A 57,671-nucleotide genomic window follows, 5' to 3' on the forward strand; every position below is an offset into this window, starting at 1 on the left:
GGGCAGAGCTTGGGCTGCTTGCTTGACCCAGTTGATTACCGTGTTGTGACACACGCCTGTGACTCGTTCAATCGCACGAAAGCCCATGCCATTGAGATAGAGGTTCAAGCAGTGTGCCTTGACTTCCAAGGAATAACCCTGAGGGGTGTGAGTTTCACGAAATTGACGATTGCAACTGCGGCACAGATAGTTCTGGATACCCTTGCGTCGTCCGTTCTTGACGGTTTGGTTGGATTGACAGTGTGAACATTGCATCATACTTCTATTGTGCAACGCCTAGAGAGGGAGCGATCTCCGCCGCGAATTCACTTTATTCCAATAACCATTTATCTGGCTAATAAAAATAAAGGGTGCAGGAAACTGCACCCCATAAGTGAGTGAGATAGGGAGAATAGGCGATCGCCCTTAACCGACTGCTGCCATTGGTTTTGCTACGCCAAAGTAGGCGTTTTGCTCAGCCCGCAGTTTGTCACAGAGCCGACCTTCCGGTAACTCCACATCATCGTAAGTGAGTACCCGGTCTTTAGGCACATCTCGCTTGAGGCGGCAGCCTTCAGCCAAGCCCATCGGCAACAGGTTTTGTGCCTGAGTCACATCAGCATTTTCACACTGCCCGTAAGTCATGTAAAAACCAATGCCGTCCAGGGTTTCCCCTGCTTTTAAGTCAATCTTGGCAGTGGTGACTACTTCAACTTGGGGCGCACCCAACGGAGCCATCACTGCATCCCCAAAGAGAACCACACGAGCGACCGACAGGGGTACCTCAAAGTGACAGAGGTGATAGGGGGTATAGAAGCTATAGAGCGGACCTTCGCCCAGTTTATAGAGGTTGAGGTAGTGCTGTTGTTTGGGGTCATCGTGAGTACCGAAGACGAAGACACCCGGTCCAGGTTTGGCACCCACCACATAATCCACAATACCACCAAGCTCTTTAAGCTGGTCTACGTCATACATTCCGGTCATTTCATCCACATGACCTTGGAAGTCGTAGCCCAACATGCCACGCTGAGCAACCTTCATGCCTGTGGCGTTAGCAACGATCGCCTGTTCAAATGAGATCTTAGAGCCATCGGCAAAGCTAGTCACCATGTGCGCTTTTTGTCCCCACTTCTTGGCGAACCCCTCTTGAGTAGTAGGGTTACGGTAAGGATCTTGCAAGCCTTTGATGTTGCCGCAGAGCAACGGAGTTACGCCAATGCTCTTGACAAAGCGGTACAGGTTCATCTGCACACCGGGCTGATCACCATCGCAGGCAGACAGAATTACACCAGCGCGATCGGCGTAGACTTTGAGAATAGCTCCAATGGTGCCATCGAGTTCGGCGTTCATCAGGATGACGTGCTTGTGGTGGGCGATTGCCTCCAGCACCACTTCTGCGCCAAACTCGATTGTGCCTGTTACTTCAACGATCGCGTCAATGCCCTCAGCCTGACAGAGCAGTTTGGCATCGTCGGTGATGGAGTACTTGTTTTGGGCGATCGCTTCCTCTAGCTCGGCGACCGTCTTGATGACTCGAACATCCTCAATACCTGCCTCGGTGTAAGCCCGCTTTGCGCCATCAATACTGCGGTTAAAGATGGCAACCAGTTCCATTCCGGGGACCGAGTTAGCAATCTGGTTAGCGATACCGCGACCCATAAAGCCTGCCCCGATCATCCCGACTCTGATTGGATTCCCTGCTTCTGCACGAGCTTTCAGAGCATTATCAACAATAATCATGGCTAAACTCCTACGGAAACAGCTTCATCAAATAGTGCCCAAGCAGCATCTTTGTCTGAAATAACGCTCACGGGCATCGGCCACTCAATCCCAAAAGCAGGGTCATTGTAGCGCAAACCACGCTCATAGCCTGGCGTGTAAAACTCACCAACTTGATATACGACTTCTGCACTATCCGTGAGTGCTTGATAGCCGTGAGCGAACATATCGGGGACATAGAGCGCCCGTCGGTTATCTTCACTTAGCTCCACACCAATATGCTGTTTGTATGTGGGTGACTCAGGACGCATATCAATGATCACATCGTAAATTGCGCCACGAGTACAGCGGATCAGCTTGGTTTCAGTCGCAGGAGCAACTTGATAGTGCATTCCTCGCAACGTGCCTGCCTTATGGTTGTAAGACAGATTGCACTGCGCCACTGTCGGCTTTAAGCCATGCGCTTCAAACTCTTTCATGCAGAAGGTCCGAGCAAAGAAACCGCGAGGGTCTTCGCGCAGCTCCAAATCTAGAATAAAAGCGCCTTTGAGCTTCGTTTCGGTAAATAACATTACTTGCTCCAGAAGAAATCTTTGTCAATTTGCTGAGTGCGAATTAGGTATTCCAGTTGCTTCAGACGAGTAAACCCTCTCGATTGAAACACGTCTTTGTCCATGTCAATCTGACTAAACAGGTCAAACAACTGCTGGGCACCGCGTCGAGCATCCCATTCACACTTAAAGCCAGGTAGTTGAGTGTTGATCTTCTCAAAGGAAACCCGGTAGCTGCGGTTATCTGCTCCATTGTCGCCAAAGCTGAGTTGACAACCCGTGAAAATATCAGCAATAATTTCCGCAATCTCTTTTACCTGATAGTTATTTGCGGTATCGCCCACGTTAAAGATTTGATTGTGGACAATATCGCGGGGTGCTTCTAGGGCGCAAATAATTGACTTTGCAATATCCAAAGCATGAACCAGAGGACGCCAGGGCGTTCCATCACTGATCATTCTGATCTCTTTGGTCGTCCACGCCAACCCTGCCAGGTTGTTCAACACAATGTCAAACCGCATCCGAGGCGACGCACCAAAGGCGGTCGCATTTCGCATGAAGGTAGGGGAGAAGTTGTCATCCGCCATCTTGGTAACATCGCGCTCAACAAAGGTTTTGCACTCAGCGTAAGCAGTTTGGGGATTAACTGGAGTTTCTTCCGTCACATCGCCCTCAGTCGCAACGCCATAAACGCTGCATGAGGACATATAGACAAATCGCCGCACTCCCGCTTGCTTTGCCAGTTCTGCTAGACGAACTGAGCCTTTATGGTTGATGTCGTAGGTGATGGTGGGGGAAAGCTGCCCGGTGGGGTCGTTCGACAGTTCTGCCATGTGAACGATCGCATCAATTTCTGCTAAGTCTTCTAGCTCAATATGACGGATGTCCTTGTTGAGAGTTTTGGCAGTTAAATCAGTGCCGTTGTAGAGCCAGCCAACTTTGTAATAGCCAGTATCTACCCCCGTCACATCATGTCCTCGCTCCATTAACAAGGGAGCAAGGAGTGAACCGAGATAGCCTTCTGTTCCAGTAACCAGTACTTGCATAATTTTTCCTAGACACTCAGGGTAGGTTGTAAATGTTGGGGAGTGGGGATTTGTGCGGCAACTGCTTTGCCAATCTCAAGGGAGGATGTTGCAGCAGGAGACGGGGCATTGCAAACATGAATGGAATGCTCGCCTTTGACAATGAGAAAGTCATCAACCAGCTTGCCATCATTCATCAACGCTTGGGCCCGAACTCCGGCATGGGTGGGAACCAAGTCTTCAGATTGCACCTCTGGAATTAGTCGTTGTAAGCTGCGAACGAAAGCAGCTTTGCTAAAGGAACGAATGATTTCCTGAATGCCTTCATCAGCGTGCTTTGCAGCTAGCTTCCAGAAGCCAGGATAAGTCATGACTTCGGTAAAGTCACGCAGGTCAAAATCAGTCTTTTTGTAGCCTTCACGTTTGAGGCTCAGCACGGCGTTAGGTCCAGCATGGACACTACCGTCAATCATCTTGGTGAAATGAACGCCTAGGAAGGGAAATGCAGGATTCGGAACAGGGTAAATCAGTGTTTTGACGAGATACCGCTTCTCAGGAGTGAGTTCGTAGTATTCGCCTCGAAAGGGAACGATTTTGGCTTGCGGATCGACCTGGTTGAGTCTGGCAATGCGATCGCTATGCAATCCCGCACAGTTAATCACAAACCGTGCCTCAAAAGAGCCTTGATTTGTCTCAATTACCTGACCTTTTGGTGTATCTACAATCTTCAACACTTTTGTGTTGAGACGCAGATCGCCACCTTGTTGCTGAATTAAATCAGCATACTTTTGGCACACCTGTTTGTAGTTGGCGATCCCAGTGGAAAACACTCGAACTCCAGCCAGACAACTCACATGAGGTTCAATTTCTTTCACCTCTTCAGCGGTGATTTTGGCGACCTGAATGCCGTTCTCCAAACCCCGGTTATAGAGAGTTTCCAGCATCGGTAGCTCTCGCTCTTCCGTTGCCACGATTACCTTGCCGCAAACTTCGTAATCGATGCCGTGTTCCTGACAGAATGCCACCATTGACTGGCAACCATCCCGGCAAAACTTCGCCTTAAAGCTTCCCGGTTTGTAATAAATGCCAGAGTGAATCACACCGCTATTGTTGCCCGTTTGATGAAACGCCCAACGGTTTTCCTTCTCCAAAACAAGAATGCGGGCATCAGGATAACGCTGACCCAGTTCCATTCCTGTAGAGAGTCCAACAATTCCACCACCGACAATCGCAAAATCATACATGGGTATGTGCCCCTATCACCTTATTGATTGCATTACCAAACTTTCCAGGGCGCACTGCCGCTCTTCCACAGCCCTTCCAGGTAATTTTTGTCTTTGAGCGTGTCCATCGGTTGCCAAAAACCACTGTGTTTGAAGGCAGATAGCTGCTCATCATGAGCTAGTTTTTGCAGCGGTTCTTGTTCCCAGACGGTTGAATCATCGGCAATGTAGTCAATTACGTCGGGTTCTAAAACGAAGTAGCCTCCGTTAATCCAGGCTCCATCACCACCGGGCTTTTCATGAAAACTAGTGATTTTTGTTTGCTCTTGTCCTAGAGAAATTGCTCCAAATCGTCCAGGTGGCTGAGTTGCGGTCAACGTTGCCAGGGTCTTTTCAGATTTGTGGAACTCAATCAGTTCTCCAATGTTGATATTGCTGACACCGTCGCCATAGGTAAAGCAAAATGCCTCATTCCCGATGTGTTCACGAACGCGCCTCAACCGTCCACCCGTCATGGTGGATTCGCCCGTATCTACAAGCGTGACTCGCCAAGGTTCAGCGTTGCCGTTGTGAACGTTCATCTGGTTAAACCGCATATCAAACGTTACATCTGACATACGTAAGAAGTAATTAGCAAAATACTCCTTAATTACATAACCTTTGTAGCCACAGCAAATAATAAAATCGTTAATGCCATAAGCAGAATAGCTTTTCATGATGTGCCAAAGAACTGGCTGACCACCAATTTCAACCATCGGCTTCGGTTTAATTGAGGTTTCTTCGCTCAAACGAGTGCCAAGTCCTCCGGCCAATATCACTGCTTTCATACGATTACCTCGCAGCTTGATAGGGGTCAATTTCTTAGATGAATAAACTCAGCCGAGTCAGGGAAATTTTGAAACAGCAAAACTTGAATCGGGAAAACCCAGAAAATCAGAAGCGGACAGTGAACAGCAGAGACAGGGGAAACACTAAACATGGTGCGATCGCTAAGCAGTTGACTATCTAAAGCATTTGCTATGGCGACGACTGATGCAAAAGAATCTAAAGTGAGGTTAGCAGGAAGTTTAGGTCCAAGCTGTAAAGTCGTGGTGAACAAACCAATTTCTTGTGTGAAAACTACATGAAAGGTATACGTACTTTTCGGATTTGCATGGGGGGAGTTGTTAGTAGAAACCGTAGCAAATTTGGGTGGATGAATGGAAACTCTCAAGCTTTTTGCGTTGATTTCACTCTAATCAAGTAAAATCAGCAATTCTACTGCTTCACTGAAGTTTCATAACTTTGAGGCTTAACCCAAAATCTACTTAAAGACTAAGTAAAGTCATGCTTTACCCATAGCGCCACGTTGCAGAATTAGCTAGGGTGTGACAGATAGAACATGAGGATTAAGTGCATTCATGCACACTTCTAACTCTTGTATACTCTGCTGTCTTCGTTAGCCGATACGTAAGCAGATGGACATAATTAGAAACTAGATAGAAAAACCGAGGAGTAACCCCCGGATCACTCCCCAGTTTTTCTATATTTGGTTCAATTAAGAAACTCTACTTATCAGCCTCTCCAACCCCTAAATTTTTTGGCATTTGGCTGAGTGAAAAGAATTTGAGCCGTGATTTGTTTTGCCTGTACGAACCCTGAGATTGCTTTGTTAAAAGGCATTGGACTTAAGCATCTCAATCAGTCCGGGTTACAAGGGTAGTCCAATAATTTACGCTTGAGCGCCAACAAAGCCATTTTTGGCTCTAGACGGTGGTTGTAAATCAAGTTGTGCAAACTCCTAAAGCTAAACACTACAAATAGATCTGAAAGATTATGGCATTCCACAATCAAGCTCGATCGGATTCTGACCAACCTCGTTTGGTTAGGAGAGCTACAAGAGATTTGCTGTCTCCCACAGCGACGCTTCGGACTGCCAACGTGAGTCAGTTTGGTAGTCGAACGCATACCTTTACCATTACTTACCGTGACAACATACGAATTAACCGCTCTAGCGTGGTGGGAAGAGACATTTTAGTGACTGGTCCAAACGGTTATAGGCAGCTTGCTACGCTGGTTAGCACAAGATTTGGCAGTAATGATAGAGCTGCGGTCGTCACCTATCGGCTCAGAGCTGCGGGCGGCACCTGGAACCCAACAGACAACGGCATTTACCGACTGTCCATGTACAGAAGCAGGGTCAAGGATACCAGCGGCAACCTGGTGAAAAGAGGCAGCCTAGGTTACTTTCGAGCCAGGGTTGCAGATCCTCCGACTCCAGCCGATCCGGCCCCTACCGTTCAATCGTTTGAAGCGCCATCAATTGTTCTGGATAGCGGCTCAGCCTACATTCAAGTCACGTATGCAGACAATGCTGCAATTGACTTGTCTAGTCTTGATTCCAATGATGCTCGCGTGACTGGACCAGATGGGTTTGACCAGCTTGCTACCTTCATTCGAGTGGAACCTGGCACCAATGGCACTCCGCGTACCGTAACTTACCGCATTGATGCGCCTGGTGGCACCTGGAACCCAACTGACAATGGCAGCTATACGATCACCGTTCAGGCTAACCAGGTCAAAGACAATCGCAGTAATGCAGTCGTCGCTAGAACCGTCGGAACTTTTCAAGTTAACCTTTCTGCCTCAACTCCTCCGGGCAGCAATACCACCTCCAATGGCACTGCGGAGGATGGCGTTTTGTTTGGCAGTTCAGGCAGCGACACGTTGAACGGTGGAGAGGGCAATGACACTGCCGACTATGCTCAATTTTCTAAAGGAATTGTTGCCAATCTCAGCACAGGCAAAGTGTCAAAGCTTGCCTATGGTGGGTTAGCCTTGCCCAAAGTTATGCCTGTAGGAGACTCCATCACCGCAGGTCAACATAGGCAACAGCCAAGACCTGGATCGTACCGCATTGAGCTGTTTAATCAACTGGCGGCCGATGGCATTGGTATTGACTTCGTAGGTTCTCAAAGCAATGGTCCCAGTGGCTCATTCGACCAGAATCATGAGGGACATGGCGGTTGGACAATCAACCAGATGATTGACTTGGTGAATGATCCTGAATTCCTAGAGGGTTACAACCCTAACATTGTGATGATCATGATGGGAACCAATGATGCCACTAACGATACAGTGGCGCAGATGTCCGCCGATATTAAAGCTTTGATCGATGAGTTTGCTGAGCGCTTACCCAATGCTCATTTATTAGTTAGCTCTATTGCTCCAATTAATGGAGAGGTGCACGGAGAAAACCGTGTTCAAAGAGCCAGCGATTTTAACCAACTTTTGCCTAGTCTGGTTAGCGATAAGGCTGCTGAAGGAAAGCGGGTCTCCTATGTAAATGTGGGGGGTAGTCTCACGTTGGAAGACCTCATCCCAGATGGACTGCATCCTAGTGCGGCTGGCTACGACAAGATGGGCGGTAAGTGGTATGAGGCGATCGCCAAACAGGGCGTACTATTCAACGGTCAAGACACCCTCAATAGCGTCGAAAATCTTGTCGGTACAGCCTTTGCAGATAGCTTGACGGGTAACTCTGGCGTAAATGTGATTGAAGGCGGAAGGGGACGCGATCGCCTGACTGGGGGCGGCGGCGGTGACACTTTTGTTTTCCGAAGCGCAAACGAGGGAGGTGACACCATTACCGACTTTGGCACGGGCGATATCCTGCGGATTTCGGCTTCTGGCTTTGGCGGTGGACTGGCAGCAGGTGTTGCATTGAGCGGCGGCACTGCTGCCGCTAGAGGAGTTCTAGTTCAGGGAAATACACCTGTTGGCAGCAGCGCCAACTTCCTCTATAACAACGGTGTGCTGAGGTTTGACCAGGATGGTACAGGTAGCGGGGCAGCAGTGGCGATCGCCACCTTCGCCGGTAATCCATCACTGAATGTCAACCAAATTTCGATTGTCGCTTAGGACGTAGGAATTGAGGCAGCGATTGTGAGTTGTATGGTTAACGTCTGCACCACTCACAATCGCTGCCTGTTGAAAACTACCAAACGTGTTTTTGCGTAAGAGTTTCTCCTCAAATAAAGCACGACAACTTGAAGATTCAGTAAAAGGTCGCAGCTTCGCTCCCCAGGTTAAAGTAAAGCGACGTATATTTGCAGGGAATTACAGAAAATTCTGTGGAATCTGTTGTCTGAAATAGCCAGTTAATCTACTCATTATGCTAATTGATTCACGCACTTTACCTGCTGATCAAGTTGTTGAAACAGACGTTTGCATCGTCGGAGCTGGTCCTGCGGGAGTCACGCTAGCACGAGAACTGGCTGGGCAAGATTTTCAAGTTTGTTTGCTAGAAAGCGGTGGGCTGGACTTCGATCCTGATACTCAAGCACTCTGCGAAGGCAAGACAGTTTCTCCGCAGCGCTATCCCGCTGACGAACTGCATGTAGGACGCTGTCGGCAGTTTGGCGGCTCTGCCAACTACTGGTGCATTCAGATCGATCGTGACGAAAATCAGGCTCACGTTCGGCACGTCACGCTAGACGACATTGATTTTGAGCAGCGAGACTGGATTCCTTATAGCGGCTGGCCATTTCGCAAGGCTGACCTTGCCCCCTACTACCAAAAAGCTAACGCGATCTGCAAAATTGGCCCAGATACCTACGAAGCCGCTGCCTGGGAAACTGAGCAGGCAAAACGGCTTTTGTTTCAGGGCGATCGCATTCAATCCAGCGTCTTTCAGTTTGGACCTCGCGCCGTTTTCACCCACGAGTATCGAGAAGAGCTGAATCACGCAAGCAACGTCACCACCTACCTCAACGCCAATGTCTTGGAAGTTGAGACCAATGACACTGCCACTGCGGCAACGGGCTTGCGCGTTGCTACCTTAGACGGCAAAGAGTTTCGCGTCAAAGCCAGAATCGTGGTGTTGGCAACTGGCGGTTTTGAAAATGCTCGACTGTTGTTGCTTTCAGACAAAGTTCAGAAGAATGGGCTAGGCAATCAGAATGACCTGGTTGGTAGATTCTTTATGGATCATCCTGGCTTTCGATTTGGCGTATTCATCCCCGCCGATCGCAAATTGTTCAACACAACCGCCCTGTATGACCTGCATCGAGTCAAAAGCACGCCAATCATGGGCAAGTTGACTCTGAGCGAAGAAGTCTTACGTCAAGAAAAGCTGCTCAACATTTGCCTCATGCTAGTGCCCAGACCCAGCGGCTACGAATCCAGAGCAGTCAACTCCTGGAGAAATTTGCTGTCTGCTGTCAAGCGCAAACAGTTGCCCAAAGAGATTTGGAAGCATGTAAAGAACGTTGTGTCTGAGCTAGATGACATCGTTAACTATGCTTACCGTCGAGCTAAAAAGCTGGAGTTTATCTACAGCCCCCGTATGGGTGGCTGGTCGCGTCGTCCGGCAGACATTCGCAACCTCAAAGCGTTTGAGGTAATTGCTCAGGCAGAGCAGGCTCCTAACCCTGAAAATCGCGTAACACTGACAGATGAGTGCGATCGCCTCGGTCGCCGCAAAGTCTGCCTCACCTGGCGTTGGAGTGACATTGACCTGGAAACGATCAAACGAGTTCAGCAGATTTTGGCTCAAGAATTTGCTCAATCTGGGCTGGGCGAATTTCAGCCCCGCGATGAAATCGAAGGCGGACTTCCTCGCTTTGGCAGCACCCATCACCACATTGGCACCACCCGAATGCACCCCGACCCCAAGCAGGGCGTGGTCGATGAAAACTGTCAGGTTCACGGCGTTGCGAACTTATTTATTGCAGGCAGTTCTGTCTTTCCCACGGGGGGCGGTTATGCTAACCCCACGCTCACCATTGTTGCGCTTGCCGTGCGGTTAGCAGACCATGTAAAAACAACGATGGCAGCAAATGTGAGTACCGTGAATGGTAGTCCTGTATAGGAATGGTGGGTGGGGCACTCTGTGCCCCACCCACCATTCTTCAAAACATTACGATACTGCACTTCCCCGTGAGTTAGAAATGAGAGAAATAAAAGCTTTCATTCCTAACATTTTGATCTGAACTGTCCCAAGCCGCTAGTCAACAAGGCATTGATTTTATGATGATTGACGCACGCACACTACCCCTCAACGAAACCATCGAAACCGATGTTTGCATTGTTGGCACTGGGCCTGCGGGCATGGCACTCGCGCTAGAGTTTGCAAACAAGGATTTCCGCGTCTGCATGTTAGAAAGCGGTGGCATTGAGCGGGACGAAGAAATTCAAGATTTGAGCCGGGGTAAAACGGCTCACCGCTACCCCGATCTAGAAGTCACCTACAATCGTCAAATTGGTGGCACAGCCAACATCTGGCATATCCAGGTTGGCAAGAATGAAATGGGGGCGCGGTTTGTTCCCTACAACGAAACAGATTTTGAATATCGCGAGGAAATTCCCTACAGCGGTTGGCCCTTCAGTCGGGCTGACCTAGACCCGTTTTATCAGCGTGCCCAGAGCATTTGTGGACTTGGACCTTACAACTACGACCCAGATTATTGGTCTGACGCGAAAACGCCTAAACTACCGCTGAAGGGCGATCGCCTTAAAACGGTGATGTGTCAGTTTGTTCGCATCAAGACCTTTATTCAGAAGAATCGCGAGGTCATTCAGCAAGCGAAAAACATTACAACCTACTATTACGCTAACGTACTGGAGGTTGAAACGGATGAAACCGCCAGCATTGCAACGGGTGTGCGAGTCGCATCAGCACCCGGACAAGAGTTTTTTGTGAAAGCCAAAGTCGTAATTTTGGCGGCAGGTGGCTTTGAAATTCCGCGACTATTGCTGTTGTCTAACAAAGTCCAAAAAACTGGATTGGGTAATCAGCACGACTTGGTTGGCAGATTTTTTATGGATCATCCCTGCTACTTCGGTGGGGTGTGGTACCCATCGCGTAAGCAGATGCTAAACACCAGTGATTTATACGATCTGCGCCAGGTAAACGGTACCCCGGTCATGGGTAGACTTGCCCTTACCTCTGAGGTCGTGCGTCAGGAAGGAATTCTTAATGTGTTTGGCTTCCTGCATCCTCGGCAGGCAGGTTATCGCTCTCCGGCAATCCAGTCAGCCCGAACCTTGGCAAATTCTCTGCGTCGCGGCAAACTGCCGAAAAATTTGTTCAAGCATCTGGGAGATGTTTTGGGTGGATTCGGTGATCTCGTCGCGGTTGCGCGCAAACGGTTATCTAAACCTACCGCTGATTTAGCTGCTGCGGATAAGGGCGGCTGGTCATATTTACCGGATAAAGACAAACTGTTTAACTCATTTGAACTGCTGCTCTCTGCGGAGCAAATTCCTGACCCCAATAATCGAATCACGCTGATGGAAGAGTGCGATCGCTTTGGTCGTCCCCGCGTACAGCTTCACTGGACCTGGAAAAACGACCTCGACCTCCGCACCATCAGGCGAGCACAGCAGATTTTCAAGGAAGAATTTGAGAAAGCTGGTTTAGGTCGTCTAGAAATTGGCGACCCAAACGCAGAGCCAGAAATGACTGCCAGCAGCGCTCACCATCTGATGGGTGCAACCCGAATGCACAACGACCCCCAACAAGGCGTAGTAGACGAAAACTGCAAGGTTCACGGCGTTTCAAACCTGTTTATCGCCAGCAGTTCCGTCTTCCCGACTGGGGGACAGGTCAACCCCACGCTCACTATCGTTGCTTTGTCTGTGCGCCTAGCCGATCAGGTTAAGCAAGTCATGGCATCTAACGTCGCCATGGCGGAGTAGGTAATTTCTCTAGAACACCCTATGGGGCGGGCGAACGGCTGTTCGCCCCTACGAATAGACTTACACAGTCGAGCTTATCCCTTAACCATTTGCTCGATTAGCCCGAAGACACCGCCATAGTCCTGTCCATTCCGTGACTCCTGGAGAATCTTTTTGGCTCGTCTGATTTTGCGTCTGAGCCGATGCTTTAGGGCGCGTTGGTTGGTTAGAAAGTCGTAGTATTCCTGCTGCTCAAAGGCATCGGCTTTGGCATTTTGAATCACAACCTGAGGATGCTTGAGCGGAAAGGTCATCTCCTGGGTTGGCATATTTGCCCGCCAATCATACACATCACCCGTGTGAGCCGCTGCTGCATTGAAGCCGATGTTAGACACCAGGTTGATGTTTGGGGCGATCGCCAGTCCATTCTGTACCCAGGAAGCAAAAATCCACTGCCAATCCCAGGTATCAATCCCTTTGTCATAAGTTGTTTGGAACGTGTTGCGCCACCACCGAACCGCCTTTGGATCGCCTAGAACATCGGTCAACCAACCATTATCGCGAAGCTCTGGCCAGAGCTTCATCTCCGGATCATAATTTTGCCAGGACCGCCGCCAACTGGCCCAGCCCCAGAAGTGGGTATAGCGGGAAAAGTAGTAGCTGTCCTCAGTACGCCTCCGCCCCATCTGAAAGTTATCACCACAGATGGCAACAATTCGCTCATCGTCCCGGTAGCGCTCCAGCAATTCCTGGCAATAGCGGAAAAAGCTGGGATGGGGGACACAGTCATCTTCTAGAATGATTGCCTGCTCAACCGTGTTAAATACCCAGTCCAGACCGCTATAAATTCGTCCCAGACAGCTTAAATAGCTATCGGCATAATTAGTTAATACCTCACAATCCCAATCGACCCGTTCGATAATGGCGCGAGTCTGGGCACACTTTTCGGCTTCGCCTTCCTTTTCGGGTCTGGGTGCATTGGCAACCACCAGCAGCTTAGGAGGTTTTGCCTGACGAACCGCTTCAAACACCTTCTCGGTGGTGTGAGGTCGCCGATAGATCAGCATGGCTACTGGCGTTTCTAGCTCGTAAGACATTTAAACCTCTTCACTGAAGACAAAACTACAATTGCCCCTAAATCTTGGCACAGGACTAATCGCAACTAAGTAGATAGAAAGTCATTTAAGATTGCGGGGCTTGGGCTAACGCTTCTTTTAACTCCTCAACCGGATCGTTGCTGCGCCGCTGAGAAATCACCCTGGCAGGAACACCGACCGCAATTGAGTAAGGTGGAATATCTTTGGTCACTACTGCGCCTGCGCCGATCACGCTGCCCTGTCCGACCGTTACTCCATCCAAAATGGAAACACTGTGCCCGATCCAGCAATCGTCTTCAATTACAATTCCCTTCCGGCTAAGTCCCTGGTCGCGAATTTTGCGATCGCCATCTGCAAACTGATGATTGCTGGCATAGATGCCGCAGTGAGCCGCAATCAGACAATCCTTGCCAATGGAGATGTTGCCCGGACCGTGGATGACGGTGTAAGGTCCGATGGAGGTGCGATCGCCAATTTCAATTCGGCAATTATCGCGGCTGACCTTTACGCCGATGCCATAGGCAAACTGCACATTATCGCCAATGCAGATTTGGCTATTTTGTCCTTGACTATCCAGTCGAACGCCCCGGAGGATTTTAACGCCGTTACCGATGGCGATCGCAGGCGTATTCAAAAATTCTGCACCTGGCTCAATGTAGACCGACTTACCCAGGTTCCCTAAGATTTTGCTGTAGAGAAATCGCCGGATTGCCAACCCCTGCGATAGCGGAATCCACCCAACTAGGGCTGTAATTGTTGCCCCCTTGCGGCTTAGCCATGTTGAGCGAGGCTGAGACTTTTCAGTAGACATGGCTAACAACCAATAGGAGAACTCATCCCTACTGATATACCAAACCCAGAACCGAGAAGCAAAGCCTAAAACCGTCGTTCTTTCGGGATGTACATAGATTTCACCAAAACTTTATCGACTTCCCGATCGCCAACGCAGTACTACTAAGAGGAGATAAAGATGCCGTTTAACCAATAGCATTAATACGGACAGTTTCACTAGGATCAGCAAAAGTCCCGCATATTTGTTTGTCTCTAACCGTAGGCACTTAATTCCAAAGGCTAACTTAACCCCAATCGCAGAAATGACAAAGAATCCTATTGTTGCCATTGGCTTGGACACCGCCAACCCCCAGTTATTGGAAGACTTGATGTCCAAGGGATATCTTAAAAACCTGAAAGCGTTGCGGGAGCAGGGAGCTTACGGGCATCTGACCTACGCAAACTCTTCTGAAGAAATGCAGTGGACAACCTTTGTCACAGGCTGCACACCAGAGCAAACCGGACATTGGAGCCGACTAACGTTTAGTCCAGATAGCTACGCCGTAGGAGAATCCAGCGTTTATGGCTTCTCTAAACATCAGCCTTTTTATGCGTTAGGCGATGACTATCGCGTTGCCATCCTGAAAACACCCCAAGCACCCATTGCAGAAGGAGTCAGCGGCGTACAGGTTTCCAGACGGCGCTCTCTACCTACTGACCTGGTCGGTGAGCTAACCGAGAAACATGGCAAGATTCGCGAATACAAGGAATATGGCTGCTGGTGGGATCGTGGCAATCTAACTTTTCTACACAAAGCAACCCAAGAAGGCATCGCCCGCCACACCGCTATGTGCAAGGATTTGCTGCATCGGGAGCCTTGGGATTTATTTGTGACGGTGATTGATGAACCGCATTACGCCAGTCACGATTTCTGGTATCTCAGTCAGCCCGACCATCCGCTCCATCCCTATCGGTCAAAAGACATTTTCTCTAGCGATCCGCTGATGGATGTCTATGAAGCTGCCGATCGCTCCCTCGGTGAAATCCTGGCTGAAGTTCCTGAAAATGCTCACGTTCTTGTCTTCTCGATCGACGGTATGGGCTGGAATACGACCGACCTTCCTAGCATGGTCTTCCTGCCTGAATTGCTGTATCGATTCAACTTCCCTGGACAGTATGGACTAGCGAAAGGCAAGGTGGGAACTCCTGCCCCCGCTCCGGTTGCCAACCCCAAGCGGCAGAGTTGGGCTGGTGAAGTTTGGCAACTGAGACACGACCCCAACCCGATTCGAGGAGCAATTCGACGTTTGCTGCCCGGTAAGTATCAGGACAAGCTAGATCAATATCTGGGTTCACCTCAAAGACCTGCGCTCACGTCCCCCTACCAGTTGTTAAAACAGTATCCTTCCCTCTTTTGGCAGCCTACGCTGTGGTACAAAGCACTTTGGCCCCAGATGAAAGCCTTTGCCTTACCTAGCTTTGGAGATGGTCAGATTCGGATCAATCTGCAAGGTCGTGAGAAACAAGGGATCGTGCCTGCATCAGAATACGACAGCCTTTGTGAACAGCTAATGCAGCATCTTTACAGTCTTAAGGATGCTCGGACGGGGCAGCCAATGGTGACCCGTGTGATTCGGACACGCCAGAATGCTCTAGATGCTGATCCAGGAATTCCCGATGCTGACCTGTTGGTTGAGTGGCAGGACTATCCCAGCGATGTCGTAGACAGCCCCGACTTTGGGCGGATTGGTCCAATTCCTTACTGCAACACGGGCGGACACAAACCTGTTGGCTTTCTCATGGCAAAGGGTCCAGGCATTGAGCCAAACTCTGACCTACCAACAACCAGTCGCGTAGTTGACTTGGCTCCCACTGTACTGAATTTGCTCGGTGCGCCGACTCCTGATTATTGCGAAGGCAAACCGTTGTTTAATCGCGAAGTTTCTAACGTCTCAAATTCAAGCAGCTAAGCATTGGTTACGGCGAAACGAGTTAGCTGAGCAGATTATTAAGAGGCGCATCTCTCTGGGGTGCGCCTCTGTTGCTGTGCAAGCCTAATCTTCTCCTATAGACCTAATTTGCATAGCTATAGCTGTATCAGCAATTACATCAATTGGTTGGGCTGGGATGTTAGTTAAAGCTTTGCGCTGTAGTTTGTCCTGACAATTTTAGAAGCGATCGCACCATCAGCAAATAAGTACAGGAGGAAGTAGCATAGACAACCTGAAGGTCATAATTATTGGTGCTGGCATGGGCGGTCTAACTACAGGCATCGCTATGCGTCAGGCGGGCTATGAGGTCGAAATTTACGATCGCGTCAGCCAACTGCGCCCTGCTGGAGCCGGAATTTCACTCTGGTCAAACGGCGTAAAAGTGCTAAATCGTCTGGGTTTAAGCCAAGAAATTGCGGCAATTGGCGGACAGATGAATCGCGTAACCTATTGTAGTCAGACAGGCGAAAAACTCACTGATTTTAGCCTGCAACCTCTAATTGACTGCGTTGGGCAGCGTCCTTATCCGGTTGCCCGTACTGATTTACAGAATATATTGCTGAATGCTTTTGGTGCAGAAAACGTTCAGCTTAATTCAAAGTGTGTCGCGATTGAACAAGATGCTGATAGCGTCACTGCCATTTTTGAAGATGGACGTAAAGCCACTGGAGATGTGCTGGTTGCAGCCGATGGAACGCATTCGATCACGCGCAGCTATGTGTTGGGTCATGCGGTTGAGCGGCGATATGTTGGCTATGTCAATTGGAATGGATTGGTACCTGCCAGCGATGATCTTGCTCTCAAAGATAGCTGGGTGATTTATGTGGGTGAACATAAGCGAGCTTCGATGATGCCAGTAGGGGGCGATCGCTTCTATTTCTTCTTTGATGTGCCGCTCCCCACTGGCACCGTCAGTAGCCCTGGAACCTATCGAGAAGAATTAGCGAGTTTCTTCAAAGGTTGGGCAGACCCAGTACAAAACCTGATTCAGCGGCTTGATCCATTGAAGACCAATCGGGTTGAAATTCATGATGTTGATCCGTTGAAGACGTTGGTGCGCGATCGCGTTGTCTTACTCGGAGATGCTGCTCACAGCACGGCTCCTGATTTAGGACAGGGCGGCTGTCAGGCAATTGAAGATGCGCTGGTTTTGGCGACCTACTTACAGACCACTAACATCAGCGTGGCAGATGCTTTGAAGCGATATGAGACGGCTCGGTGCGATCGCGTTGCCGACATCATTACCCGCGCCCGCAAGCGATCGAACATGACGCACGGCAAAGACCCCGAAAAAACTCAACAGTGGTATGAAGAATTAAGGCACGAAGATGGAACTGAGATTCTAGACGCCATCTCAAAAACTATCCTGGCAGGTCCATTGCATTAAGCCTCTTGATTTATGGGAAAACTCACAACGCATGTTTTGGATACGGCTCATGGTTGTCCTGCGGCTGGGATGACGATCGAACTGTGGTTTGTAGGAACGACAGGACAAAAGGTTTTGCTCAAAACGGTTACGACTAATGCCGATGGGCGAACAGATTCACCTCTGTTGACTGATCGGGAGTTCACCACTGGTTTATACGAACTCGTGTTTACTGTCGGCGCATATTTTGGGCAAAAGATAGATTCGTTGCCCAACCCACCCTTTCTCGATCGCATTCCGCTCCAGTTTGGCATTGCTGACTCGACGGTACACTATCATGTGCCGCTGCTAGTGTCGCCCTGGTCATACAGTATCTACCGGGGAAGCTAAACGAGATTTATGTCTTACTCGATTGCTCAGCTCAATCAAATGAGTCAAGAGGAGTTTGTTGATGCATTGGGAGCCGTGTTTGAAGACACTCCGGCGATCGCTCAAGCCACTTGGCATCAACGCCCCTTTGTCAACGTGGCAGAACTGCATCAGCAAATGGTTGTCATTGTTAATGCGCTGAGTTTGACAGAACAGTTAGCCCTAATTCGTGCCCATCCTGACCTGGGCAGCAAAGCGAAAATGGCAGAAGCTTCTGTGCAAGAGCAAGCAGGTATTGGGTTAGATCGACTCACCGCTTCTGAATATGATCGATTTCAAACTTTGAATGCTGCCTATAAAGAGAAGTTTGGATTCCCTTTTATCATTGCTGTCAAAAAACACACAAAGGACAGCATCTTAGAAGCTTTTGAGCACCGTCTCAATCACACTACCGAGACAGAAATAACTCAATCTCTTGCCGAAATAGCTCAAATCGCTGAATTTCGTCTATTCGATATAGTTGCTCATTAGATTCCTTGCCTAAATTGGTTTTTGAGGGCGTGAGCCGTTGCGCGAGCTGGCTCGCGCAACGGCTCACGCTAGAAATTTATTCCTAAGCAGTGCCCATCTATCGAAGCTACTCATGAGAAACGGTTCAAGCCGATTTTTGTAGCCTATGTCATCTATACCTATGATGTAGACGTTAAGAATATCCAAACTACAGAGGGCTCAATGCAAAACAATATCGACAATCGGCAAGCGTGGACAACTGAACAGATGGTTTACCCGAGTCAGAATTTGGCGATCGCCTTTAGCCTTGGAATGGCTGACTCTAACCCCGTTAACAACGATGGCTGAACAACTGAAAAGTTTATCCAATTAAGCAACAGCATGGCTCAAGCATATCTCCCTGAATAGGTAATTCAAGGAATAAGAGGTAAGAGCTACCACTAGGGCAACAAAACTTCTTCTAAAACTAAAGAAATAGGGTTAACTCTGAATGCCTTACTTAGGGAGGATTTAGATTTTCAAGCAAGAGCTTTGAATGCCTCAAGAAGCGTTTGCTTGTCGGAACAATTTACCCCTATTTCTTAATAGTCATGGTAGTAGCAACTCCTCTACAGACAAAGCCTCTGGCAACGGAAGAACTGCGGAAGATAAATGCCTACTGGCGGGCAGCCAATTACCTCTCCGTCGGGCAAATTTATCTTCTCGATAACCCTCTGTTGCGAGAGCCGCTGAAGTTAGAACACGTCAAGCCACGACTGCTGGGACACTGGGGAACTACTCCAGGACTCAATTTCATCTACGCTCATCTCAATCGAGTCATCAAGGCTCAGGACTTAAATGTAATCTACATTGCAGGTCCTGGACACGGTGGTCCAGGGCTAGTTGCTAATACTTACCTGGAAGGCACCTATACCGATTACTATCCCAGCATTTCTCAAGATGCTGAGGGAATGAAAAAACTGTTTAAACAGTTCTCATTTCCCGGAGGTATTCCGAGCCACGTGGCACCTGAGACGCCTGGATCAATTCATGAAGGGGGAGAGTTAGGCTATGCAGTTTCTCATGCTTATGGTGCGGCGTTTGATAACCCTGACCTGATTGTGGCTTGTGTAGTTGGAGATGGTGAGGCGGAAACTGGACCACTTGCTACCAGTTGGCACTCTAACAAGTTTCTCAACCCAGTTCACGATGGCGCAGTGCTGCCGATTTTGCACTTGAATGGCTACAAAATTGCAAACCCAACGGTGTTAGCGCGACTGAGTCACGAGGAACTAGAAAATCTGTTTACGGGCTATGGCTACAAGCCTTACTTTGTGGAAGGATCAGACCCAGAAACAATGCATCAGTTGATGGCAGCAACGATGGATGTGGCGATCGCCGAAATCAAAGAGATCCAATCTGATGCTCGCGCCAACGGCTTTAGCAAGCGCCCCCAGTGGCCGATGATCATCCTCAAGTCTCCTAAGGGCTGGACGGGGCCAAAAGAAGTTGATGGCAAGAAAACGGAAGATTATTGGCGATCGCACCAGGTTCCCTTCTCCGAAATGGCCAGCAAGCCCGACCACGTCAGGCTGCTCGAAGAGTGGATGAAAAGCTACCAGCCAGAGGAACTGTTTGATGAGAAAGGCACCTTGATTCCTGAATTGGCAGAGCTAGCTCCTCAGGGACAACATCGCATGGGCGACAACCCCCATGCCAATGGAGGCGTTCTGCTGCGGGGTTTGGTCCTACCCGACTTTCGAGACTATGCGGTAGATGTATCAGAACCGGGTACCGTTGTCGCTGAGGCAACTCGCGTCATGGGAACTTTCTTGCGAGACATCATGCAGCGCAACCAAAAGCAGCGTAACTTTCGCCTATTTGGTCCTGACGAAACCGCGTCTAATCGTCTCAGCGCTGTCTTTGAAGCCACCGATCGCACTTGGGTAGCTGAAACCCTGCCCGAAGATGACCATCTCTCGGCAGATGGTCGGGTGATGGAGATTTTGAGTGAACATACCTGCCAGGGTTGGCTAGAGGGCTACCTGCTTACAGGTCGGCACGGGTTGTTTTCGTGTTATGAGGCGTTCATTCACATCGTTGACTCGATGTTTAACCAACACTCGAAGTGGCTAAAAACAACTAATCACATCCCCTGGAGGAGGGCGATCGCCTCTCTCAATTACCTGCTCACTTCTCACGTTTGGCGGCAAGACCACAACGGGTTTTCTCACCAAGACCCTGGCTTTATTGACCACGTACTCAACAAAAAAGCAGAAGTGATTCGGGTATATCTTCCCCCAGATGCCAATACGCTGCTGTCTGTGACGGATCACTGTTTGCGAAGCCGCCAATATGTGAATGTGATCGTCGCAGGCAAACAGCCCGCCTTGCAATATCTCGATATGGATGCAGCAGTCAAACACTGTACTAAAGGCATTGGCATCTGGAGTTGGGCCAGCAATGATCAGGGCGTGGAGCCAGATGTAGTGATGGCTTGTGCCGGAGATGTACCCACTTTAGAAACGCTGGCTGCGGTGGATATCCTTCGCAAATACTTCCCTGAGCTAAAGGTTCGGGTGGTGAATGTGGTGAATTTGATGAAACTTCAGCCCGAATCTGAACACCCGCATGGCTTGAGTGACAAAGACTTTGACTCTATCTTTACCACCGACAAGCCCATCATTTTTGCCTATCACGGCTATCCCTGGTTGATTCACCGTCTCGCCTATCGCCGGACTAATCATCACAACCTGCATGTGAGGGGCTACAAAGAAGAAGGAACTACCACTACCCCGTTTGACATGGTGGTGTTGAATGATTTAGATCGGTTTAGCCTGGTTGATGATGTGATCGATCGCGTTCCTAAACTGCGGTACACCGCTGCTCATGTCAAGCAAATGCTGCACGACAAGCTAATCGAACATAAGCATTACATTGCTGAACACGGTGATGATATGCCAGAGATTCGTAACTGGAAATGGGCGTATTACAGCAACCCTGATTCTGCTGCGGTACAGGACTCTGGAACAAAACTACACGATAGTACTTCTCCCTCTCAAGCCGGAGAAGAAGGCGCTTCTAAATCCCGTGCTTAATCACCTGTGTTACTTAGATCTGCAACTTCTGAGAGAAGTCGCAGATCTTGACTCCTGCGATCGCAAATTCTACTAAAACAGGGAGCTTCGGCTCCCTGCTTTGCTCAGGAACGAAAATCAAACAATGTACAAAACTCGTAGGTTGGGTGGAGCAAAGCGAAACCCAATGCTCCAGGATATTGGGTTGAAGAATGAAACTCAACATCCTGGACAGCAAACTTTGAACGTTGGGTTCCGCTCTGCTGCACCCAACCTACACAACTAGAACAGGGGGCTTCGGCTTCCTGTTTTGCTAGCAAACGTTTTACCTAAAACTCGCGCAAATACAACCAACAATCAACAGGGTCACCACCACTCATTAGTTCTTTGTGCTAATACACTTAATGCTCTGCTCGTGTCCAATATTTCTTTTAATTCTTCTACTTTGACGGGCATCTCATAGTTCCGAGAAGCTTTGCTTTCAGGATTGGGAATCACGTGCAAACTTCAAGAGACAAGCCACAAATAGTTGTATCCTATTTCCGCTTGTGCTGATTTGTGGGTCTAACAAGGAGCTTATGCAAGACAGTTTTCATTGCGGTCAGCGGATTTCGGTTGTGGGAACTACCGGATCAGGAAAAACAACTCTGGCACGAAGAATTGCTCAACAGCTTCAAATTCCTCATGTTGAGTTAGATGCACTCCATTGGGAGCCAGGTTGGACAGAGGCTTCAGATCAAGTGTTTCGTGACCGGATAACAGAGGCGCTTGCAGGCGATCGCTGGGTTGTAGACGGCAATTACAGTAAAGCTCGTGACCTAGTTTGGAGTCGAGCGGATACCGTTGTATTTCTGGATTACCCATTCTGGCTAGTGATGAACCGATTGCTGCGGCGAACCGTGCAGCGATCGTTTAGACAAGAAGAACTTTGGAATGGCAATCGGGAGAACGTTTGGCTATCGTTTTTTAGTCAAAACTCTATTCTGCTATGGCTATTGCAAACCTATCAGCGCAATCGTAAAAAGTACCCTGCACTATTTCAGCAGCCAGAATATGCCCATTTATCTGTGATACATCTACAATTCCCAAAAACAACAGAAGATTGGTTATTAAATCTCAGTGAATTGGCAACACAGCCAGCAGTTTCACCTGCGCTAAAGCAGTTACCACTTGAACAGCCATAGAATTTGTTTAAGCTATTTATTAATCTGGTATCACGAGGTAGGGGCGAAGCGGTCGGTCATAGATCTGGAACTATTTAAGGGTTTCCCTGCCGATCGCTTCGCCCCTACGGGGACTCAATCAAGCAGATCTGGAACTGTTTTAAGGTTTCTTACCGACCGCTTCGCCCCTACAGTGGGCTTAGTTATCTCGCTTGCGATAGCGCCTGAGAATGCTCATCACTTCACTCAGGTGAGGGGCGGGCAACAAAGGACTCCATGCGCCCACTTGGGCAAAGCCACGCGCATGAAGCGTATGAATCGTTTCCATCACTCCATCACTCCATCACGAGAACCGATCACTAAAATTTGCAGCCGTTCGCGTTCTGGATGAGCAGAGGAAAGATTGCTCTCTGCGACAACTGAGCAGAGAGACTCTAACAAGTTCTCAGGCATTAGGGTTTGACTCCTATTTAGGGTTTGCAAGGAAACCCCAAAAACCTAGCCACCTTCAGACTATTTGACGCGACAAGTCGAGGTGGCTAAGGGAGTGGTAAAATTCACCGTTAGCCGCCAGACTGCTGTACTCAGTTTGTCGGTTAGCTGCTCAAGGTTGCTCTAACAGCCTTGAGTAGCGCTAGATTTTTGGGTTTGTGTCGGTTGTGATGTGTAATAAAAACAACCTTGACGAGAGAGCCTATCCGGGAATGGATACTCTCGTCAAGGTGTTTAGGTGAATTATGTTTGCTATTGTGTCGTCTATTGCTTTGCTTTTCGGGTCGGACGCTTGCGCTCACTGCGGCGCACTCCTCCTGCCATCTCATATTCGGGGCTGTCTTTGCCAAACTTAGCGGCGACCGCCAACAACATATCTTCAGACAGTTCACTCAAAGATTTCTCAAACTCTGTAACCGCAGTCGCAGCTGCATCAGCCGCCGAGAGTGTGGTGTTATAAAACTCTAGCCTTCTGCGACCCAATTCGATCGCCTGCTCATACGTCTCAACCGTCCGCCCGTTGCCCAAGTCCAGAGAGGAGCTAATAGACTTGATTGCCGCCAAACGACGTTCTGCTTTTCCCAAAACTTTAGAGCTACGCTTTTGACGCGCCATGATGGATTACCTGTGTGGGTAGAGTACAAATTCAAGGTACTTACACCAGCGCAACCGTAGCCTCAGCAATAACCGATCGCATTCCAACCGTTTTACTCAAGTTTGATCAGAAACAACGTAGTTTAACGGCGATCGCTATTAAAAAACTTTACAAATAGCTTGGCGATCGTGACCAAACAAGCTTCTGTTACGACGAAAAGAGATTCCGACATGATGAAACAGGGTTTTGCCGTGCCGGAAAGAGATTCTGTCGTGATGAAACAAAGTTCTGTTGCAATGAAATAAAGTTCTGTCGTGCTGGAAAAAGATTTTGTCATGCCGGAAAGAGGTTTGTCGAGCCGAAATAAGGTTCTGTCACCTCAATGCAGTCCCACGTAGGTTGGGTGAAGCAAAACCTACGTTTTCACTCTCCTTACCTATCAACGTCAGCACCTGTTTCACAGTCATGAAATGGTTGACCTGTTCCGTGCTGTTTTTCGTAGCGTTAAAGCAGACTCTTCCTTTACAATTCAAGCTGGAATTGCTGTGATGTTTTTGGTAGAAGTAAACAAAGAATATAAATCATGGCAATAAAAAGGAGCACTTATGACAATTGATGCAGAGATTTTGCAAACCATTACTCAAATGCCAGAACCACTCAAGCAAGAGCTTCTGCACTATGCCAAATATTTAATTAATAACTATTCAACAGATATCCCCGAGGAAAACTTACCATCCCAAAAACGTCGATCTGGCATCTTAAAGGGCACTTTTGTGTTGCCTTTGCCTGACGACTTCGATGAGCCTCTTGAAGATTTTAAGGAATATATGGAATGAGTACTTTTCTTTTAGATACTCATGCCTTTATTTGGCTGACTGAAAATGATGCAAACCTTCCAGGCAATCTGAGAACAACGATCGACACTGCAGATTTAGTCTATCTAAGCATTGCCAGTTTTTGGGAAATTGCCATCAAGTTGAAACTTGGCAAGTTATCGCTTCGACAGAGCTATGAAACGATTGGAATCGCGATCGATAGTTCAGATATCCTCATCCTGCCGATCTCTTTTGCTGATACGGTGCAAGTGCGGAACCTCCCCTGCATCATGGCGATCCGTTTGACCGAATGTTAATTTCACAAGCAATCAACCACTCTCTCACCATTATTAGTACTGATAAAAAGTTTGATGCGTATCCGGTAAAACGGCTGTGGGTATGAATATAAACAAAAGTCTTTTAGATGAACTCGAACGTACGGGTGAGAAGTTCCCTCAATCAATTCCGCACCGTTAGCGTTGAAACAACGGAAATCGTTGGACAAACGCTAAATGGGGATTAGTTAAATTTTTAGTGATGTTCTCAGCTTTGCCTCAACTGTAGGTTGCTATCTTGACTCATCAACTTTAAGATCACTCTGGATTTGAATCAGATGTCGTCTTGGTGAGATCGTTTATGTCAATTGTGGTGAACCCCATTTCTGATTTAGTGATTAGAAATGCTCAAAATACTGCTGTTAACCTACTAAACAATTTTGACGATCCATTTACAACAGGGCTAGTTGCTCGCTTTGAGCTATTCAACACCTCCTTGGGCGGTGGAGTCACCAATGTTGTACTTTTCGATCAGCCTGGGGCAGGCGCTCCGTTGACTGTGCGAAACTTTCAAAACTATGTCAGTCGTGGGTCCTATAGAAATTCGATTATCCATCGCTCTGTTCCTGGTTTTATCGTTCAAGGTGGGGGGTTTACCGTTGATGGATTGGATAAGGTATTAGAGCAAACCCCTAGAAGCGGTGCGGATGCGGTAGAGGTGATTCCAGCGGATGCTCCTGTACGCAATGAGTTTAGTGCGGGTCGCTCTAACCTACGTGGCACGATCGCGATGGCTAAAGTGGGCAACAATCCCAATAGTGCGACGAACCAATGGTTCTTCAACCTTGCTAACAACTCTCGCAACTTGGATAACCAAAATGGTGGATTTACTGTCTTTGGTCAGGTGCGTGGAAGGGGTGATTTGAATGTCATTGATGCGATCGCCAGATTGCCCATCTTCGGGGCTGCTAATTTCTTTGGTCAGTCTGCCTTTACCGACTTGCCATTGAGCGTTGCAGATCCCAGAAATCCCGTATTGAGTGGTGATGAGAATCTAGTTCGCTATCGCAGCATCACAGTTTCCCGCGTCAATGAGTTGCAGTTTAGAGTTGTCAACAATTCCAACCCTAACCTGGTGAATGCGACAGTTCGCAATAACCAGCTTCAACTCAACTACCGTCCCACTCGAACGGGAATAGCCGCAATCACAATTCGTGCAACTAATCTGTTGGGAGACACGATTCAAGACACATTTTCTGTGACGGTTGCAAGCAGAAGGGCTACTGCTAGGGCTGACTACCTAGTGGGCACAAACAGAAATGATGCGATTCGTGGATTGGCAGGCAACGACCAAATTTTAGGATTAAACGGAAACGATCGCCTGTTGGGTCAAGCTGGTGCAGACAGACTAGTTGGGGGTGCAGGCAACGATTTTCTCCAGGGTGGAGTTGGCAACGATGCGATTAACGGTGGCGCAGGTAACGATCGGATTGCAGGGAACGCTGGCAGAGATCGGATTACCACAGGAGGAGGTCGAGATACCCTTATCATCGGTCGTGGAGAAGGCTTAGATGTAGTCACAGATTTTGCTGACAGACTCGACAAAATTCAACTGAGTGGGGGGGTGTCGTTTGGGCAGCTAACCATTCGTCAACAGCAAAGTGACACACTCATTCAGGTGGGTCGTACTAATCTTTTGACACTAGAAAATGTAAATGCGAACCTGGTAACCCAGGCAGATTTTGTAGCGTGATGGATTTTTTGTAGAACAAAAAACAGAAGTTTACCCTTGGATAGTGCGGTTCAGCTTCTAGCCTTTGCTGCGATCGCCTATCCTAAGGGTTACTTTTGCCATCCTCTCCCTCTTTCGAAAGAACCCAGCTTTTGTAAAGCTATGTAAAGATTCCTTGTAATGAGAAACGAGGAATAAGAGTAATGCACCAGAATTCTGGAGAAAGTACTTCGGTTTGGATGAGAACCGCAAAGGTTCCTGAGCAATCCGCTCTAAAGGAATCTCTTCATGCAGACGTGTGTGTAGTCGGAGCAGGAATTGCGGGACTCACAACGGCTTACTTATTAGCCAAGCAAAAGAAATCTGTCGTGGTATTGGAGGGTAGAACGATTGGGGGTGGTCAAACCGTTCGGACAACCGCTCACATTGCTACAGCACTCGACGATCGCTACTACGAAATTGAGAATACTCATGATAAAGAAGCGGCAAAATTAGTCGCTGACAGCTTTACAGCAGCGATCGCCTGCGTCGAATCCATCGTTACCGCTGAGAACATTGACTGCGATTTTGAGCGGTTAGATGGCTACTTGTTTGCTGCCACACTAGATGATGTTAAGGATTTAGATCAAGAGCTAGAAGCTGCTCATCGCTCTGGTTTAACTGGGGTTGAAAAGTTGGCGCGATCGCCTATCAGCAGCTTCGACACTGGCCCGTGTTTGCGCTTTCCCCAACAGGCTCAGTTTGACCCCCAAAAGTATCTGGCAGGGCTAGCCGATGCTATTACCCGTCACGGTGGACGCATCTACACCCACACTCACGTCAGCGAGGTGAAGGGCGGTTCTCCAACCCAGGTGAAGACGCGGGAAGGATTCACCGTCACCGCTAATGCACTTGTGATTGCAACCAATTCTCCAATTAACGATCGCGTCTTTACTCACTTAAAGCAGGCTCCCTACCAAACCTATGTGATTGCTGCAAAAGTGCCAGAGGGGGCGATCGCCAAAGGCTTATATTGGGATACGCTCGACCCCTATCACTACGTCCGTTTACAGACAATGCAAACCGGTGGAGAAACCTACGATTTGCTGATTGTTGGGGGTGAAGACCACAAAACCGGACAGGCAAACGATGCCGATGCCCGCTATGCTGCCCTAGAAACCTGGACAAAAGAAAGGTTTCCAATGGTAGAAAGCATTGAGTTTCGCTGGTCAGGGGAAGTCATGGAATCGGCAGATGGGCTAGCATACATTGGGCAAAGTCCTGACCAAGCAGAGAACGTTTACATCGCAACAGGCGATTCAGGAATGGGCATGACTCACGGCACGATCGCTGGAATGCTCTTAACCGACCTGATTGCTGGACATAAGAACCCTTGGGAAGAGCTGTACAATCCAGGACGAGTGCCAGTGGGTGCTGCCTCTGACCTAATTACAGAAGGAATCAATGTCGCTGCACAGTATGCAGACTGGGTGACAGGCGGTGAGATCGATGACGCTGAGCAGTTGGCTCCAGGAACAGGGGCAGTCATTCGACACGGACTCACCAAAATAGCCGCTTACCGGGATGAATCTGGCGAATTACACGAATGTTCAGCCGTTTGTCCTCATTTAGGTTGCATTGTTGCCTGGAACTCCGCTGAAAAATCCTGGGATTGCCCCTGCCACGGCTCCCGCTTTAGTGCCACAGGTGAGGTCGTAAACGCACCCGCAATTAAAGGATTAAGTCCTGCAAAGACCAAAACCACAAAATAGGCGATATATGCTGATCTGATGTATGAATTCCTTAGGGACATGGCATTGCCATGTCCCTACAGCGATGTAGGTTAGGTGGAGCATTGCGAAACCCAACGGGGAGTCCTGCAAGTGTTAGGTTCCGCTGTGCTTCACGCAACTTACGAATTTTACGTACCTTAATTCTTTAGGGAGAATCAACCCGTCTTAACCATCAGCACAGATATTAGTAGGGACGGTTGTAAACCGCATTTGAACCTAGCGCTTTAATCGAGCTATAGACAGGACTCCTGTTAATCTACATGCAGACCCAAAACCCTACACAAACTCAAAATATTCCAGTTCAGGTGGACGACGATCGCACAGGTCTAGAGGTAGAAACCCTCAGACGTGCCTTGGCGGATAATTTGGTCTACATTCAGGGCAAATTTCCTAGCAATGCCACCAAGAATGATTTGTACATGGCGCTAGCCTACACTGTGCGCGATCGCCTCCTTCTGCGCTGGCTCAACACCACCACCACTTGCCGCAAACCGGGCGTTAAAGTTGTAGGCTACCTATCTGCCGAGTTCTTGATGGGTCCACACCTGGGAAATAACCTGATCAACCTGGATATCTACGATCAGGTGCGTCAAGCCGTTGAAGAATCAGGCTTAGATCTGCAAGATTTGCTCAACCAAGAAGAAGAGCCAGGTTTGGGAAATGGTGGCTTGGGGCGATTAGCAGCCTGCTACTTAGATTCTCTTGCCTCTTTGGAAGTGCCTGCAATTGGCTACGGCATTCGCTATGAATTTGGCATCTTTGATCAGCAAATCCGGGATGGCTGGCAGGTCGAAATCACCGACAAATGGCTGCACTATGGCAACCCTTGGGAGATTGCTCGCCCTGAAGAGACCGTCGAGGTTAAATTTGGCGGACACATCGAAACCTACCACGATGACATCGGCAGACTTCGCGTGCGCTGGGTTCCTAATCAGACGGTGAATGGAATTCCCTATGACACACCCATTACCGGATACAGAAACAATACCGTCAACACCCTAAGACTCTGGAAAGCAGAAGCACCAGAATCCTTTGACTTTCAGGCATTCAACAAAGGAGATTATTACGGTGCGGTCGATGAAAAAATGAGTTCCGAAAACATCACTAAAGTGCTTTATCCTAACGATGAGCAGATTCAGGGTAAGCAACTGCGGCTGATTCAACAGTTTTTCTTTGTCTCATGTTCCCTGCAAGACATCATCCGAATTCACTTGCAAACTGGTAAAACATTAGACACCCTACACGAAAAGTTTGCGCTCCAGTTGAATGACACTCACCCTGCGATCGCCGTTGCAGAACTAATGCGCCTGCTCGTAGACGAACATTTAGTAGAGTGGAGCAAAGCCTGGAACATCACTCGAAACACACTCAGCTACACCAATCACACCCTCTTGCCAGAAGCTCTGGAGCGCTGGTCTTTGAGCTTGTTTGGTAGCCTTTTGCCCCGGCATCTGCAAATCATCTACGAAATCAACACTCGCTTCCTGGATGAAGTGCGAATGAAATATCCTGGCGATGTAGGGCGAGTTGCCCGCATGTCATTGATTGACGAAACAGGAGAAAAATATGTTCGCATGGCTAATCTTGCCTCTGTGGGTAGCCACGCCATAAACGGAGTTGCTGCTCTCCACTCTGAGCTACTCAAAGAAACTGTTTTGCGCGACTTCTATGAGTTTTCGCCAGAGAAGTTTAGCAACAAAACGAATGGAGTTACACCACGCCGCTGGATGGTGTTGAGCAATCCCAGACTGACTAAACTCATTTCCAGCAAAATTGGCGATAACTGGATTAAGCATCTAGAAGACCTAAGAGAATTAGAACCCTTTGCTGACGATGCTGGTTTCCGTCAGGAGTGGCGACAGATCAAGCAGGACATCAAACAGGATTTAGCAACTTACATTCACCAGCGAACTGGAGTAACTGTATATCCTGACTCATTGTTTGATATCCAGGTAAAGCGAATCCATGAGTACAAGCGCCAACACCTAAATGTGCTGCACATCATCACGCTTTACAATCGGATTAAACACAACCCAGATGTTGACATTACGCCGCGTACCTTCCTATTTGGCGGTAAAGCAGCGCCCGGTTATTTCATGGCAAAGCTGATCATTAAGCTGATCAACTCGGTTGCAGATGTGGTGAATCATGATCCAGATGTGCGCGATCGCCTCAAAGTTGTCTTCTTGCCTGACTACAACGTTACCTTCAGTCAACGAGTCTATCCAGCAGCCGAACTTTCTGAGCAAGTTTCCACAGCCGGAAAAGAAGCCTCTGGTACAGGCAACATGAAGTTTTCCATGAATGGCGCACTCACCATCGGCACACTCGATGGTGCTAACATTGAAATCCGAGAAGAAGTGGGTGCAGAAAACTTCTTTTTATTCGGCTTAACCACCGATGAAGTGAATGATCTGAAATCCAAAGGATATAATCCCTGGGACTATTACCACAGCAATCCTCAACTACGTGAAGTGATTGACCTGATTGCCACAGGGCACTTCTCTCACGGTGACGTTAGTCTGTTCAAACCGCTGTTAGACTCACTGCTACATCACGACCCTTACATGCTGTTTGCCGATTATCAGTCCTACGTTGACTGTCAAGACAAAGTGAGTGAAGCTTACCGAGATCAGGATAACTGGACTCGCATGTCAATTCTCAATGCAGTGCGGACGGGTAAATTTTCCTCCGATCGCGCCATTCGCGAATACTGTGAGGACATTTGGCACGCCCAACCCGTCCCCGTTGAATTGCGGGAATATGCTCAGGCAACCGCAGGATTGGGAAGCAACGGGGGTTGAGGATTCGTGACCAGTTGGTGATACATTTTTAGGCACTAGTTATTGGTCATTGACTACAAATTGGCTACAAACAGCTAGCAATGACCAATAACTAGCATTACCGTCTATCTACGACTACTTCCTGCATGTTCGCTTTTCTACTCACCCTTGCTCAGGCTACCCCTACCCCTACTCCGCCACCGCCACCAGAACCTCAAGAATTTGTCCGTCCTCAGGAAGTGCGATCGCTTCCGGGTGGGCTTGACCAAATTCCGATGTTTAACAGCAACAGCCCAGAGCTGGTGCAGACGGAAGGGATTCTGCTCTCAACTTTTCCCGCAGAAGGAATGGAGCAGCCTGCCGCACATTTGAATTTTCCATTTGAAGGACGGTTTGATTTATTTGCTCACCACGTTTATCGGGCACTATCTCCAGAAGAATTGACGAGTCTTTATTTAGGCGTGATTGTTCACAACCCTGGTAGTCAACCGGTTGCAGTAGATGTATTGCAGGCTGCAACCTATCTCAGCCAACCGGATGCCCCCTTCATTGACCTGCCTGCCCTGGTAGAAAATCCTTTAGGGGAAGTGTATGCCGGACCAGGTGGCCGCGTCATGAATGATATTTTGCGGGGGCAGCGTCAGGAAGGCTTTTTGCCTCAAGTGATCGTTCCACCTGGAGGCTATGAAATGTTGCTGAACGTGCCAATACCCGTCGAAATGCTTGACCCGCCAATCAACGGACGGTCTACCCTGATGCGCTTGCGAAGTGATGGCCGGGTATATGTAGCGAGTTTAGCCCTATTTGCTCGTGAGGATGAAACAGGGAATGAGCAGGCTCCTACCTTGGATGAGTGGCGATCGCTCCTGCAAACCGGAAGTCTTGCTGGAGCCCGCGATCGCACCCCCACACCCCCAGACCAAACGGGAGGACAGGTGGTTTATGGACGAGTGGCTGGAGTGGCTCAAGGTTCTGTTTGGGAAGCTCAGGTAGCAGATAGCCCTGATGCCCCTACGCTAAGTATTCCAGCACCGGGTGAAGCTTTTTCCTATGGACTCAGTACTTTGGTAGCTGGCAGGTTAGGCACAAATCAAGTGCAGACCGCCCCTATGCTGGTACGTTACCCGGACACGGCTTATCAGGCGCACGGCAATTATGCTATTCAGTACAGCCTCTCGCTGCCTTTACACAATCCAACAGATCAAACTCAACAGGTAGCGATCGCTCTACAAACTCCGATCAAAGAAGACCTACTGAGTCAAAATGGACTGCGCTTTTTTGAGCCACTGCCCACCCAAACCTTCTTTCGAGGAACGGTGAGAGTGCGCTACACCGACGACCGGGGGTTACCTCGAACACGATACATTCATGTCGTACAGCGCCGAGGACAGCAAGGCGAGCCGTTAGTGACGTTGGAAATGCCAGAGGGCGATCGCCGTCTTGTTCAGGTTGATTTCCTCTACCCGCCTGACTCTACGCCACCCCAAGTGTTAACTGTTCAAACTTTGGAGCGAACTGACTCAAACTAACTCAGCAACCATCCAGGCATAGGTCAAAACACCAATTGCTACAGTGCCGATGATCGCTTGCTGATGTTCGCGCCAAACGCGACTCCAACTAGACTGCATCAGGGCGATCGCAGCACGACGTTCGCGGCTCAGCTCTGCTATCAGTTCAGGCACTTTTGTATTAACTTCAGCCAGAGAAACCTCACCTCGCTGGTAAGCCGCCTCTAGCTCGTCTAGCTTGCGCCAATAATCTTTTGTTGCATCTAGTAGATTAAACATCTGAAACCTTAAAGCGCGACACTCATTTGTTAACTTCTGTAACGATGCTAGCTTGATGGTTTACCAGATGTGCTCGGCAAAAAGGCAGAGTTTGAGAATTGCACTACAAAGACAAAATCTCCAACTTTTCTGAGAAGTTGGAGATCTGAAGAGCCAAGGTTACAGCTCAAATAGGATCACTATTAGCTTAGGTTCCTAATTCCCAGTTCCTTACACTACGCGGAAAATAAACGGATAGCGATAAGGCTGTGAAGGTTCGCGGAAAGTGTGCATAATTGCCAAAACAGGCATTGTCCAGTGAACGATGAACAAAACCAGCAGCAGCGGATAGCCAATCAGCAACAGGCAAAGAAAACCAAAGATTGCGCCATACAGCCACACGTTGAGGTGAAAGTTGATTGCTTCCTTCGCGTTCTCTTTGACAACCGGATCTTCCGAGATAAACAGAATCGCGATCGGGATGCCCACAGAAGCAATCAAAGAACTCAGGAAAATTGAGCCGTGACTGAGCGCTGACAGCAGCTTTTGTTTATCTATGCCAAAAGTGTTTGGTGAATCTTGCATTCGAGTTTTCCTAAAGGTGGTGGTTATCTGGCGATCGCTACACCTCAATATTAATATCCATTCTTCAGGCTGAAGAGTCGAAGTTACCGTACTTTTAAAGGGATGAAGCATGAGGGCCGAAAGACAACTTTATCCTTCATCCTTCATCCATTGAAGGCACTGCTGCATCTGTTGATGCATGGTTTTGCGATCGCTATGATAGCGACGACCATGACCGGGCAATACCCATTCAAAGGAGTAATTCGCCAGTTTTTCCATCGATTGAACTAACTCTGTCCAGGAATACCAGCAGGCACGGCGAAAGGCGTAAAGGTGGTTTAGCTCATTTGACCAGGCAAGATGATCGCCCGTAAACAAAAATTTGTTGTCATACAGCAAAACCGTGTGCCCTTTGGTGTGACCGGGAACTGGAATAATCAGCAAATCATCGGTAAGTGGCGTGGGTTCTGTGCCCGATAGCTGAATCTCTACTGACTGCGTACCTCGGCTAATCTCGTCTTTGTGGAGAATGCGATCGCAGCCAAAATGATCGTGAAACTTCTGGTGATCCGCTACATCATCCCGGTGCGTCAGGTAAAGGTAACGAACTCCACCCAGTTGCTCCAGTCGTTTCACCAGAGGAGGGGCAAAGCGGGGCGAATCGACCAGCACATTTCCTTCTGGTCTTTGAATCAGGTAACTGGCAGCACCAAAGGAACTTTCGGCATGATAGCCGCAGTGATAAACCGGACCTTCAACCAAAATCGGGAAACTTGCTTGTGCTTGCTTGATGTCAGTCGGTTTTTCAACCGTGCCAATCGAGGCAGTTGGGCAAGCCAGCAACGCCTGCATTGCCCGCAATCGTTCATCGTCATTCACAGGCTGATGATGAACAGCAGACTGATCTCCAGCTTCATAAAATACCTCTGGAGCCATCCAGCGGCAAGTATCGCAATCGATGCAGGAGCGATCGACATAAAAATCGCCACTCACGTTTTGAGGACGACGTTGACTCAGTTGTGCCATAGCTGCACCTCGTGGTGGAATAATTCCACGCTACACACTGCGATCGCTTTTGTGGCGTTTTAGAGGAACTGTTCAACAAACTGCAACCTAACTCTGACCGTCTACCTTTTTGGCAAAAGCTTTCTGCAACATCCACAGCCCCGCTGCACTAGCAGCACTGCTAAACAAGCCAAAGCTAGCCTGCTGCTTTCCTGTGAGCAAATAGGCAAATCCAATAATGGTAAGGGCGATCGCCGCTCCTTTCGCTGCCGTTAACATTAGCCGAATCGTGACGATCGCATCCGTTGTTTGCTTCGTCAAATCCGTTGACTGACTAGCTGGAACCGAAGTGGGAATCGTATGTTCCAGTGATCGCAGCTTGACCAGATCAACTTCGTAATAGGTGCCCAATTCCTCGTCCCGCAAACTAGCAACCGAATGCAGCCCAAACTTTTTAGCATGGGCGATCGCTTCTCGAATTTGTTTCTTAGTCGCGACGGGTTTCAGCGCCTCAAACACGGACTCCCGATAAACCCCAGTTTTTGCCATATCCAGAATGCGCTGGCTTAGCTCAACCACCGAGGGTCGTCTGGCAATGGTACTCATAAGGTATCTCTGCTCAACTGGGCAAGTCTCAATATAGTAATTTTGTACTAAGTTGCCAGATCTGCAAGAGGAGTTTTAGAGAACTTCAAGCGGTTTGGCTTTCTGGGGCGGTGGGAAAGCTTGATTCAACTCAGTTAAGTCAGGATCGGTTAGTTTCAGGTCAAGTGCTGCGTAATTCTCCCGAATGCGATCGCGATTGCTCGATTTTGGAATAACTATGACTCCTTGTTGCAATAACCAGGCGATCGCCACCTGAGCCGCAGAAGCATGATGCCGTTCCGCAATAGTTTTCAGCGACGAGTTATTCAACATTCGTCCCTGTTCTAACGGTGAATAAGCCATCACTGCCACATTTTGCTCCCGGCACCAGGGCAACAAATCCCACTCGATGCCACGCCGACTCAAGTTATAAAGCACCTGATTGGTCGTAGTTAACCCCTGATCCAGGCTATGAGCTTCTTCCATGTCATCGCGATCGAAATTGCTCACGCCAAAGTCACGGATCTTTCCAGCCTGCCGCAATTCCTGAAACGCTTCAATGGTTTCAGCCAAAGGCGTTGAACCGCGCCAGTGGAGCAGGTAAAGGTCAAGATAATCGGTCTTCAACCGCTTCAGGCTACGTTCACAGGCAGCGATAGTGCCTCGGCGAGTAGCGTTGTGGGGATAAACCTTGCTGACCAGGAAGATTTGGTCGCGGTTGGGGGCGATCGCTTCTCCCACAATTTCCTCGGCACCGCCTTCCCCATACATCTCAGCGGTGTCAATTAGCGTCATGCCCAGCTCAACGCCAAACCGCAGAGCATCCACCTCTTCCTTGCGTTGCCTGCCATTTTCCCCCATCCGCCAAGTGCCCTGCCCAAGTACAGGCATCGTCGCGCCCGAAACTAGCTTCACCGTTTGCATGATTAATCTTTTTACTTTGTGCCGCTCTCTAATCGTAATCACCTTGCCAGAGAGACAGAACACTTTACACCGTACTAGTGGTAGAAATAAGTTGTAAGAATTAGTACAATAAGAAGTTAAACAATCTGTAGCTAGGCTTGGATCATGGTGCCTGGACACCACTGATGCTGATGGATCCTGACGCTGATATTCCAGTTACGCAACTCTCACTTCAGCCGCATTTAGGGGCAGCACATCATCTCCGTCTAGGGGAAGCTCTGGCACCGTTGCGTCAGTCCGATGTGTTGATCGTGGCAAGTGGTGCCGCAACGCACAATCTACGTATGTTTGGCGCTTATCCATTTGAGGCATCTCCGCCCGAATGGGTTGCTCAGTTTGACGAATGGCTAACAGAAACCGTCACACACCAGCGCATTGATGACCTACCAGGCGGTCAACGTACTGCTCCTCATGCAGCTCAAAATCACCCCAGCGAAGAACACTTCTTGCCGCTATTTGTTGCAATGGGAGCAGGCGGTGCAGAAGCCAAAGCAACTCAATTGCATTCCAGCTTCACCTATGGGGTTTTTAGCATGTCAGCTTTTGCATTTACATAATGGGTTTCGCTGCGAACATACTCGACGATCGCTTGGAAGTCTTTGACAAGTTGTTGAGAATTCATTGAAGTCAAAACAGGGATATGAACAAAGATGCAGGGGCAGTCTAAACCAGCTTCCTGTAGATGTTTCAGCATCGCATGATAGAGTGCTTCGCAAACAAACTGTCCTGCATCATGACTGATTTCAGTAAACTCTAGTTCTGTGATTAGTTTCTCTAGATTGACTCTTGTATGGAGAATCGTTTCACCTTCGATCGCCCTTGACTCTACAGTCAATTTCTGCCGAAACTCTGCCATTCCACACAAGATTACAGCATCAGGTTGAAGCTGGTTAAAGTGAGCGATCGCCTGCTCCGGTGCCAATCGAAAATCAACTGGAAGCTGCCTCAAAAAATGCAAACCTGTTGAAGGATAATTTTGCTGAATTTCTACCAGCAAATCATCTGATGCATTCGATTGCTGATGCGCCATCCAGGTCGTAAAAGAAGTGAGTAGAATTTGAGTCACAGAGATTTCTGAGAAAGACTAAAAGCGTAAGCCTGACCATAAGAATATATCTATCTGAGTCTTACTTCTGCCACTGCTTCATCTGAGGTGCCATTATGCCGTCTCTATTTCCGGGAATGAACCCTTGTCTAGAAACCCTGACCTATGGTCTGAAGTTCATAATCAATTAATCGTGGCGATCGCTGACACCGCTGCCCCACTTCTTTCGCGGTGACCGTCAAACGAGTAGGATGAAGGAAGCCACCACTTCCAGGAGCAGGAAATGACTGTTATTGCCGTTGTCGATTACGACATGGGAAACTTGCACTCTGCCTGCAAAGGCTTAGAGAAAGCAGGTGCAACCCCCCAAATTACCGATTCCGCTCAAGAGTTAGAACGAGCTGATGCAGTCGTTTTACCGGGAGTAGGCGCATTTGATCCGGCAATTCAACATTTGCGATCGCGCGATTTAATTCAACCGATCAAAGACATCATCGCTAGCGGCAAACCCTTCCTGGGAATTTGTTTAGGCTTACAAATTCTTCTAGAAAACAGCGAAGAAGGTCACGAACCAGGTCTAGGAGTAATTGCTGGAACTGTGCGTCGCTTTCGCTCAGAACCAGGTATTACCATTCCTCACATGGGTTGGAATCAACTCCAGTTCACCCAGACTAATCTTCCATTCTGGCAGCAGCTTCCCGCTGACCCCTGGGCATATTTCGTCCACTCTTATTACGCTGACCCGACTGACTCTACAGTCACCGCAGCAATGATCACGCATGGTAGTCAAACAGTGACTGCGGCGATCGCCCACAATAACTTGATGGCGACCCAATTTCACCCCGAAAAATCTTCAACTAGCGGATTGCAAATCCTCTCTAACTTCGTCACCCACGTCAACAGCCTGCAATTCGCAACAGCCCATAGCTAAAAATCCTTTCCTTATCCTTCATTCCCTACCCTTCATCCTTTTCTCACCAAAGCCCAAATAGCTTGAAAGCTCAGTAAAGATCTCCTTTGTTCAGTAGTGCTACCTAGATATAGCCGTTAACGTAGAACCCGACAAACCCATCAAAGTAGCGCTTTAGAAACTATCTTCTGCCTACGGGGAAGCGGTGCAGTGATATCTGTTCCGTCAGCTTCAGCATGACAATCCATGACTATTACAAGGCAGCAAAATGGCAAGGATAACGGGTAACTCCAGGAATAACGGGATTAGAGGCACCAACGGAAACGATCAACTTTTCGGGCTAGGTGGCAACGACAGATTATTAGGATTACTCGGGAACGATTCGCTTGATGGTGGCATCGGTAGAGATGCTCTGATTGGTGGCTTGGGTAATGATGCTTACGTAGTAGACAGCCAAAGCGATCGCGTCGTTGAAGAAGCAAATGAGGGGATAGATTTAATCAGATCTACGGTCAGCCTGCAACTGCCTGATCACGTTGAAACCCTTGCTCTACAAGGAAGAAATTCGTTAAACGGTGTTGGTAACAGCTTAAACAATAGAATCCTGGGTAATGCAGGGCACAACTCACTGAATGGCGGCGCTGGCAATGATTCTCTGGATGGTAGAGACGGCAATGACACGCTGACTGGAGGCACTGGTAGAAATACCCTGAATGGCGGTACGGGAATAGATACTGCTAGTTATGCCGGGTCAACTTATCGCATTTCTGCCAACCTGAGCACTGGAAGTGCCAGCCGCATCATCTCAGTTTTGCCGCTGGGAGACTCAATTACCTCCGGTGAACATACAAATCGGGTCGCAGGAGCCTATCGCACTCAGCTGGAAGATCGATTTATTGGCGATCGCTTTGCCGTTGATCTAGTCGGTTCAAGATCTGACGGTCCCAGCGACTTAAGGGACAAAGACCACGAGGGTAACCCTGGACTAAGAATTAGCCAGATTACCAATATCGTGGATGATTCTGAGTATTTTGAAACTTACAGTCCTGATATTATTCTTCTGCAAATTGGCACCAACGACACCAACGTCACTAACAACCGACCACTCGACCAAATGAAGGCAGACTTGGGTGAGCTGATTGATCAGATTACCAGCCGATCGCCCAACGCCAGACTGGTCATATCCACCGTCACACCCGTTACAAACTCATCTCGAAATGCTCGCTTGCAGGACTTCAACGAAGCCATTCCAGATTTGGTCAGTGCTAAAGCTGCTCAAGGTAAGCGAGTTACGTTTGTGAATGCAGGAGGTTCCTTAAACCTAGGTGACATTGGCAGTGATGGCATTCACCCCACCAAAGCAGGTTACGACAAATTGGGAGATACCTGGTATGCCCGACTATCTAACCAAGGCGTTCTTTCTTCTTTTAACAGTCGCGATCGCTTAACCAACATAGAGAACCTGACTGGCTCATCCTTTGACGACGAATTAACTGGAAACAGTGGCGCAAATGTTCTCACGGGAGGTGCTGGAAGTGACCTGCTAAGAGGAGCAGGAGGAGCAGATACCTTTGCTTACAAGTTCGCCAGTCAGGGTAGAGATACCATCACCGACTTTGGTAGAGATGACCTGCTGCAAATTTCGGCTTCAGGATTTGGCGGCGGTTTGCGACGGGGAGTTAGCTTGCGTGGCACCGCATCTGCAACCGGAGCCTTCATCAGCGGCAGTAATCCCACATCTGTCGGGACGAGTGCCAACTTCCTATATAACACCAGCAGTGGTTTGCTTAGTTTTGATCGCGATGGCGTAGGCAGTGGGTCAGCGGTCGCGATCGCCACCCTCTCCGGCACTCCCTCCCTCAGCCGCAGCCAGTTTAGGATTGTTGCCTAGCGCCATCCATTGACGCTGCGGATTCAGGTTCACAAAAATCTACGGATACTTGTCCGTTAGATTCACCAAATCGGGGGAATATTGAAGACAAGAGTAACCCAAGGGGAGCAAACCAGTAGATTTGCGCTTGGCCGTTTCAGTCAATTTTCCTATAGGAAGTAGCATCTATTTACCTGAGTTACTCAAGCTCTCATCGATACTCAACCCAGTCAAGAGAACTCCTATGGTGACGGTGACCCAACCTCCTCAAAATCTGCCCAAATCAAAAAACTCTAGAAAACACAACCACTATGGGTTCCGTGATTTCTTCCAATTCGACCCTGACAAGGGCACGATCACAGACTGGAACGGCAGTCAAAACATTTTCACCACCGAGGATTTCATCATCGGGCTGGTTGAAGGACTGGAAGAAGAAGTGGGTGATGCCTCCGCAGCTACGATGTACACGATTGGCTGTGAATGGGGTCAAAAAGATGCTTTCTTCTTCGAGAAGTGGTTTGAGAAAGAATATGACCGCACTGTTCGTCAAACCAATTTGCTCTTTCTCTTAGAAACCTGGTGGTGGCCCTTCACCTCTCAAGGTTGGGGACGCTGGGAGGTAGATATGGGCGATCGCAAACAAGGCTTCATGTTTATCAATATCTTTGATTCTGCTGTTGCTCGTACCCTAGGAGACGTAGGTAAGCCGGTCTGCCACATCTACGCCGGACTATTTGCCGGTTTCTTCACCGAACTCGTCAAAAAACAGCTTGGTTGCATCGAGATTCAGTGCTACTCAATGGGCGAAACTTACTGCAAATTCCTCCTAGGCAGCCAAGATCGGATTGATGCAGCCTCCTTCTGGCTTAACGAAGGCGCAACAGCTAGAGACATCGAGAAGCGTCTGCGGGGTGGAGAACTGTTGAGATGAGCAATGCAGCAGTAGCACACACCAACGGAAAGACCAATGGGATGAATGGTGGGATGAATGGTTCTACCCCAACTTCAAAACCTTGGTTGCAGCAAACCGTCCATCAGTTTTTCACCGCCTTCAACTGGGAAGGACATTCACCAGAGGTACAAGAACTCAAGCTCACTGCTCTACACGGCAACGACGCATCACTGAGCTTGACCCTAACTGTTAGTCAATTCTTCGGCGCGATCGCCTGGGACGGCAACGCGATCGCCACTACGCCCACCCCAGCAACCTCTACCCCATCATCCAACGAAGACTTCACCTTAGAAGATTTCTCTGACCTCTTCTAAAGTTCAATACAACTTCCCAACCCTAGCCATTCACCTTCCAATTTTCCTTCATCCCTCATCACTTCTCTCCGCCATGCATCCACAACTTGAAGCCATTTTTGATGAAGCAGAGAATCGTTATCTCAAGCCCGAGGAACTTAACCTTCTAGGTGAATACGTAGACTCTCTCCCTGAGCGGCTAGAAGCCTATCGCAACTTGCGCGATCGCGAACTCAAAATCATGCAGTCGGTCGCAGATCAGCTTCAGTTAGAACTGCCTCAGCAAAAAGTTGAGATGCTGGAACGCAGTATCAAAAATGCGCTGCTGCTGCTTCGCTACTGCGCGATGGGAATGCTACTCAACGATGAAACATTCGTCAAAGAACGGTTGTTGGGCTGGTTGAGCCAAACGATTCAGGTTTACGACACCCGCTCCATAGACGCAGTGTTATACCGACTCCTCAATCAGCGTCTCAAGCAAGCCCTAAATCCCAGGCACTTAACCCTACTAAGCCCCATGCTGCTGCTAGCGCAAAACACGCTCCAGCAGCCTGCAACTACTCCAACTCCGAACCTCTAATCCTCACCCAAAACCATGATTTCCGTTGCTGATTTACTAACAAATAACCGTATTCCCAGCAATTACTTCGCAACCGATGCCTATGTGCGGGGTGATCTGGAGTTAGGCTTGCTGGAAAATCGTCAGGGCGATCGCCTGCTGGCAATTCCTGAAACCCTGATCCAGGGCATCTATGCTGGATTAGAAAAGGAAACAGGACAAGCATCGCGGTTAGTGTTGTTTAACTGCGGTCGTTGGTGGGGTAAGAACTTCTACGTTCGCTTCTGTGAACAATTGACGGATTATTACAGCGTCTCACCTGCCGATATGGCGATGGTCGAGTTTCTCCAATCCTTGCAGCAATGTTGGATTACGCATGGCTGGGGCAAGATTGAGCTTGACCAAACCTACCAGCATCGTGGGTTTTTGGTCATTAAAACTTGGAACTCTCCCTTTGCTAAATTAGCTCCCCAAGGTAAACAGCCCAGTTGTTTCCTGGAAGCCGGAATCTTGAGTGCTTTCTTCAGTCAACTAACAGGACGAGAACTTCACTGCGTCCAGACGACCTGCGAGTCGCTTGAAGCCGACTGTAATCGGTTTGTCATCGGCTTGACTAAGCGTCTAGAGCCTGCTGAGACTCTAGTTACCAATCTGGAACACGAAGCTATAATGCAGCAAATTTCTGGCTAAACTAAACCTTCGTTGCTAAGCTTGCACCCAGGTACATCTACAAATATGTAAATATGGTTTGGTTGCAACTTCTACTCTAAGTTTTCTAGTTAAGCTTTAAAGCCTAAGTCTAAAAAGGTCGTACCGCTCGGAGTGTAGCCTCATCTGAGTCAAATTTCTATTAATTTTGTTAGGTTCTATAGACTAAGCTATAGAAAAATGTTGTTGTGTCCAGCCCAGTTGGAAGTGAGTTAAAGCGATCGAAGTATCGGCTCCTCGGATTGGTGGGGCAGGGGCAGTTTGGCCGGGTTTTCTGCGCCGTACACCGGCAGACAGGTCGCTTGGTAGCGCTGAAAAATCTAGAGCATCAGCGATTTCCAACGCACAAGTTTCTGCGCGAACTGCGATTTTTGCTGAGTTTGCAGCACGAAAACATTGTTACCTGTCAAGCCTTGGAGCACACTCGTACAGGGCGCTACTTGGTGATGGATTATTGCGAAGGCGGCACCCTTCGCAACCTGATGGTGGGAGATAGCTTCCTGAATTTGCCGCAAAGCTTGAAGCTAGTGGCTGATATTTTGGCAGGGCTGGATCATGCTCATAGTCGGGGTATTGTCCACTGTGACATTAAGCCAGAGAACATTCTGCTGAATTTGCAACCTTCAGGCTGGACGGCACGAATTTCTGATTTTGGCATTGCTCGTCTCAATCAGGAATTGGTTGAGCAGGGAACGGGCAATACGGGTTCACCTGCTTATATGGCTCCAGAGCGATTCTACGGGCAATATTCGCCTGCCTCTGACCTTTACTCAGTAGGTATTTTGCTGTTTGAACTGATTACTGGGCACCGCCCGTTTTCAGGTACTCCAACAGAGTTGATGTCGGCTCATTTGAATCATCCCTTAAAGTTGCCTGACTCCATCCCACCTGCGTGGCAGCCAATTCTGATTACTTCGTTGCAAAAGCTATCGGCTCGACGGTTTCGCTCAGCAGCAGAGATGCTGTCTGCTTTACAGATTGTTGCAATGGAGCAAGGGTTTGGTTCTTTGCTGGAATCGCAGGCAAACGTGCCATTGCTGCAACCGAAGCGACCTGCTCCGGTTTGTGAATTTGGCTATCAGCAGTGTGAGCCACTGCCGCACCCGATCGCCCAGTTGTCGCTGGCTCCACAGTCCAACACACCATTACAGCGCTCGCACTCTATTCCACTGGCAAATCTTTGTTGGACGACGGGCACTCAGGTTGCTCATCAACTGCTCCCTGCTGACACTTTGATTAGCGCAGGTGATTTGCGGCAGACCTGGCACACGATTCTGCCTTCACCCGTGCGAAATTTATGGCTTCATTCTCAAGGTTGTTTTGCGGTCACATCCGAGGCAGTTTATTTTCTCCCTTTGTTTAATCAGGCAGCGCACCCTACGCCGCAACTCGTAACTGTGCCAAGTCAAGATTTTGTTGCTGCTGCCAAAGGGAACTGGTTGGCGACTTTGACTACTCCTACTGATGCCGAGTTCAATACTTTGGAATTTTGGCATCTTTCGGAGATGGACTTTAAATTCAAGCCACCTACTCAACCTATCAAGCTAGCGCTCAAAGGACATCCTTCTAGTATTAGGTTGATTGCGCTGGATTCTCGTCATGTCGTAGTTGCTTCTGGTTTGCCGTCTCGAACGATGTCGCTGTTTCCAAATTCAAAACAGCATTCTTCAGCGACCTTGATTGAAGGGTTTACGCGCCGGGGCAATCGTCTCGGTTCTCTCGTTGTGCCTGTGCCGATAGGACAGGTTATTGCAACTTCTGTCCCTTATCAACTGCTAGCAACTGATTTGTGCAATCCTCAGTCTGTATTGCTGATTGACCTGAAACCCTTCAGAATTACACGGCTCGGAGTTGAAATTGTGCCTGAACTTTTGCTGGCTACTCGTTGGGGCTACATTTTGGCAGATAGCCAGGGGCAAATTGTACTTCTAGACCGTGAAGGGCAGCAAATTAGCCGGATTGGTGGACTAGCTCCCATTACTGCGATCGCCCCGTTCAACCAAAGTAATCTCCTGGTTGCTACCTGGGACGGTAACCAAGGCAATCTCTATACCGTTGATCTCATGCAGCTAGACATCGATTTATTGTTTTAGAGTATACGTTAGTGCTTGATACATCGCGGATAGGTGTCTGTTAGTGGCTATGTCTAATGAATGGCTAACGCCCAGTCATTTTGTGATTTTGGGGCTATTGTTTGGTTTTGCGATCGCCCATAGTGGTTTGGCGGCATTGCGCCCTCGTGCTGAGAAACTAGTTGGTGCAAGGCTCTACCGCGTTTTTTTTGCGCTGGTTAGTTTGCCCTTGGCAACAGTTCTGATTATTTACTTTATTAATCACCGCTATGACGGGTTACAGCTTTGGCAATTGCAGGGCATTCCCGGTGTAGAAATTGCTGTATGGACACTTTCGGCAATTTCTTTTATCTTTCTCTACCCAGCAACTTTTAATTTGCTGGAAATTGCGGCAATTCAAAAACCCCAGGTGCATCTGTTTGAAACCGGAATTATTCGGATTACTCGCCACCCTCAAATGGTTGGACAGGTAATTTGGTGTGTCGCCCATGCCCTTTGGCTAGGTACGACGTTTATGCTGGTTACATCGGCTGGGCTAATTTTGCATCATCTATTTGGTGTATGGCATGGCGATCGCCGTCTACAGGCCCGCTACGGCGAATCTTTTGAAACCTTAAAATCTCGAACTTCGATTATGCCCTTTTTGGCAATTTTTCAAGGGCGGCAAACCCTTGATATTAAAGAGTTCCTTAAGCCTGCATACGTGGGTATAGTAGTTTTTGTGCTGTTACTTTGGTGGGCACATCCAATTTTGATCCGTGCGACAGGGAGCATAGGCTGGTAGCATGATCCCAAAGCGGATTTTAAACAAGAAATTTAGAGGGATCATGGTGCTAGCTGTTACTGAAAAAACATTTAAAGAAGAAGTTTTAACTGCCTCGACTCCTGTTGTGGTCAATTTCTGGGCCCCTTGGTGCGGACTGTGTCGCTTGATCAACCCAATGCTGATTAAGTGTCAAAGTGAATGCGGTGCTGAAATCAAGTTAGTAAGTATAAATGCAGATGAAAATCTAAAGCTAGCTAACACCTATCGGCTTACAACTCTGCCAACTGTCATCGTGTTTGCAGGCGGTAAGGTGCTGCATCGGCTAGATAAATTCCGTAATCGCGATGATCTGCGGATCGCTGCTGACGACCTGCAAATGACCTTGGATGCGATCACGAGCTATAGCTATACGGCTTGAGCTTGTCCAAGGCGCTCGGTTTGCTGAGCGACGGATTGAATCACGGGAAGGGGAATTTCGTAGAAATACTGCTGATGGAATTGCTCTTCCTGAACGGCTGAGAGAAATTGAGCGGTAACTTGGGTCGTTTGCTGGTCTGAGAGCGCCCCTTCTGTTGGTTGCCAGGTAATCTGAAAACCCTGGTCTGAGGAAGTCACCTCAAACCCCAGTGCTTTCAAACATTTGAACCCAATTTGAAGGCTGCGATCGCCGATCCCTAATTTTTCGTGAAGTTGCTTGCGAGTAGCGGTTTGTCCAGTACGGCTGAGGTACTTGGCAATTCCAACAAGCTGCTGCCAGATTTGGGAGGGTTGTTGCTGGCTGGGAGGGAGATAGGCGATCGCCAGCTTACGGTTTTCCTGTAGCGCTCTACGAAACCAAGATTGCATTTCAGTCCAGCTGCTGGGGCAGTGCGTTATTTTTAGCGGATTGTTGTCTAGCTCTAGCCCCTGTAGGTTTTTCCCTTGCCGCCAATCTAGAATCCAATTTGCCAGGACAGTGGCGTTAATTGGGCTGTCTCCAATGCGAGGGCGAAGAGCGATCAGTCGAATCTCATATCGCTTTTTGTAAGTGTTGTAGTCTAGCTCGGCAATTGCATCACACCGCTCGGGTGGAATTTCGTCTCGGTAATGCTCCCACCAAATTCCTGGAAAGCTTTGGTTGGTCGAATCATCACAAATATCAAACTCAGTTTTGATATAGCGAATTTTGCGCCCTTTCCAGTCCTTGATATTTTGGTTCCTGACATTTCTAAACCAGCAGTTTAGCAGGAGCAGCCTGGGAATTAGGTTTCCCATCCCATAAGGCTCTAGAAGCTTGATTTCCCGAAAGAGATCCTTGCCTAGTTCTGCCACTGTTACGGTCAGGTCAGCCCGAATAATAGCAGAAATGGACTCATTGCCAAACTGCTGCCGAAACTGGCGGTTAATCGCTTCAGTAAACAGAGGAAGGTTTTGAACGGTTAGACTCAATCCTGCTGCGTAGGGATGCCCACCAAAACTGGTTAGCAGGTGTGACTGCTCTTTAACTAACTGATATAGGTCAATTTGATTAACGGAACGGGCTGAACCCCTCGCGATCGCTCCTTCTGACGTAACTGATGTAACTGCTTCTAAGTCAGTAGATTCAGTGGTTAAAAGAATGGTGGGACGACCGTAGGTTTGAGCAATTTGACCTGCTACCAATCCCAGCACACCGACCGGCCATTGAGGATCAGCCAGTACAATTACGCTAGTGGTAGAGAGGTCAATTTGGGCTAAGCGGGCAGTCACTTGCTGCAGCAAGTCCTTTTGCAGGGCTTTGCGGCGGGCGTTAGCTAGCTCCGTTTCTTCTGCCAGGTAGCGACAGCGCTCTGCATCTTGGCTGGTCAGCAGTTCAACCCCAAATCGGGCATCTCCATGAATGCGACTGATCGCATTGATCCGAGGTCCAATGCCAAAGGAAATGTCGGTGGGGCGATCGCCACTGCGCTTACAAAGTTCTAAAAGCCGAGCAATTCCAGGGCGAGCAGGAGCAGCTTGAGTATTTTTTTGAAGCTGCTCAATGCCTCGTTGCGCCAGATAACGGCAGTCTCCTGTCAATTGAACCAAGTCGGCGATCAGCCCGATCGCGACCAAATCTAATAACCCTTCTAATAGGCGATCGGGGTTTGGTAGGGTCTGGTAGAGTGCTTCGATTAGCTTATAGCTAACTGCTACACCGGAGAGATGCGCTAGGGGATGCTCTGGGGGAAAGTAGCGGGGATTAATGATGGCGGTGACGGGAGGGCGATCGCTGGGCAAAGTGTGATGATCGGTGACAATCACATCGATGCCCAAGCTTTTGGCGTATTCGAGTTCAGGCAAATTAGTGCTACCCGTGTCACAGGTAACGATCAGGCGGCAGTTTTGCGCTGCCAGAGCATCAATTCCATGAACCGATAAGCCGTGCGACTCGGTCAGGCGATTGGGAATGAAGTAGGTAAGCTGCTTATCCTGTGGAAAGAATTGCCCCAAGCCATCCCACAGGACTGCCGTGGCGGTGATGCCGTCAGCGTCAAAGTCTCCCCAAATGGCGATCGCTTCTTCCTGTTCGTAAGCTTGCCGCAGCCGCTCAACTGCTCGATGCATTTCCTGCCCAAACTCAAACGGGCTAGTCGGCTGGTACAAATCGGGGTTAACAAAGCCTGCTACTTGCTCAGGATCTTGGATTCCTCGCTGCCAGAGCAGTTGAGCCGCATATCCTGATAGCCCGGCACCGCATTGATTGACCGCTTGCACAAAGGCAGTGGGCAATTCAGCGACGGGTTGGACTTGCCACTGAGGTTCAGGCATGACATACAGCTCTACTCAAGATTTACTCAGAATGTATCGACGTTGGGCTTTGTGACGGGGGTAGCGACCGCCAGGAGGCTACCGACTAGAAAACCTAGCCCTAAGCCCGAAATATGCCCGACAAAACTTACCTGTGGGGTTGCCAGGTCGAACACAATCTGTAGCCCAATGATAAACAAAACGGTTCTCAGGCGTTTTGCAGCAACTCTAGCTTTTTCTCGATACCAACCTTGCAGCAAAATCGCCCCGATCGCTCCTAGCAACCCCATGATTGCACCTGATGCCCCAACGACAATTTGATCTGAGGAACCTAGCTTGACCGCCAACCAGGAGACGATCAGCATGGAGCCTACACCGCTAAAGAAGTAAGCTAGCAAGAATTTTTTGCTGCCCAAAGAAGCTTCTGCAATCGTGCCAAGAAAATATAGCCCGACCATGTTCATTAGCAGGTGGGCAACACCATAGTGCAGGAAAGTTGCAGTAAGCAGTCGCCACCATTCCCCAGCAAAAACAACTGCTGGCACTAGCGCCCCGAGTTGACGAAGCGTCTCTAAATCTTCGCTGCCGCCCTGCCAGATTTCCACAGCAAAGATGGCTACATTTGCTGCAATTAAAGCGTAGGTTGCATAGGCTTGGCTTTTAAGAAATGCAGTGCCACCATACTTCGACTCTTGCTGGATATCTGTTGCAATGCGCGAAAGAACTTGCTGTGAGATTTGGCTCAGCGCTTGATCAGGATCAGCCAGAGGATGAGACAGTCTCCAGGCGATCGCATTCCTCAAAACTGCATTGCTGCGATCGCTCAGCGCCAATAGGCGTTGCCTTGCTTCAGAACCGTTTCCTGCTGCTAGTTCAGCCGTCGCCAACCAAAACTCACGAACGTTAGGCGGATGCGTTGCCAAAGCATCGTCAAAGACTTGTTGCACTTGCTCAGGCTGCCCCCCAAAAGCCAGGGCAAACATTCTTACTAGATTCAACGTGACGGGATCTGCGCGTCGGGGCGATCGCTGCTCAAACCGTTCCAACTCCTGAATCAACTGCTCCAGGTTCCCTGTCTCTCCTAAAGCGCGTAAATAACAAACAGCCAGGGTCGGTTCATTCAACGCTTTTTGCTGAAAGTTTTGCGCAACCCAACTCAGCAATTCGTCCCAACGGGCACTAATTCGATACAGCAAAGTTATAGCGGTTCGCCCCGTCAAAGTTTTGGTAGATCCGTAGCGATCAAAGATTTGACTTGCTTCTTCCAGCTTGCCTTGATGTCCTAGCTCCAGCCCCCGTAAGAGCTGCGGGTATTCAAACAGACCGTCAGTCGGGTGGAGCCAGCGCAGTCCCATTGCTAGCCTACGCGCTTGACTATACCGTTCTTGGGAAACCAAACGGTTGACTTGAGCAAACCCTACAATCGGCAGCAGGATCAACAATGCCCACAAACCGCCGCTGACAAAACCAGCCCAGCTAGGTGCAACGTAATATGCCCCAGCCAGCACCAACAGGATGATTGCTGAGACGATCACCCAACCGCGAGGCAAACGCGAGGCACGCAGCAGTAGCAGAATGCAGGAAAAGCTAACAAGCTGGATGAGGATGACGTTTAGATCCATAGGGCTGAGAAATAGGGCGATCGCACGGTTGAGCAATCATCTTGACCTAAAAATGAGAAAACTGGGGAGGAGGTTGACAAAATCCTCTCCCCAGTCAAAGGCTAAAATCCTGATTGAAGGGTTTAACGTACCGTTCTGAGGCTATTCACCTTGTCAGCAAATAGTTCCGTAAAGATGCTCATGACAGTACGCTGCCGTACTTTGATGTTAACCGTCACAGACATCCCTGATTGCAGTGCAATTTCTCGACCCCCAACATTAAGTGCCTGTTCCTCTAGCCGAATTTTGGCAGGGAAAGTGTAGAACGGTGTAATTTCAGTTGGAGGCAGTGCGTCTGAGCCGATCCAAATCAGTTCACCTTCGATGTCGCCAAATTCGCTGTAGGGGAAGGAGTCAATTCGGACGTCAACTTCCTGGTTTTCCCCTACAAAGCCGATATCTTGGTTGGTGATGGTGACTTTGGCAATGAGAGAGTCATCCGGCACAATTTTAAGAATGGGTTCAGGAGCACCCTGATTCACCACGCCTTGAATTTGAGTTTGTAGGTCAAAGACAACGCCGTCAACCGGGGCGCGAAGCTCCTGATATCTCAGGTTTAGTTCTGTTTGGCTAAGCTGACTGTCGATGTCGGCAATTTGCTTTTCGTTCTCAACGATCGCCTTGTTCAATTCACTGTTGATGGTCGCGATCTGCTTGTCGTTATCTGAGATGCGAGACAACAACTCGGTGCTGGAGACAGCCATTGTGTTTTGAAGCTGTTGTTGAGCCTCAGCTATTGCCAGCTCCAATCGTGCCTTCTCCTGAGCCAACCGATTGACTTCGGCTCGGGCATTGAGTACCTCTTGCTCCTGCCGAGTTTTTTGGAGCCGTCCGATTGCGCCTTCTTCCACGAGAGGCGCAATGTCGCCTAAAATTGCCTGGTCAATGGCTAGACTTTGTTGAGCCGCTGCTAGTTGAATGTCAACCTGGTTATATTCACGCTGACTCTGCAAAAGCTGTAGCTGTGCGGCTGCGGTACGAGAGTCAGCTTCAGCGGCGATCGCCTGAAGTCGTTCCTGCTGCTCAGGAGTTAGGTTAGCACCTGCGCTAGAGCCACGTAACTGTGACCGATACAAATTATTCTCTGCAACCAGAGCAGCCCGATTTTCGGTTAACGACAGAATTTCGGCAGGTAAATCAACGCCTTCATCGGGTGAAGCTTGAGTCGCACCGCTTAGTTGTGCTCGATAAAACCGAACTTCTTGGGCTAGAGAATTGCGAACTTGCTGAAGCGATCGCCGTTGTGCCTCGGCGGCGGTTGGGTCAAGACGTACCAACAGTTCTCCTTTTTCTACCCGCTGCCCATCTTCAACCAAAACCTCCTCAACCACACCGCCAACAGGCACTTCCACTTCCTGCACACTGCCCTGAGGTTCGAGTTTACCCGTTGCTGGCACAGCCTCTTCAATTTTGGCAACGGAAGCCCAGATCACAACGAAGGTTGTGACGCTGACAATTCCCCAAACAATAGCGCGTGACCAAACTGAGGTTTGCTGTAACACGACAGGCTGGTCAAATGCCTCAGTTCGAGTTGCCTGGTTGGTTCCTGAACCGTTTGCTTTTGCTTTAGGTTGAGCCGGAGCCGAGCCATTAGGAGAAGTCAGAGCAAACGACGGCTGAGTTTTAGCTCCGTTGTGTCCGTTGGTGGTGTGAGACTTAGTCATAGGGATTACTGGGTTGCGGTTGGCGGCAGAGTAGGTAAAGGCTGGAGTATGAGGAATAGAAGGTGAAGGGCAGACGATTAAAGCTCAGCTTCTTGCTGTTGATAGAGACAGTAATAGCGTCCTTTCAGTGCCATCAGTTCATCATGGGTGCCCAATTCGACGACCGCCCCTTTATCCATGAGTAGGATGTTGTCAGCATTTTTGATTGTGGTGAGACGGTGGGTAATGAAGAAAACTGTGCGTCCTCGGAAAGCTTCCGCTAGGTTCAGGCAGACTCGACGCTCGGAGTCGTAGTCTAGAGCGCTGGTCGCTTCGTCTAAAATCAGCATGCGTGGGTTTTGCAAGACGGTACGGGCGATCGCAATTCGCTGTCGCTGTCCACCCGATAGTGCCGAGCCCCGTTCTCCGACGCGGGTGTTGTAGCCATTCGGTAGACTCATGATAAATTCGTGGGCGGCAGCGACCTTGGCAGCTTCGATAATTTCTTCGGCTGAGGCATCTGGGCAGGTCAGGGCAATGTTTTCCTGAACCGAGCCGTCAAACAGCAGCGTATCCTGCGGCACGATACCGATTTGCCGTCTGAGCGAGTAAAGTTCCACTTTGCTGATGTCATACCCGTCGATCATGATCCGCCCTGATTCAAGGTCATAGAGGCGGGGTAAGAGTTTCATTAAGGTGCTTTTACCGGAACCGCTCTGCCCGACCACACCGACAAACACGCCTGCTGGAAACTCTACCTTGACGTTGCAAAGCTGGAGCGGACCACTGGGACCAAACCGGAAAGAAACATCATCAAACTCAACCGCTCCCTTGATTGCAGGCATGGGAATGTTCAGGCGATCGACTTCATTCGCTTCGGGAGCTGCATCTACGATGTCGCTTAAGCGTTCCAAAGACAAAGCCGTCTCCTGGAAGTTTTGCCAGAGTTGCGCTAGTCGCAACAGAGGGCTGGTAACGTATCCAGCGATGATGCGGAAAGCAATCAACTGACCGAGGGTGAGTTCTCCCTGAAGGACCAGGTAAGCCCCTACCCACAGCACCAACAGTCCAGACAGTTGGTTGAGGAAGTTGCTAGTTGATCCGGCAGTAGTTGAAGTGAGGACGGTTTTGAAGCCAGCACTGACGTAACGGGCATAACGCTGTTGCCACTGCCAGCGCGATCGCAACTCCATATTTTGCGCCTTCACCGTCTGAATGCCTGACACCACCTCCACCAGGTAGGACTGCGTTTCAGCGTTGCGCTCTGCTTTCACCCGAAGCTGCTGCCGAATCAGCGGCGAAGCCACCATCGCCAGCAAGACAAATAGTGGAATCGTTGCCAGCGACACCAGCGAGAGCAGCCAGCTGTAGATAAACATGACGACGATGTAAATCACCGAGAAGACGGCATCTAGCACCACCGTTAAAGCCGTTCCGGTAAGGAATTGGCGAATGTTTTCTAGCTCGTTGATCCGAGTTGCCAGTTCACCTACAGGTCGCCGTTCAAAATAACGCAGGGGTAAACGCAGTAGGTGGTCGATGATCTCAGAACCGAGTGTCATATCAATTCGGTTCGTTGTATCAACAAACAGGTAGGTTCGCAGACTGGTGAGAACTGCCTCAAACACTGCCAGAACTAGCAGGAAGACCCCCAACACCTGAAGCGTATCGACGCTGTTTTGCACGATCACCTTGTCGATGATCACCTGAATCATCAGCGGGTTTGCTAGAGCAAAAAGCTGCACAAAGAAGGAAGCAATAAACACTTCCAGCAGGACTTTACGATGCTTGTAGAGCGAGGGCAAGAACCATTTCAAGCTAAACCGCTGCTGGGGTGTTTGCTTGGTGGGTTTGAGCAGCAGGATCTGACCCTGTTCTCCCCAGGTTTCAGCGAAGTCGCTGGGTTTGCGCCGAATAATGCCAATTTCTGGCACCGCAATCACTAATTCTCGTTCGCTTGCCGCGTAGAGTAGGGCATAACTGTCCTGCCACTGAAATAAGGCTGGGGGTTCGAGACGACCGATCGCACTTGCAGGTGCGGTCACAAGCTGAGCATTTAGCCCCATTAATTCTGCAACTGCGCCACACAGATCGAGCGAAAGACTGCCGGTTCGCTCTACCTGGCTAACCAACACGCGCTGAATCACATCCTTGCGGAAAGGAATGTTGAGATGACGGCTGACCATTTGCAGGCAAGCCATCGTACTGTCGAGTGGACCACGCCCTCGCACAAAGGGATATTTATCTGGCTGTAAGGGTTTGGTACTGTTGGATCTAATGTGGGGGTCCGCTTCTTGCGGACGATCGGGCGCGTACGGAATCTCTAGTTCTTCGGTGATGATGGCTTCGACGTTGATCTCTTGAGGGATGCTAGAGTCAGTTAGCAATTCGTCAAAGTGCTGGAAGCCAACAATCCGTGCGGGTTCAGAACCTGTCACCTCAACGTAAGAGAGGTTGTCTTCGGGTTCAAGACGGCTACCAATCGGGAAACCCGCGATCGCCCCACCACCGCTGACCAACCAGAGCCGGTTATTACCCAACTGGCTCCAGGGAGTGATTCCCGGAGGCAAATTAGTCACGGCAGCATCCGGCAATACTTTTAGAGTCAGATCTTTGAGGATGGTATCGCCATTTGCCTGGCGATGCAGTTCTGCCCCGAGCAGGTCAAAGGCTTCAACGGATTGGCACTGCGTCTGGAAATAGGCAGCGACGATCGGCTGCTCTTCTATCAGGGCCAGAAAATTTGCAGCAGGTAGTGTCAGGCAAATCGTTTCAACGGAGGCGATCGCTGTCTCACAAGGTACGCCGCGCACCAACCCAACCCAGCCCAGAACTGCTCCAGGCTGCGCCAGTTCTAGGGTGACCGGGCGTTGAGTGCGAGGATCATAGGCTAGTGAGCGAGCCTGACCTTGATAGAGAATGGCAACCTGGGCTGGCATCTTATCGCGTACCAGAATTGCCTGCCCCATTCGATAGCGCAGGAGTTGAAACTGGCTCGCCAGTACCCCAAGCTCAAAGGGCGGCAGCTTATCAAACGGGGTAACGGTCGAGAGAAATTCTTGAACGGAGGTTTTGGTATAAGTCATGGGGCAACAGGAGTTGCGTTATCGCTGGGGGACGAAGAACCGGAGGAAAGGGAACCTAACTGAGCTAGCTGCTCTTGCAGCCAAGTGGTAAAGCATTCGTTTAACAAACGGCGACGCATCGGGTCGTCTAGCTGGGCGGGGATAAATTTCTCTAGCCGGACAATCACTAGCCACTCGCCTACTCGCGTCGGTGCCCACAGTTGACCGGGTTGGCTAACTGAGAGCATTTGGGCAAGCGTTGGGTGAGGCACACTTAGCTCTACCGGTCCGATCATGCCGTCTGTTTGAGCTTCTGGACCTTGTGAGTAATCACGGGCCAATTCGGCAAAGGATTGTTCTCCCTCTAACACTCGAAAGTAAAGCTCTTGAGCGATTCCCAAATCTTGAGTACGAATCAGGGAGTAAATGACTCGGTCAAGCTGTCCTTTACGCGTCAAAAAATAGGATTCTAGCTTTGGACCCCAAGTCGCTTGCTTAAACTTCTCGACCCTCAACCCTCGGGTTGCTAAGGCTTCTAGCTGTTCCTGGGTCATGCCATAACGCCCTAACCACGCTTTTAACGCTTCTTCAGAATTAATCTGGTTTTGGGCGTAAAACTGTTCGCAAGCAGTGGTCTTCTCTTCGTCAGTGCAGGTGATGCGAGCGATCGCCTGTTCGATGAGAAGTTCCTGAAGAAACTGTGGCAGCATTTGGTAGCCTGCTAACAGCGACAGGAGTTCTTCAGCTTCAATAGAGCGATCCCCAACTTTTAGAACTACAGTCATTTCAGCAAGTCTCTTAGAGGTTTTGTCTTAGAGGGGGTATTCTAGAAATCTTGTTTCAGAGATCTAGGATCAATCTCAGTGCTTAGCTTGCCCAAAAGTTCATTCTGATTCTAAATCAGTGCCTAAAGGCGTTAGGAACACGTTAATAATCTCTACCTAAATTGCTCTTTCAAGCTAGCTGCTGATTAGCGTCTTGTAAGTATGAATAAGTAAGAAGTAGAGATAGCCTTACCTTTTCTAATACTTATTCTGACTATTTCTGACTTTGCTCCAACTACTGGAATTTCGGATGAGCTAGGCTAACCTAATCCTGACTAAACTCAAACACACTAGTTCCTCGTCGTATAAAAAATTGACAATCGCAACAGCTATACCTTAAGCAAACATCCTAAATATTGATTGATGGAGCTGGACAGAGCGAAACGAGCCTATCTGCACGTCAGATGGCTCTCCTGAGAATAGGGCAGATTTGCCTTTCTACCCAGTCCAGTTAATCATCAATTAATCTCATGATTCCGGAAGTTCAATTAACTGCTATAGAATTGATACCTGATTTATCTTGAGGTGCTTATGTCTGCTGTCTCGCCTTTGCCCTCACCTCAGGAAATTGCTGCGGAGGGGCTGAAGCCGGAAGAATACGAGGAAATTGTAGCTCGTCTAGGACGACACCCAAATCGCGCCGAACTGGGCATGTTTGGCGTGATGTGGTCAGAACACTGCTGCTACAAGAACTCACGACCCCTGCTCAAGCAATTTCCGACAGAAGGGCCGCGTATCTTGGTTGGTCCAGGTGAGAATGCAGGCGTAGTGGATTTAGGAAATGGACTGCAACTGGCCTTCAAGATCGAATCTCATAACCACCCTTCCGCTGTCGAGCCATTTCAAGGTGCTGCAACGGGGGTTGGCGGCATTCTCCGCGACATTTTTACGATGGGGGCACGTCCGATCGCCATCCTCAACTCACTCCGATTTGGCGATTTGGCAGACAGTAGAACCCGCAGACTCTTTTCAGGTGTGGTTTCGGGTATTGCTCATTATGGCAACTGCGTTGGAGTGCCAACGGTCGGCGGAGAGGTGTATTTTGACCCAGCCTATTCAGGCAATCCGCTCGTCAACGCAATGGCGCTGGGGCTAATGGAAACGGCTGAGATTGTCAAATCGGGTGCGTCGGGCGTTGGTAATCCGGTTCTCTATGTGGGTTCTACAACCGGGCGAGATGGCATGGGTGGAGCCAGCTTTGCCAGTGCTGAATTGAGTGACGAATCTGAAGCAGATCGCCCCGCTGTTCAAGTTGGCGATCCATTTTTGGAAAAATCTCTGATTGAAGCCTGCTTGGAGGCATTTAAGACTGGAGCAGTTGTCGCTGCTCAGGATATGGGTGCGGCTGGAATTACCTGCTCTACTTCAGAGATGGCGGCAAAAGGGGGGGTAGGCATTGAGCTTGACCTCGACCAAATTCCGGTTCGGGAAACGGGAATGGTGCCGTATGAATATTTGCTGTCTGAGTCTCAGGAGCGAATGCTGTTTGTTGCTCACAAAGGGCGAGAGCAGGAGCTAATTGAGATTTTTCAGCGCTGGGGACTCCAAGCTGTTGTGGCTGGAACTGTAATCGCTGAGCCGATTGTGCGGATTTTGTTTGAAGGGGAGGTCGCAGCTGAAATTCCGGCAACCGCTTTGGCAGACAATACGCCCATTTACCATCGAGAATTGCTGGCAGAGCCGCCAGATTATGCTCGTCAAGCCTGGATGTGGAGCGAGGCATCGCTGCCAGCTTGTTCAGTAGAGGGAATTGCGATCGCCAACCCATCTACAGCTCAAACCTCTCTAAGCTGGACCGAAGTTTTGTTTCAGCTACTAGAAGCGCCCACGATCGCCTCAAAGCGTTGGGTCTATCACCAGTACGATCACCAGGTACAAAACAACACCGTTCTCCTTCCTGGTGGTGCCGATGCTGCCGTTATCCGCATTCGCCCTCAAGAACCGCTAGAAGGGAGCAAAGCGATTCCTGAAAATGGCTCCTCATCCCTCCCCTCTCATCCTTCATCCTTCCAGACCGGTGTTGCTGCAACCGTAGATTGCAATGCCCGCTACGTCTACCTGCACCCCTATGAGGGGGCGAAAGCCGCCGTTGCTGAAGCAGCCCGAAATTTAAGCTGTGTAGGTGCAGAGCCGTTAGCGGTGACCGATAATCTCAACTTTGGTAGTCCTGAGAAGCCCATTGGCTATTGGCAGCTAGCTGAAGCCTGCCGGGGATTAGCCGAAGCCTGCCGCGAATTTGCTACCCCTGTAACCGGAGGAAATGTTTCGCTTTATAACGAAACGCTCGATTCAGAGGGCAAGCCTCAGGCGATTTATCCCACGCCTGTTGTCGGCATGGTAGGGCTCATTCCTGATCTGAGCAAAATTTGTGGACAGGGATGGCAGGCAGAAGGAGATTTGATCTATCTGTTGGGGGTACCTGTGAATTCAGATTCTGGGGTCACTCTGGGTGGTTCGGAATATCTGGCGGCAATTCACAATACCGTTGCAGGGATGCCACCTGCTGTAGATTTTGCGCTGGAGCGGCAGGTACAGACGGCTTGCCGGGAGGGAATTATTCAGGGGTGGGTGAAGTCAGCCCACGATTGCGCAGAAGGTGGGTTGGCGATCGCCCTTGCTGAGTCTTGCATCAGCGGTCGTCTTGGAGCCGACGTTCGCCTGTCTGTTGGTGATGCTGAAACTCTCCATCGCTGGGATACCCTGCTGTTTGGAGAAGGTGGCGCGAGAAT

Annotated in this window: 52 protein-coding genes (1 of these 52 running past the window's edge); 28 read left to right on the forward strand and 24 right to left on the reverse strand. The window is 49.2% G+C overall.

Annotated features, from left to right (window positions below; genetic code table 11):
• The 7 genes from H6F93_RS24655 to H6F93_RS24685 form a co-directional block, all read right to left on the reverse strand.
• Positions 1–255: IS1/IS1595 family N-terminal zinc-binding domain-containing protein (locus H6F93_RS24655; protein ID WP_524537875.1), on the reverse strand; the 255-nt coding region annotated here is incomplete at its 3' end.
• Positions 256–405: 150 nt separating this feature from the next.
• On the reverse strand, positions 406–1,719 hold the full coding sequence (locus tag H6F93_RS24660) for an NAD(P)H-dependent oxidoreductase (protein ID WP_190686704.1): 1,314 nt from the start codon (positions 1,717–1,719) through the stop codon (positions 406–408).
• Positions 1,720–1,721: 2 nt separating this feature from the next.
• Positions 1,722–2,270, reverse strand: coding sequence for a dTDP-4-dehydrorhamnose 3,5-epimerase (gene rfbC / locus H6F93_RS24665; RefSeq protein ID WP_190642578.1), 549 nt, complete (start codon positions 2,268–2,270; stop codon positions 1,722–1,724).
• Complete coding sequence (locus H6F93_RS24670) at positions 2,270–3,295, reverse strand: NAD-dependent epimerase/dehydratase family protein (RefSeq protein ID WP_190642579.1); 1,026 nt, start codon at positions 3,293–3,295, stop codon at positions 2,270–2,272. The genes rfbC and H6F93_RS24670 overlap by 1 nt, the downstream gene beginning before the upstream one ends.
• Before the next feature lie 8 nt (positions 3,296–3,303).
• A complete protein-coding gene (gene lhgD / locus H6F93_RS24675) occupies positions 3,304–4,518 on the reverse strand; it encodes an L-2-hydroxyglutarate dehydrogenase (protein ID WP_190686707.1) in 1,215 nt (404 codons plus the stop codon).
• Positions 4,519–4,550: 32 nt separating this feature from the next.
• Positions 4,551–5,324, reverse strand: a complete 774-nt coding sequence (rfbF, locus tag H6F93_RS24680) for a glucose-1-phosphate cytidylyltransferase (RefSeq protein WP_190642581.1) — start codon at positions 5,322–5,324, stop codon at positions 4,551–4,553.
• 26 nt (positions 5,325–5,350) lie between these two features.
• Positions 5,351–5,596: a hypothetical protein gene (locus H6F93_RS24685; protein WP_190686710.1), complete on the reverse strand. Its 246-nt coding sequence runs from the start codon at positions 5,594–5,596 to the stop codon at positions 5,351–5,353.
• A 716-nt stretch (positions 5,597–6,312) separates the two neighbouring features.
• Here H6F93_RS24685 and H6F93_RS34795 point away from each other — a divergent pair.
• The 3 genes from H6F93_RS34795 to H6F93_RS24700 all read left to right on the forward strand — a co-directional run bounded on the left by H6F93_RS34795 (position 6,313) and on the right by H6F93_RS24700 (position 12,177).
• The gene (locus tag H6F93_RS34795; protein WP_190686714.1) at positions 6,313–8,397 is read left to right on the forward strand and encodes a GDSL-type esterase/lipase family protein; all 2,085 of its coding nucleotides are present in this window, start codon (positions 6,313–6,315) and stop codon (positions 8,395–8,397) included.
• A gap of 253 nt (positions 8,398–8,650) precedes the next feature.
• Positions 8,651–10,348, forward strand: coding sequence for an FAD-dependent oxidoreductase (locus H6F93_RS24695; protein WP_190686717.1), 1,698 nt, complete (start codon positions 8,651–8,653; stop codon positions 10,346–10,348).
• A gap of 158 nt (positions 10,349–10,506) precedes the next feature.
• Positions 10,507–12,177, forward strand: coding sequence for a GMC oxidoreductase (locus H6F93_RS24700; protein WP_190686720.1), 1,671 nt, complete (start codon positions 10,507–10,509; stop codon positions 12,175–12,177).
• Between the two features lie 74 nt (positions 12,178–12,251).
• On the opposite strand, the gene H6F93_RS24705 is transcribed toward H6F93_RS24700, so the two are convergent.
• On the reverse strand, positions 12,252–13,253 hold the full coding sequence (locus H6F93_RS24705) for a glycosyltransferase family 2 protein (protein WP_190686724.1): 1,002 nt from the start codon (positions 13,251–13,253) through the stop codon (positions 12,252–12,254).
• An 85-nt stretch (positions 13,254–13,338) separates the two neighbouring features.
• Positions 13,339–14,064 carry an acyltransferase gene (locus H6F93_RS34800; protein ID WP_190686727.1) on the reverse strand — a complete coding sequence of 242 codons (726 nt, stop codon included), beginning with the start codon at positions 14,062–14,064 and terminating at the stop codon, positions 13,339–13,341.
• Between the two features lie 283 nt (positions 14,065–14,347).
• Between H6F93_RS34800 and H6F93_RS24715 the strand changes: the two genes are divergently transcribed.
• From H6F93_RS24715 to H6F93_RS24745, 8 genes are all read left to right on the forward strand, one after another.
• Positions 14,348–15,994, forward strand: coding sequence for an alkaline phosphatase family protein (locus tag H6F93_RS24715; RefSeq protein ID WP_190686730.1), 1,647 nt, complete (start codon positions 14,348–14,350; stop codon positions 15,992–15,994).
• Between the two features lie 265 nt (positions 15,995–16,259).
• Positions 16,260–17,402, forward strand: coding sequence for an FAD-dependent urate hydroxylase HpxO (gene hpxO / locus H6F93_RS24720; protein ID WP_524538013.1), 1,143 nt, complete (start codon positions 16,260–16,262; stop codon positions 17,400–17,402).
• A 12-nt stretch (positions 17,403–17,414) separates the two neighbouring features.
• Positions 17,415–17,771: a hydroxyisourate hydrolase gene (gene uraH / locus H6F93_RS24725; RefSeq protein ID WP_190686735.1), complete on the forward strand. Its 357-nt coding sequence runs from the start codon at positions 17,415–17,417 to the stop codon at positions 17,769–17,771.
• Positions 17,772–17,780: 9 nt separating this feature from the next.
• Positions 17,781–18,281, forward strand: coding sequence for a 2-oxo-4-hydroxy-4-carboxy-5-ureidoimidazoline decarboxylase (gene uraD / locus H6F93_RS24730; protein ID WP_190686738.1), 501 nt, complete (start codon positions 17,781–17,783; stop codon positions 18,279–18,281).
• 201 nt (positions 18,282–18,482) lie between these two features.
• On the forward strand, positions 18,483–18,608 hold the full coding sequence (locus H6F93_RS34805; RefSeq protein WP_277882879.1) for a hypothetical protein: 126 nt from the start codon (positions 18,483–18,485) through the stop codon (positions 18,606–18,608).
• A gap of 242 nt (positions 18,609–18,850) precedes the next feature.
• Positions 18,851–21,337: a phosphoketolase family protein gene (locus H6F93_RS24735; RefSeq protein WP_190686742.1), complete on the forward strand. Its 2,487-nt coding sequence runs from the start codon at positions 18,851–18,853 to the stop codon at positions 21,335–21,337.
• A gap of 124 nt (positions 21,338–21,461) precedes the next feature.
• Positions 21,462–21,602: a hypothetical protein gene (locus tag H6F93_RS24740; RefSeq protein WP_190642593.1), complete on the forward strand. Its 141-nt coding sequence runs from the start codon at positions 21,462–21,464 to the stop codon at positions 21,600–21,602.
• 292 nt (positions 21,603–21,894) lie between these two features.
• Complete coding sequence (locus H6F93_RS24745) at positions 21,895–22,500, forward strand: AAA family ATPase (RefSeq protein WP_190686745.1); 606 nt, start codon at positions 21,895–21,897, stop codon at positions 22,498–22,500.
• Positions 22,501–22,678: 178 nt separating this feature from the next.
• Here the strand turns inward: H6F93_RS24745 and H6F93_RS34810 are convergent, their stop codons facing one another.
• The 4 genes from H6F93_RS34810 to H6F93_RS24755 form a co-directional block, all read right to left on the reverse strand.
• A complete protein-coding gene (locus tag H6F93_RS34810; RefSeq protein WP_277882880.1) occupies positions 22,679–22,807 on the reverse strand; it encodes a hypothetical protein in 129 nt (42 codons plus the stop codon).
• Complete coding sequence (locus H6F93_RS34815) at positions 22,807–22,932, reverse strand: hypothetical protein (RefSeq protein ID WP_277882881.1); 126 nt, start codon at positions 22,930–22,932, stop codon at positions 22,807–22,809. The genes H6F93_RS34810 and H6F93_RS34815 overlap by 1 nt, the downstream gene beginning before the upstream one ends.
• Before the next feature lie 303 nt (positions 22,933–23,235).
• Entirely contained in the window at positions 23,236–23,586 is a 351-nt protein-coding gene (locus H6F93_RS24750) for a hypothetical protein (RefSeq protein ID WP_190642597.1), read from the reverse strand.
• A 122-nt stretch (positions 23,587–23,708) separates the two neighbouring features.
• Positions 23,709–23,903: a hypothetical protein gene (locus tag H6F93_RS24755; protein WP_190686747.1), complete on the reverse strand. Its 195-nt coding sequence runs from the start codon at positions 23,901–23,903 to the stop codon at positions 23,709–23,711.
• 268 nt (positions 23,904–24,171) lie between these two features.
• Here H6F93_RS24755 and vapB point away from each other — a divergent pair, with 268 nt between their 5' ends.
• The 6 genes from vapB to H6F93_RS24785 all read left to right on the forward strand — a co-directional run bounded on the left by vapB (position 24,172) and on the right by H6F93_RS24785 (position 32,472).
• On the forward strand, positions 24,172–24,402 hold the full coding sequence (gene vapB / locus H6F93_RS24760) for a type II toxin-antitoxin system VapB family antitoxin (protein ID WP_190642599.1): 231 nt from the start codon (positions 24,172–24,174) through the stop codon (positions 24,400–24,402).
• Positions 24,399–24,698: a type II toxin-antitoxin system VapC family toxin gene (locus tag H6F93_RS24765; protein ID WP_242043608.1), complete on the forward strand. Its 300-nt coding sequence runs from the start codon at positions 24,399–24,401 to the stop codon at positions 24,696–24,698. Before vapB ends, H6F93_RS24765 begins: the two co-directional genes overlap by 4 nt.
• A 319-nt stretch (positions 24,699–25,017) precedes the next feature.
• Complete coding sequence (locus tag H6F93_RS24770; protein WP_190686750.1) at positions 25,018–26,409, forward strand: peptidylprolyl isomerase; 1,392 nt, start codon at positions 25,018–25,020, stop codon at positions 26,407–26,409.
• Between the two features lie 182 nt (positions 26,410–26,591).
• Complete coding sequence (locus H6F93_RS34240) at positions 26,592–28,139, forward strand: FAD-dependent oxidoreductase (protein ID WP_190686755.1); 1,548 nt, start codon at positions 26,592–26,594, stop codon at positions 28,137–28,139.
• A 281-nt stretch (positions 28,140–28,420) separates the two neighbouring features.
• Positions 28,421–30,964: a glycogen/starch/alpha-glucan phosphorylase gene (locus H6F93_RS24780; RefSeq protein WP_190686759.1), complete on the forward strand. Its 2,544-nt coding sequence runs from the start codon at positions 28,421–28,423 to the stop codon at positions 30,962–30,964.
• Between the two features lie 125 nt (positions 30,965–31,089).
• Positions 31,090–32,472, forward strand: a complete 1,383-nt coding sequence (locus H6F93_RS24785; RefSeq protein ID WP_190686763.1) for a DUF3370 domain-containing protein — start codon at positions 31,090–31,092, stop codon at positions 32,470–32,472.
• Here the strand turns inward: H6F93_RS24785 and H6F93_RS24790 are convergent.
• The 5 genes from H6F93_RS24790 to H6F93_RS24810 form a co-directional block, all read right to left on the reverse strand.
• Complete coding sequence (locus H6F93_RS24790; protein WP_190642605.1) at positions 32,464–32,730, reverse strand: hypothetical protein; 267 nt, start codon at positions 32,728–32,730, stop codon at positions 32,464–32,466. The genes H6F93_RS24785 and H6F93_RS24790 overlap by 9 nt on opposite strands.
• Before the next feature lie 210 nt (positions 32,731–32,940).
• Positions 32,941–33,294 carry a DUF4870 domain-containing protein gene (locus tag H6F93_RS24795; RefSeq protein ID WP_190642606.1) on the reverse strand — a complete coding sequence of 118 codons (354 nt, stop codon included), beginning with the start codon at positions 33,292–33,294 and terminating at the stop codon, positions 32,941–32,943.
• Positions 33,295–33,423: 129 nt separating this feature from the next.
• Positions 33,424–34,299 carry an MBL fold metallo-hydrolase gene (locus tag H6F93_RS24800; protein ID WP_190686767.1) on the reverse strand — a complete coding sequence of 292 codons (876 nt, stop codon included), beginning with the start codon at positions 34,297–34,299 and terminating at the stop codon, positions 33,424–33,426.
• 87 nt (positions 34,300–34,386) lie between these two features.
• On the reverse strand, positions 34,387–34,884 hold the full coding sequence (locus tag H6F93_RS24805; RefSeq protein WP_190686770.1) for a hypothetical protein: 498 nt from the start codon (positions 34,882–34,884) through the stop codon (positions 34,387–34,389).
• Between the two features lie 75 nt (positions 34,885–34,959).
• Positions 34,960–35,787 (reverse strand): aldo/keto reductase, encoded by an 828-nt coding sequence (locus H6F93_RS24810; protein ID WP_190686773.1) that lies wholly within the window; start codon positions 35,785–35,787, stop codon positions 34,960–34,962.
• A 170-nt stretch (positions 35,788–35,957) separates the two neighbouring features.
• Here H6F93_RS24810 and H6F93_RS24815 point away from each other — a divergent pair, with 170 nt between their 5' ends.
• Positions 35,958–36,383, forward strand: a complete 426-nt coding sequence (locus H6F93_RS24815; protein ID WP_206755777.1) for a dioxygenase family protein — start codon at positions 35,958–35,960, stop codon at positions 36,381–36,383.
• Here H6F93_RS24815 and H6F93_RS24820 read toward each other — a convergent pair.
• Positions 36,344–36,892, reverse strand: coding sequence for a peptidase C15 (locus H6F93_RS24820; protein ID WP_347277354.1), 549 nt, complete (start codon positions 36,890–36,892; stop codon positions 36,344–36,346). The genes H6F93_RS24815 and H6F93_RS24820 overlap by 40 nt on opposite strands.
• A gap of 262 nt (positions 36,893–37,154) precedes the next feature.
• Here H6F93_RS24820 and hisH point away from each other — a divergent pair, with 262 nt between their 5' ends.
• The 9 genes from hisH to H6F93_RS24870 all read left to right on the forward strand — a co-directional run bounded on the left by hisH (position 37,155) and on the right by H6F93_RS24870 (position 45,419).
• Complete coding sequence (gene hisH, locus H6F93_RS24830) at positions 37,155–37,802, forward strand: imidazole glycerol phosphate synthase subunit HisH (protein ID WP_190686781.1); 648 nt, start codon at positions 37,155–37,157, stop codon at positions 37,800–37,802.
• Positions 37,803–38,049: 247 nt separating this feature from the next.
• Entirely contained in the window at positions 38,050–39,672 is a 1,623-nt protein-coding gene (locus tag H6F93_RS24835) for a GDSL-type esterase/lipase family protein (protein ID WP_190686785.1), read from the forward strand.
• 223 nt (positions 39,673–39,895) lie between these two features.
• Entirely contained in the window at positions 39,896–40,582 is a 687-nt protein-coding gene (locus H6F93_RS24840; protein WP_190642613.1) for a V4R domain-containing protein, read from the forward strand.
• Positions 40,579–40,917, forward strand: coding sequence for a hypothetical protein (locus H6F93_RS24845; RefSeq protein ID WP_190686789.1), 339 nt, complete (start codon positions 40,579–40,581; stop codon positions 40,915–40,917). Before H6F93_RS24840 ends, H6F93_RS24845 begins: the two co-directional genes overlap by 4 nt.
• A 73-nt stretch (positions 40,918–40,990) precedes the next feature.
• A complete protein-coding gene (locus H6F93_RS24850) occupies positions 40,991–41,476 on the forward strand; it encodes a bilin-binding protein (protein ID WP_190686793.1) in 486 nt (161 codons plus the stop codon).
• A 15-nt stretch (positions 41,477–41,491) separates the two neighbouring features.
• A complete protein-coding gene (locus tag H6F93_RS24855; protein ID WP_190686796.1) occupies positions 41,492–42,145 on the forward strand; it encodes a V4R domain-containing protein in 654 nt (217 codons plus the stop codon).
• A 206-nt stretch (positions 42,146–42,351) separates the two neighbouring features.
• Positions 42,352–44,256 (forward strand): protein kinase domain-containing protein, encoded by a 1,905-nt coding sequence (locus tag H6F93_RS24860; protein ID WP_190686799.1) that lies wholly within the window; start codon positions 42,352–42,354, stop codon positions 44,254–44,256.
• A gap of 49 nt (positions 44,257–44,305) precedes the next feature.
• Positions 44,306–45,019: an NnrU family protein gene (locus H6F93_RS24865; protein WP_190686978.1), complete on the forward strand. Its 714-nt coding sequence runs from the start codon at positions 44,306–44,308 to the stop codon at positions 45,017–45,019.
• 43 nt (positions 45,020–45,062) lie between these two features.
• Positions 45,063–45,419, forward strand: coding sequence for a thioredoxin family protein (locus H6F93_RS24870; RefSeq protein WP_190642618.1), 357 nt, complete (start codon positions 45,063–45,065; stop codon positions 45,417–45,419).
• Here the strand turns inward: H6F93_RS24870 and recJ are convergent.
• The 5 genes from recJ to H6F93_RS24895 form a co-directional block, all read right to left on the reverse strand.
• Positions 45,407–47,770 (reverse strand): single-stranded-DNA-specific exonuclease RecJ, encoded by a 2,364-nt coding sequence (recJ, locus tag H6F93_RS24875; protein WP_190686804.1) that lies wholly within the window; start codon positions 47,768–47,770, stop codon positions 45,407–45,409. The genes H6F93_RS24870 and recJ overlap by 13 nt on opposite strands.
• Positions 47,771–47,796: 26 nt before the next feature.
• On the reverse strand, positions 47,797–49,407 hold the full coding sequence (locus H6F93_RS24880) for a rhomboid family protein (RefSeq protein WP_190686807.1): 1,611 nt from the start codon (positions 49,405–49,407) through the stop codon (positions 47,797–47,799).
• Between the two features lie 86 nt (positions 49,408–49,493).
• On the reverse strand, positions 49,494–51,074 hold the full coding sequence (locus H6F93_RS24885; protein WP_190686811.1) for a beta-barrel domain-containing protein: 1,581 nt from the start codon (positions 51,072–51,074) through the stop codon (positions 49,494–49,496).
• Between the two features lie 77 nt (positions 51,075–51,151).
• The gene (locus H6F93_RS24890; RefSeq protein ID WP_190686814.1) at positions 51,152–54,139 is read right to left on the reverse strand and encodes a type I secretion system permease/ATPase; all 2,988 of its coding nucleotides are present in this window, start codon (positions 54,137–54,139) and stop codon (positions 51,152–51,154) included.
• Positions 54,136–54,903, reverse strand: coding sequence for a peptidylprolyl isomerase (locus H6F93_RS24895; protein WP_190642623.1), 768 nt, complete (start codon positions 54,901–54,903; stop codon positions 54,136–54,138). Before H6F93_RS24895 ends, H6F93_RS24890 begins: the two co-directional genes overlap by 4 nt.
• Before the next feature lie 570 nt (positions 54,904–55,473).
• On the opposite strand from H6F93_RS24895, the gene purL reads away from it, so the two are divergent.
• On the forward strand, positions 55,474–57,671 hold the 5' portion of the coding sequence (purL, locus tag H6F93_RS24900) for a phosphoribosylformylglycinamidine synthase subunit PurL (RefSeq protein WP_190686817.1). It continues 202 nt past the right edge of the window; the window shows 2,198 of its 2,400 coding nt (coding positions 1–2,198); it begins with the start codon at positions 55,474–55,476; its stop codon lies off the right edge, out of view.

The sequence above is a fragment of the Leptolyngbya sp. FACHB-671 genome (assembly GCF_014695745.1).
GTDB lineage: Bacteria > Cyanobacteriota > Cyanobacteriia > Elainellales > Elainellaceae > JAAUTN01.

Excerpts from the sequence above, each read along its gene's own strand:
- vapB (WP_190642599.1), top strand. The coding sequence starts at position 24,172 with ATGACAATTGATGCAGAGATTTTGCAAACCATTACTCAAATGCCAGAA.
- recJ (WP_190686804.1), bottom strand. The coding sequence starts at position 47,770 with ATGCCTGAACCTCAGTGGCAAGTCCAACCCGTCGCTGAATTGCCCACT.
- H6F93_RS24750 (WP_190642597.1), bottom strand. The coding sequence starts at position 23,586 with ATGGCGCGTCAAAAGCGTAGCTCTAAAGTTTTGGGAAAAGCAGAACGT.
- H6F93_RS24745 (WP_190686745.1), top strand. The coding sequence starts at position 21,895 with ATGCAAGACAGTTTTCATTGCGGTCAGCGGATTTCGGTTGTGGGAACT.
- H6F93_RS34795 (WP_190686714.1), top strand. The coding sequence starts at position 6,313 with ATGGCATTCCACAATCAAGCTCGATCGGATTCTGACCAACCTCGTTTG.
- H6F93_RS24800 (WP_190686767.1), bottom strand. The coding sequence starts at position 34,299 with ATGGCACAACTGAGTCAACGTCGTCCTCAAAACGTGAGTGGCGATTTT.
- H6F93_RS34240 (WP_190686755.1), top strand. The coding sequence starts at position 26,592 with ATGCACCAGAATTCTGGAGAAAGTACTTCGGTTTGGATGAGAACCGCA.
- H6F93_RS24780 (WP_190686759.1), top strand. The coding sequence starts at position 28,421 with ATGCAGACCCAAAACCCTACACAAACTCAAAATATTCCAGTTCAGGTG.
- H6F93_RS24890 (WP_190686814.1), bottom strand. The coding sequence starts at position 54,139 with ATGACTTATACCAAAACCTCCGTTCAAGAATTTCTCTCGACCGTTACC.
- uraD (WP_190686738.1), top strand. The coding sequence starts at position 17,781 with ATGTCTTACTCGATTGCTCAGCTCAATCAAATGAGTCAAGAGGAGTTT.
- H6F93_RS24840 (WP_190642613.1), top strand. The coding sequence starts at position 39,896 with ATGGTGACGGTGACCCAACCTCCTCAAAATCTGCCCAAATCAAAAAAC.
- H6F93_RS24865 (WP_190686978.1), top strand. The coding sequence starts at position 44,306 with ATGTCTAATGAATGGCTAACGCCCAGTCATTTTGTGATTTTGGGGCTA.
- H6F93_RS24895 (WP_190642623.1), bottom strand. The coding sequence starts at position 54,903 with ATGACTGTAGTTCTAAAAGTTGGGGATCGCTCTATTGAAGCTGAAGAA.
- rfbC (WP_190642578.1), bottom strand. The coding sequence starts at position 2,270 with ATGTTATTTACCGAAACGAAGCTCAAAGGCGCTTTTATTCTAGATTTG.
- H6F93_RS24885 (WP_190686811.1), bottom strand. The coding sequence starts at position 51,074 with ATGACTAAGTCTCACACCACCAACGGACACAACGGAGCTAAAACTCAG.
- H6F93_RS34810 (WP_277882880.1), bottom strand. The coding sequence starts at position 22,807 with ATGGAAACGATTCATACGCTTCATGCGCGTGGCTTTGCCCAAGTGGGC.
- H6F93_RS24785 (WP_190686763.1), top strand. The coding sequence starts at position 31,090 with ATGTTCGCTTTTCTACTCACCCTTGCTCAGGCTACCCCTACCCCTACT.
- H6F93_RS24850 (WP_190686793.1), top strand. The coding sequence starts at position 40,991 with ATGCATCCACAACTTGAAGCCATTTTTGATGAAGCAGAGAATCGTTAT.
- H6F93_RS24815 (WP_206755777.1), top strand. The coding sequence starts at position 35,958 with ATGGATCCTGACGCTGATATTCCAGTTACGCAACTCTCACTTCAGCCG.
- lhgD (WP_190686707.1), bottom strand. The coding sequence starts at position 4,518 with ATGTATGATTTTGCGATTGTCGGTGGTGGAATTGTTGGACTCTCTACA.
- H6F93_RS24805 (WP_190686770.1), bottom strand. The coding sequence starts at position 34,884 with ATGAGTACCATTGCCAGACGACCCTCGGTGGTTGAGCTAAGCCAGCGC.
- H6F93_RS24670 (WP_190642579.1), bottom strand. The coding sequence starts at position 3,295 with ATGCAAGTACTGGTTACTGGAACAGAAGGCTATCTCGGTTCACTCCTT.
- H6F93_RS24755 (WP_190686747.1), bottom strand. The coding sequence starts at position 23,903 with ATGACAAAATCTTTTTCCAGCACGACAGAACTTTATTTCATTGCAACA.
- H6F93_RS24835 (WP_190686785.1), top strand. The coding sequence starts at position 38,050 with ATGGCAAGGATAACGGGTAACTCCAGGAATAACGGGATTAGAGGCACC.
- H6F93_RS24705 (WP_190686724.1), bottom strand. The coding sequence starts at position 13,253 with ATGTCTTACGAGCTAGAAACGCCAGTAGCCATGCTGATCTATCGGCGA.
- H6F93_RS24855 (WP_190686796.1), top strand. The coding sequence starts at position 41,492 with ATGATTTCCGTTGCTGATTTACTAACAAATAACCGTATTCCCAGCAAT.
- H6F93_RS24695 (WP_190686717.1), top strand. The coding sequence starts at position 8,651 with ATGCTAATTGATTCACGCACTTTACCTGCTGATCAAGTTGTTGAAACA.
- H6F93_RS24795 (WP_190642606.1), bottom strand. The coding sequence starts at position 33,294 with ATGCAAGATTCACCAAACACTTTTGGCATAGATAAACAAAAGCTGCTG.
- H6F93_RS34815 (WP_277882881.1), bottom strand. The coding sequence starts at position 22,932 with ATGCCTGAGAACTTGTTAGAGTCTCTCTGCTCAGTTGTCGCAGAGAGC.
- H6F93_RS24715 (WP_190686730.1), top strand. The coding sequence starts at position 14,348 with ATGACAAAGAATCCTATTGTTGCCATTGGCTTGGACACCGCCAACCCC.
- H6F93_RS34800 (WP_190686727.1), bottom strand. The coding sequence starts at position 14,064 with ATGTCTACTGAAAAGTCTCAGCCTCGCTCAACATGGCTAAGCCGCAAG.
- H6F93_RS24700 (WP_190686720.1), top strand. The coding sequence starts at position 10,507 with ATGATGATTGACGCACGCACACTACCCCTCAACGAAACCATCGAAACC.
- H6F93_RS24870 (WP_190642618.1), top strand. The coding sequence starts at position 45,063 with ATGGTGCTAGCTGTTACTGAAAAAACATTTAAAGAAGAAGTTTTAACT.
- uraH (WP_190686735.1), top strand. The coding sequence starts at position 17,415 with ATGGGAAAACTCACAACGCATGTTTTGGATACGGCTCATGGTTGTCCT.
- H6F93_RS24740 (WP_190642593.1), top strand. The coding sequence starts at position 21,462 with ATGTACAAAACTCGTAGGTTGGGTGGAGCAAAGCGAAACCCAATGCTC.
- H6F93_RS24735 (WP_190686742.1), top strand. The coding sequence starts at position 18,851 with ATGGTAGTAGCAACTCCTCTACAGACAAAGCCTCTGGCAACGGAAGAA.
- H6F93_RS24770 (WP_190686750.1), top strand. The coding sequence starts at position 25,018 with ATGTCAATTGTGGTGAACCCCATTTCTGATTTAGTGATTAGAAATGCT.
- hisH (WP_190686781.1), top strand. The coding sequence starts at position 37,155 with ATGACTGTTATTGCCGTTGTCGATTACGACATGGGAAACTTGCACTCT.
- H6F93_RS24790 (WP_190642605.1), bottom strand. The coding sequence starts at position 32,730 with ATGTTTAATCTACTAGATGCAACAAAAGATTATTGGCGCAAGCTAGAC.
- H6F93_RS24810 (WP_190686773.1), bottom strand. The coding sequence starts at position 35,787 with ATGCAAACGGTGAAGCTAGTTTCGGGCGCGACGATGCCTGTACTTGGG.
- H6F93_RS24765 (WP_242043608.1), top strand. The coding sequence starts at position 24,399 with ATGAGTACTTTTCTTTTAGATACTCATGCCTTTATTTGGCTGACTGAA.
- H6F93_RS24660 (WP_190686704.1), bottom strand. The coding sequence starts at position 1,719 with ATGATTATTGTTGATAATGCTCTGAAAGCTCGTGCAGAAGCAGGGAAT.
- rfbF (WP_190642581.1), bottom strand. The coding sequence starts at position 5,324 with ATGAAAGCAGTGATATTGGCCGGAGGACTTGGCACTCGTTTGAGCGAA.
- H6F93_RS34805 (WP_277882879.1), top strand. The coding sequence starts at position 18,483 with ATGCAAAACAATATCGACAATCGGCAAGCGTGGACAACTGAACAGATG.
- H6F93_RS24845 (WP_190686789.1), top strand. The coding sequence starts at position 40,579 with ATGAGCAATGCAGCAGTAGCACACACCAACGGAAAGACCAATGGGATG.